Origin of the sequence: Pseudomonas sp. COW5, from assembly GCF_026240005.1 — a bacterium.
GTDB classification, from domain to species: domain Bacteria; phylum Pseudomonadota; class Gammaproteobacteria; order Pseudomonadales; family Pseudomonadaceae; genus Aquipseudomonas; species Aquipseudomonas kribbensis.
The window spans coordinates 5,974,401-6,029,777 of sequence record NZ_JAPHVP010000001.1; the positions used below are offsets into that span (position 1 = coordinate 5,974,401).

The 55,377-nt window shown below is 61.1% G+C and carries 57 protein-coding genes, 1 tRNA gene and 1 pseudogene (1 of these 59 cut by a window edge); 24 read left to right on the forward strand and 35 right to left on the reverse strand.

What is annotated here, in order from left to right; genetic code table 11:
- Both OQ248_RS27240 and OQ248_RS27245 read right to left on the reverse strand, forming a co-directional pair.
- Window positions 1-882, reverse strand: the 5' portion of a protein-coding gene (locus OQ248_RS27240; protein WP_265814751.1) for an MFS transporter. 423 nt of this gene lie to the left of the window's left edge; 882 of the gene's 1,305 nt are visible here — the first part of the coding sequence; it begins with the start codon at window positions 880-882; its stop codon lies beyond the left edge, outside the window.
- Window positions 883-912: 30 nt separating this feature from the next.
- Entirely contained in the window at window positions 913-2,091 is a 1,179-nt protein-coding gene (locus OQ248_RS27245) for a M20 aminoacylase family protein (protein WP_265814752.1), read from the reverse strand.
- Window positions 2,092-2,234: 143 nt separating this feature from the next.
- Between OQ248_RS27245 and OQ248_RS27250 the strand changes: the two genes are divergently transcribed.
- Genes OQ248_RS27250 through OQ248_RS27270 form a run of 5 tightly spaced genes read left to right on the forward strand, consistent with a single transcriptional unit; the run spans window position 2,235 to window position 5,267 of the window.
- Window positions 2,235-3,188, forward strand: a complete 954-nt coding sequence (locus tag OQ248_RS27250) for a LysR substrate-binding domain-containing protein (protein WP_114882477.1) — start codon at window positions 2,235-2,237, stop codon at window positions 3,186-3,188.
- A 58-nt stretch (window positions 3,189-3,246) separates the two neighbouring features.
- Window positions 3,247-3,753, forward strand: a complete 507-nt coding sequence (locus OQ248_RS27255; RefSeq protein ID WP_265814753.1) for a PaaI family thioesterase — start codon at window positions 3,247-3,249, stop codon at window positions 3,751-3,753.
- On the forward strand, window positions 3,750-4,133 hold the full coding sequence (locus tag OQ248_RS27260; protein WP_265814754.1) for a hypothetical protein: 384 nt from the start codon (window positions 3,750-3,752) through the stop codon (window positions 4,131-4,133). Before OQ248_RS27255 ends, OQ248_RS27260 begins: the two co-directional genes overlap by 4 nt.
- A gap of 31 nt (window positions 4,134-4,164) precedes the next feature.
- Window positions 4,165-4,572 (forward strand): RidA family protein, encoded by a 408-nt coding sequence (locus tag OQ248_RS27265; protein ID WP_265814755.1) that lies wholly within the window; start codon window positions 4,165-4,167, stop codon window positions 4,570-4,572.
- A 32-nt stretch (window positions 4,573-4,604) separates the two neighbouring features.
- A complete protein-coding gene (locus OQ248_RS27270) occupies window positions 4,605-5,267 on the forward strand; it encodes a glutathione S-transferase family protein (protein WP_265814756.1) in 663 nt (220 codons plus the stop codon).
- Between the two features lie 9 nt (window positions 5,268-5,276).
- Here the strand turns inward: OQ248_RS27270 and OQ248_RS27275 are convergent, their stop codons facing one another.
- From OQ248_RS27275 to OQ248_RS27290, 4 genes are read right to left on the reverse strand one after another with little or no spacing between them, the layout of a single operon-like run.
- Window positions 5,277-6,395 (reverse strand): agmatine deiminase family protein, encoded by a 1,119-nt coding sequence (locus OQ248_RS27275; protein WP_265814757.1) that lies wholly within the window; start codon window positions 6,393-6,395, stop codon window positions 5,277-5,279.
- A 48-nt stretch (window positions 6,396-6,443) separates the two neighbouring features.
- Entirely contained in the window at window positions 6,444-7,547 is a 1,104-nt protein-coding gene (locus tag OQ248_RS27280; protein ID WP_265814758.1) for an extracellular solute-binding protein, read from the reverse strand.
- Between the two features lies 1 nt (window position 7,548).
- Window positions 7,549-8,457, reverse strand: a complete 909-nt coding sequence (gene aguB, locus OQ248_RS27285; RefSeq protein WP_265814759.1) for an N-carbamoylputrescine amidase — start codon at window positions 8,455-8,457, stop codon at window positions 7,549-7,551.
- A 3-nt stretch (window positions 8,458-8,460) separates the two neighbouring features.
- Entirely contained in the window at window positions 8,461-9,513 is a 1,053-nt protein-coding gene (locus OQ248_RS27290) for an agmatine deiminase family protein (protein ID WP_265814760.1), read from the reverse strand.
- A 137-nt stretch (window positions 9,514-9,650) separates the two neighbouring features.
- Here OQ248_RS27290 and OQ248_RS27295 point away from each other — a divergent pair, with 137 nt between their 5' ends.
- Window positions 9,651-10,511 (forward strand): LysR substrate-binding domain-containing protein, encoded by an 861-nt coding sequence (locus tag OQ248_RS27295; RefSeq protein ID WP_265814761.1) that lies wholly within the window; start codon window positions 9,651-9,653, stop codon window positions 10,509-10,511.
- On the opposite strand, the gene OQ248_RS27300 is transcribed toward OQ248_RS27295, so the two are convergent.
- Window positions 10,474-11,415 (reverse strand): LysR family transcriptional regulator, encoded by a 942-nt coding sequence (locus OQ248_RS27300; protein ID WP_119429111.1) that lies wholly within the window; start codon window positions 11,413-11,415, stop codon window positions 10,474-10,476. The two genes, OQ248_RS27295 and OQ248_RS27300, sit on opposite strands and share 38 nt — an antisense overlap.
- Before the next feature lie 134 nt (window positions 11,416-11,549).
- Here OQ248_RS27300 and OQ248_RS27305 point away from each other — a divergent pair, with 134 nt between their 5' ends.
- From OQ248_RS27305 to OQ248_RS27320, 4 genes and pseudogenes are all read left to right on the forward strand, one after another.
- The gene (locus OQ248_RS27305; protein WP_265814762.1) at window positions 11,550-11,954 is read left to right on the forward strand and encodes a RidA family protein; all 405 of its coding nucleotides are present in this window, start codon (window positions 11,550-11,552) and stop codon (window positions 11,952-11,954) included.
- A gap of 78 nt (window positions 11,955-12,032) precedes the next feature.
- Complete coding sequence (locus OQ248_RS27310) at window positions 12,033-12,590, forward strand: helix-turn-helix transcriptional regulator (protein WP_265814763.1); 558 nt, start codon at window positions 12,033-12,035, stop codon at window positions 12,588-12,590.
- Window positions 12,591-12,675: 85 nt separating this feature from the next.
- A pseudogene (locus OQ248_RS27315) lies at window positions 12,676-13,233 on the forward strand (HD domain-containing protein); the annotation flags it as partial.
- On the forward strand, window positions 13,231-13,743 hold the full coding sequence (locus OQ248_RS27320) for an N-acetyltransferase (RefSeq protein WP_265815157.1): 513 nt from the start codon (window positions 13,231-13,233) through the stop codon (window positions 13,741-13,743). The pseudogene OQ248_RS27315 and the gene OQ248_RS27320, both read left to right, overlap by 3 nt.
- Window positions 13,744-13,755: 12 nt before the next feature.
- Here OQ248_RS27320 and OQ248_RS27325 read toward each other — a convergent pair whose 3' ends face one another.
- The 6 genes from OQ248_RS27325 to OQ248_RS27350 all read right to left on the reverse strand — a co-directional run bounded on the left by OQ248_RS27325 (window position 13,756) and on the right by OQ248_RS27350 (window position 20,788).
- Complete coding sequence (locus tag OQ248_RS27325) at window positions 13,756-13,986, reverse strand: hypothetical protein (protein ID WP_265814764.1); 231 nt, start codon at window positions 13,984-13,986, stop codon at window positions 13,756-13,758.
- Window positions 13,983-15,020, reverse strand: a complete 1,038-nt coding sequence (locus tag OQ248_RS27330) for a catalase family peroxidase (RefSeq protein ID WP_265814765.1) — start codon at window positions 15,018-15,020, stop codon at window positions 13,983-13,985. Before OQ248_RS27330 ends, OQ248_RS27325 begins: the two co-directional genes overlap by 4 nt.
- 5 nt (window positions 15,021-15,025) lie before the next feature.
- Window positions 15,026-16,483 (reverse strand): aldehyde dehydrogenase family protein, encoded by a 1,458-nt coding sequence (locus tag OQ248_RS27335; RefSeq protein ID WP_265814766.1) that lies wholly within the window; start codon window positions 16,481-16,483, stop codon window positions 15,026-15,028.
- A 19-nt stretch (window positions 16,484-16,502) separates the two neighbouring features.
- The gene (locus OQ248_RS27340; RefSeq protein WP_265814767.1) at window positions 16,503-18,140 is read right to left on the reverse strand and encodes a GMC oxidoreductase; all 1,638 of its coding nucleotides are present in this window, start codon (window positions 18,138-18,140) and stop codon (window positions 16,503-16,505) included.
- A gap of 115 nt (window positions 18,141-18,255) precedes the next feature.
- Window positions 18,256-19,179 carry a LysR family transcriptional regulator gene (locus OQ248_RS27345; protein WP_265814768.1) on the reverse strand — a complete coding sequence of 308 codons (924 nt, stop codon included), beginning with the start codon at window positions 19,177-19,179 and terminating at the stop codon, window positions 18,256-18,258.
- 61 nt (window positions 19,180-19,240) lie between these two features.
- Complete coding sequence (locus OQ248_RS27350; RefSeq protein WP_265814769.1) at window positions 19,241-20,788, reverse strand: GMC oxidoreductase; 1,548 nt, start codon at window positions 20,786-20,788, stop codon at window positions 19,241-19,243.
- Window positions 20,789-20,963: 175 nt separating this feature from the next.
- Between OQ248_RS27350 and OQ248_RS27355 the strand changes: the two genes are divergently transcribed.
- The 3 genes from OQ248_RS27355 to leuD all read left to right on the forward strand — a co-directional run bounded on the left by OQ248_RS27355 (window position 20,964) and on the right by leuD (window position 24,043).
- Window positions 20,964-21,893, forward strand: coding sequence for a LysR substrate-binding domain-containing protein (locus tag OQ248_RS27355; RefSeq protein ID WP_347710549.1), 930 nt, complete (start codon window positions 20,964-20,966; stop codon window positions 21,891-21,893).
- A 116-nt stretch (window positions 21,894-22,009) separates the two neighbouring features.
- Entirely contained in the window at window positions 22,010-23,431 is a 1,422-nt protein-coding gene (gene leuC / locus OQ248_RS27360) for a 3-isopropylmalate dehydratase large subunit (protein ID WP_265814771.1), read from the forward strand.
- A gap of 3 nt (window positions 23,432-23,434) precedes the next feature.
- Complete coding sequence (gene leuD, locus OQ248_RS27365) at window positions 23,435-24,043, forward strand: 3-isopropylmalate dehydratase small subunit (protein WP_265814772.1); 609 nt, start codon at window positions 23,435-23,437, stop codon at window positions 24,041-24,043.
- 39 nt (window positions 24,044-24,082) lie between these two features.
- Here the strand turns inward: leuD and OQ248_RS27370 are convergent, their stop codons facing one another.
- Window positions 24,083-25,000 (reverse strand): LysR substrate-binding domain-containing protein, encoded by a 918-nt coding sequence (locus tag OQ248_RS27370; RefSeq protein WP_265814773.1) that lies wholly within the window; start codon window positions 24,998-25,000, stop codon window positions 24,083-24,085.
- Between the two features lie 559 nt (window positions 25,001-25,559).
- On the opposite strand from OQ248_RS27370, the gene OQ248_RS27375 reads away from it, so the two are divergent.
- The 5 genes from OQ248_RS27375 (at window position 25,560) to OQ248_RS27395 (ending at window position 28,876) form a co-directional block, all read left to right on the forward strand.
- Window positions 25,560-25,745, forward strand: coding sequence for a DUF1843 domain-containing protein (locus OQ248_RS27375; protein WP_085708738.1), 186 nt, complete (start codon window positions 25,560-25,562; stop codon window positions 25,743-25,745).
- 34 nt (window positions 25,746-25,779) lie between these two features.
- Window positions 25,780-26,412, forward strand: a complete 633-nt coding sequence (locus OQ248_RS27380) for a DUF1842 domain-containing protein (protein ID WP_085708430.1) — start codon at window positions 25,780-25,782, stop codon at window positions 26,410-26,412.
- Between the two features lie 42 nt (window positions 26,413-26,454).
- Window positions 26,455-27,033: a DUF1842 domain-containing protein gene (locus OQ248_RS27385; protein ID WP_265814774.1), complete on the forward strand. Its 579-nt coding sequence runs from the start codon at window positions 26,455-26,457 to the stop codon at window positions 27,031-27,033.
- Window positions 27,034-27,136: 103 nt separating this feature from the next.
- Window positions 27,137-28,600, forward strand: coding sequence for a GDL motif peptide-associated radical SAM/SPASM maturase (locus OQ248_RS27390; protein ID WP_265814775.1), 1,464 nt, complete (start codon window positions 27,137-27,139; stop codon window positions 28,598-28,600).
- 201 nt (window positions 28,601-28,801) lie between these two features.
- Window positions 28,802-28,876, forward strand: a tRNA-Gln gene (locus OQ248_RS27395).
- 51 nt (window positions 28,877-28,927) lie between these two features.
- Here the strand turns inward: OQ248_RS27395 and OQ248_RS27400 are convergent.
- The 3 genes from OQ248_RS27400 to OQ248_RS27410 all read right to left on the reverse strand — a co-directional run bounded on the left by OQ248_RS27400 (window position 28,928) and on the right by OQ248_RS27410 (window position 30,546).
- Window positions 28,928-29,320 carry a DUF1801 domain-containing protein gene (locus OQ248_RS27400; protein WP_265814776.1) on the reverse strand — a complete coding sequence of 131 codons (393 nt, stop codon included), beginning with the start codon at window positions 29,318-29,320 and terminating at the stop codon, window positions 28,928-28,930.
- A gap of 153 nt (window positions 29,321-29,473) precedes the next feature.
- A complete protein-coding gene (locus OQ248_RS27405) occupies window positions 29,474-29,815 on the reverse strand; it encodes a hypothetical protein (protein WP_265814777.1) in 342 nt (113 codons plus the stop codon).
- A gap of 86 nt (window positions 29,816-29,901) precedes the next feature.
- Window positions 29,902-30,546 carry an ATPase gene (locus OQ248_RS27410; protein ID WP_265814778.1) on the reverse strand — a complete coding sequence of 215 codons (645 nt, stop codon included), beginning with the start codon at window positions 30,544-30,546 and terminating at the stop codon, window positions 29,902-29,904.
- A 163-nt stretch (window positions 30,547-30,709) separates the two neighbouring features.
- Between OQ248_RS27410 and OQ248_RS27415 the strand changes: the two genes are divergently transcribed.
- From OQ248_RS27415 to OQ248_RS27425, 3 genes are all read left to right on the forward strand, one after another.
- The gene (locus OQ248_RS27415; protein WP_114882441.1) at window positions 30,710-30,955 is read left to right on the forward strand and encodes a hypothetical protein; all 246 of its coding nucleotides are present in this window, start codon (window positions 30,710-30,712) and stop codon (window positions 30,953-30,955) included.
- 51 nt (window positions 30,956-31,006) lie between these two features.
- On the forward strand, window positions 31,007-32,038 hold the full coding sequence (locus OQ248_RS27420; protein WP_265814779.1) for an NAD(P)-dependent alcohol dehydrogenase: 1,032 nt from the start codon (window positions 31,007-31,009) through the stop codon (window positions 32,036-32,038).
- 189 nt (window positions 32,039-32,227) lie between these two features.
- A complete protein-coding gene (locus OQ248_RS27425) occupies window positions 32,228-32,689 on the forward strand; it encodes a DUF3574 domain-containing protein (protein WP_265814780.1) in 462 nt (153 codons plus the stop codon).
- 149 nt (window positions 32,690-32,838) lie between these two features.
- Here the strand turns inward: OQ248_RS27425 and OQ248_RS27430 are convergent, their stop codons facing one another.
- The 6 genes from OQ248_RS27430 to OQ248_RS27455 all read right to left on the reverse strand — a co-directional run bounded on the left by OQ248_RS27430 (window position 32,839) and on the right by OQ248_RS27455 (window position 42,219).
- Window positions 32,839-34,221, reverse strand: a complete 1,383-nt coding sequence (locus tag OQ248_RS27430) for an APC family permease (RefSeq protein WP_265814781.1) — start codon at window positions 34,219-34,221, stop codon at window positions 32,839-32,841.
- Window positions 34,222-34,262: 41 nt separating this feature from the next.
- A complete protein-coding gene (locus OQ248_RS27435) occupies window positions 34,263-36,650 on the reverse strand; it encodes a TonB-dependent receptor (RefSeq protein ID WP_265814782.1) in 2,388 nt (795 codons plus the stop codon).
- Window positions 36,651-36,757: 107 nt separating this feature from the next.
- A complete protein-coding gene (locus OQ248_RS27440) occupies window positions 36,758-37,813 on the reverse strand; it encodes a substrate-binding domain-containing protein (RefSeq protein WP_265814783.1) in 1,056 nt (351 codons plus the stop codon).
- A gap of 31 nt (window positions 37,814-37,844) precedes the next feature.
- Window positions 37,845-38,870 (reverse strand): ABC transporter permease, encoded by a 1,026-nt coding sequence (locus OQ248_RS27445; protein WP_265814784.1) that lies wholly within the window; start codon window positions 38,868-38,870, stop codon window positions 37,845-37,847.
- Entirely contained in the window at window positions 38,863-40,419 is a 1,557-nt protein-coding gene (locus OQ248_RS27450; RefSeq protein ID WP_265814785.1) for a sugar ABC transporter ATP-binding protein, read from the reverse strand. Before OQ248_RS27450 ends, OQ248_RS27445 begins: the two co-directional genes overlap by 8 nt.
- A 231-nt stretch (window positions 40,420-40,650) precedes the next feature.
- Complete coding sequence (locus OQ248_RS27455) at window positions 40,651-42,219, reverse strand: winged helix-turn-helix domain-containing protein (RefSeq protein WP_265814786.1); 1,569 nt, start codon at window positions 42,217-42,219, stop codon at window positions 40,651-40,653.
- A gap of 242 nt (window positions 42,220-42,461) precedes the next feature.
- Here OQ248_RS27455 and OQ248_RS27460 point away from each other — a divergent pair, with 242 nt between their 5' ends.
- Complete coding sequence (locus tag OQ248_RS27460) at window positions 42,462-43,214, forward strand: SDR family oxidoreductase (RefSeq protein WP_265814787.1); 753 nt, start codon at window positions 42,462-42,464, stop codon at window positions 43,212-43,214.
- Window positions 43,215-43,257: 43 nt separating this feature from the next.
- Window positions 43,258-43,671 carry a cupin domain-containing protein gene (locus OQ248_RS27465; RefSeq protein WP_265814788.1) on the forward strand — a complete coding sequence of 138 codons (414 nt, stop codon included), beginning with the start codon at window positions 43,258-43,260 and terminating at the stop codon, window positions 43,669-43,671.
- A gap of 15 nt (window positions 43,672-43,686) precedes the next feature.
- Here OQ248_RS27465 and OQ248_RS27470 read toward each other — a convergent pair whose 3' ends face one another.
- From OQ248_RS27470 to OQ248_RS27525, 12 genes are all read right to left on the reverse strand, one after another.
- Window positions 43,687-44,358 carry a methionine ABC transporter permease gene (locus OQ248_RS27470; RefSeq protein ID WP_347710550.1) on the reverse strand — a complete coding sequence of 224 codons (672 nt, stop codon included), beginning with the start codon at window positions 44,356-44,358 and terminating at the stop codon, window positions 43,687-43,689.
- Complete coding sequence (locus OQ248_RS27475; protein WP_265814789.1) at window positions 44,355-45,155, reverse strand: ATP-binding cassette domain-containing protein; 801 nt, start codon at window positions 45,153-45,155, stop codon at window positions 44,355-44,357. The genes OQ248_RS27470 and OQ248_RS27475 overlap by 4 nt, the downstream gene beginning before the upstream one ends.
- The gene (locus OQ248_RS27480) at window positions 45,152-45,961 is read right to left on the reverse strand and encodes a MetQ/NlpA family ABC transporter substrate-binding protein (RefSeq protein WP_265814790.1); all 810 of its coding nucleotides are present in this window, start codon (window positions 45,959-45,961) and stop codon (window positions 45,152-45,154) included. Before OQ248_RS27480 ends, OQ248_RS27475 begins: the two co-directional genes overlap by 4 nt.
- 26 nt (window positions 45,962-45,987) lie before the next feature.
- Window positions 45,988-47,040: an isopenicillin N synthase family oxygenase gene (locus tag OQ248_RS27485; RefSeq protein ID WP_265814791.1), complete on the reverse strand. Its 1,053-nt coding sequence runs from the start codon at window positions 47,038-47,040 to the stop codon at window positions 45,988-45,990.
- 248 nt (window positions 47,041-47,288) lie between these two features.
- Entirely contained in the window at window positions 47,289-47,684 is a 396-nt protein-coding gene (locus tag OQ248_RS27490) for a hypothetical protein (protein ID WP_114882430.1), read from the reverse strand.
- Window positions 47,685-47,804: 120 nt separating this feature from the next.
- Complete coding sequence (locus OQ248_RS29050) at window positions 47,805-48,092, reverse strand: hypothetical protein (RefSeq protein ID WP_347710551.1); 288 nt, start codon at window positions 48,090-48,092, stop codon at window positions 47,805-47,807.
- Window positions 48,093-48,181: 89 nt separating this feature from the next.
- Window positions 48,182-48,442, reverse strand: coding sequence for a PAAR domain-containing protein (locus tag OQ248_RS27500; RefSeq protein ID WP_248741312.1), 261 nt, complete (start codon window positions 48,440-48,442; stop codon window positions 48,182-48,184).
- 80 nt (window positions 48,443-48,522) lie between these two features.
- Entirely contained in the window at window positions 48,523-48,846 is a 324-nt protein-coding gene (locus tag OQ248_RS27505) for a hypothetical protein (RefSeq protein WP_265814792.1), read from the reverse strand.
- A 48-nt stretch (window positions 48,847-48,894) separates the two neighbouring features.
- On the reverse strand, window positions 48,895-50,055 hold the full coding sequence (locus OQ248_RS27510; RefSeq protein WP_265814793.1) for a T6SS immunity protein Tli4 family protein: 1,161 nt from the start codon (window positions 50,053-50,055) through the stop codon (window positions 48,895-48,897).
- 107 nt (window positions 50,056-50,162) lie between these two features.
- The gene (locus OQ248_RS27515) at window positions 50,163-51,869 is read right to left on the reverse strand and encodes an alpha/beta hydrolase (protein WP_265814794.1); all 1,707 of its coding nucleotides are present in this window, start codon (window positions 51,867-51,869) and stop codon (window positions 50,163-50,165) included.
- Window positions 51,870-51,932: 63 nt separating this feature from the next.
- Complete coding sequence (gene tssI, locus OQ248_RS27520) at window positions 51,933-54,428, reverse strand: type VI secretion system tip protein VgrG (protein WP_265814795.1); 2,496 nt, start codon at window positions 54,426-54,428, stop codon at window positions 51,933-51,935.
- Window positions 54,429-54,539: 111 nt separating this feature from the next.
- Window positions 54,540-55,055, reverse strand: a complete 516-nt coding sequence (locus OQ248_RS27525; RefSeq protein ID WP_008084998.1) for an Hcp family type VI secretion system effector — start codon at window positions 55,053-55,055, stop codon at window positions 54,540-54,542.
- 78 nt (window positions 55,056-55,133) lie between these two features.
- Here OQ248_RS27525 and OQ248_RS27530 point away from each other — a divergent pair, with 78 nt between their 5' ends.
- Window positions 55,134-55,307 carry a hypothetical protein gene (locus OQ248_RS27530; protein WP_265814796.1) on the forward strand — a complete coding sequence of 58 codons (174 nt, stop codon included), beginning with the start codon at window positions 55,134-55,136 and terminating at the stop codon, window positions 55,305-55,307.
- Window positions 55,308-55,377 lie beyond the last annotated feature (70 nt).

Consider the following 55,377-nt stretch of genomic DNA (forward strand, 5'->3'; position numbering starts at 1 on the left):
GATCTGCACCAGCGCGCCAAGGCACGCAGCCGTCGTACCCATGGTCATCGGCAGGTGCAGCACGCTGACGGTGTAGTTGGTCATGTAATCGAGCACGATGTAGCTGGACGCCGTGCTGCCGATCACCAGCAGCACGCCGGTCAGCAGGACTTTTCGATAGTCACGGAAAATCAGGCGCAGGCCGGAGGTGGCGCCATCGCCCGGTGGTTCCTGCTCGGCGGTTTCATCGAGGTGGCGACGGATATACAGCCCCACCGGAATCACCAGCATCCCCAGCACGAATGGCAATCGCCAGCCCCAGCTTTCGAGGGATTCGGCCGACAAGGTCGAACTCAACCCCAGCGCCACCAGCGCGCCGAACATGAAGCTCAAGCCCTGGCTGAACAACTGCCAGCTCCCGTAGAAACCTCGGTTTTTATCGTCGGCGTACTCCATCAGCATCGCCGTGGAGGCGCCCACTTCGCCGCCCATCGCAAACCCTTGAACCAGCCGCGCCAGCACAATCAGCACCGGTGCGGCGAGGCCGATCTGCGCGTAGGTGGGGGCGATGGCAAACAGCAGCGAACCGAGCGCCATCAGCCATAGCGTGAGCATCATCGCCGGTTTGCGCCCGACCCGGTCGGCGTAGGCACCCAACACGATCCCGCCGATCGGACGCATACCGAAGCCGACGCCGAATGTGGCCAGTGACAGCAGCAATTGCCCCAGCGTGCTCTCTACCGGGAAAAACTGTCGGCCAATGAGCGTGGCGAAAAAGCTGTAGACGGAAAAATCATAGAACTCTAGACCGGAGCCAATAGTGATCGCGGCAATCGCCCGCGCACCGATGGGTTTGCGCGTCGCGGGTGCAGTGGCAGCGGCACTGGTAATGACGGTGGACATGGGGCGAACTCCTGAAATTGTCGAAGCGGATCAGGCCAAAAAGGCTTCCACCAGTCGCACCCAGTAGCTGGCGCCGGTCGCCAGGCAGTCGTCGTTGAAGTCGTAACCGGGGTTATGCACCATGCAGCCGCCCTCCCCGTCGCCATTGCCGATCAGCAGATAACAGCCGGGGCAGCGTTGCAGCATGACCGCGAAATCTTCGCTGCCGGTCAGCGGTTTCATGTTCGGGATCAGCCCTTCCTCGCCCACCCAATCGAGCGCCACTTGCCGCGCAAAAGCAGTCTTGGCCTCATCGTTGAACAGCGCCGGGAAGCGTTGCGCCTCGTCCACATCCACCGTCGCCCGCGCCCCGAAACCGCCGGCCTGGGCCTGGGCGATGCGGGTGATGCGCTCGATCAGTTCGTCCCGCACCGAGGCCTTGAGTGCGCGCACGCTCAGTTGCAGTTCGGCGTGATCGGGAATCACGTTGGCGGCGATCCCGGCATGAAAAGCCCCCACCGTCACCACCGCCGTGTCCAGCGGATCGACAGTGCGCGAGACGATGCTCTGCAACGCCATGACGATTGCGGATCCCGCCAGCACCGGATCGACCGCCTTGTGCGGCATCGCGCCGTGACCGCCAACGCCATCGACACGGATCGTCACGGTGTCGGTGGAGGCCATGAACGGCCCTTCGAGGAAACCCAGCTTGCCCACCGGCAACCCCGGCATGTTGTGCATGGCGAACACCGCGTCGCACGGGAATAGTTCGAACAAGCCGTCATCGAGCATGCGTTGCGCGCCGCCGTCACCCTCTTCGGCGGGCTGGAAGATCACCACCAGCGAACCGTCGAAGTCGCGGCTTTCGGCCAGATAACGCGCCGCCGCCAGCAGCATCGCCGTGTGCCCGTCGTGCCCGCAGGCGTGCATCACGCCTTCGTGACGGCTGGAATACGGCAGCCCGGTCTGCTCGATGATCGGCAGCGCGTCCATGTCGGCGCGCAGGCCGATCATCTTGTCGCCGCTGCCCTGGCGCAGCAGGCCGACCACGCCGGTGCCACCCAGTCCGCGATGCACCTCATAGCCCCATTCGCTCAGCTTGCCCGCCACCAGATCGGCGGTGGCGAACTCTTCGAAGCTCAGTTCCGGGTAGGCGTGAATGTGTTGGCGCAGCGCGATCATTTCTTCTTCGAGCGCACGGATACCGGGCAGTGCAGGCAGATCGGTCATCAGCAGGTTCCTTGTTTTTATGGGGGCGTTTTCGGGTGTTCGACTGATACCCTGCGATCCTAATGACTTGCCGAATGCCGCGGCAGTCGCAAAAAACGGGGGCTGAAAACCGTGGGTTTACACCGCCACAACGGGAGAAAAGGATGAAGCTGCATCAACTGCGGGCGCTGGTGATGATTGCCGACTGCGGCAGCATTCGTGCGGCGGCGCGGCAACTGGGGGTTTCGCAGACCGCCGTGGCCAAGGCCCTGCGCGAACTGGAGGAACACCTGCAATTGCCGTTGCTGGTACGCAATGCCAGCGGCGTGGTGCTGACCGCTTACGGCCAGTCGCTGCTGCAGCATGCGCGGCAGATGCTGAGTCAGCTCGAGCGCGCGCAACTGGAGCTCACGCACCTGAGCGATCAGGCCCAGGGCCAGTTGCGCCTGGGCATCTCGCCGTGGATGGGCATGACCCTGCTGCCGGAAGTCGTCACCCTGTTCCGCCAGCGCATGCCGCAGGTGCGCCTGGAAATCTTCGAAGGCCTGATGGCCGTGGCCCTGCCAAAACTGCGCGACGGCACCATGGAGTTCGCGGTGGGCCTGGTCTCGTCGCTGCTGCCGCGCCCGGAGTTCGTCAGCGAACCGATCTTTTCCTACCGCATGGCAGTGGTCGCCCGGCACGATCATCCGCTGCGCAAGGCCAGTTCCATCCACCAACTGCTCGACCAGGACTGGGTGGTCAACTACCCCGACGCCAGCCACGAAGGCTTGATGACCGAGCTGTTCTGGCAACACGGGGCGCAGATCGACCTGCAACACATCCACCGCGCCCACTCGCCGCAACTGACCCTGTCGCTGATCGAGCAGACCGACATGCTCAGCTACTTTCCCGAACCGATGCTGACAGTGCCCGGCTACCGCGAACGCGTGGCCCGGCTCGATCTGGCCGAGACGTTCGCCAACGATGTCATCGGCATCGTCACCCCGCGCAACGCCCCGCTGGGCGCGGCGGCGCAGTGTTTTGTCGATTGCCTGCTGCAAGTGATTCGCCGCCGTGCACGCTCGGCGAGGCCGGAGGATGTCGAGTTGTTCGATACTTTGGGGTTGTTGATCTGAGGCTGTTCAAGGTTAAGATTCGGCCCGGTTCGGCTAACAGTTTAAGGATGACCCCGGCATGTCCCCTCTCGACACCTCCCTGCAAGATACCGCCGCCCCCGACGGCATCTGCTTCGGCTGCGGCAGCAGCAATCCGCACGGTTTGCACATCAAGAGTTTCTGGCACGAAGACGGCGTACACGTCATGGCCGAGCATGTGCCCGAAGCCAAATACTGCGGCTGGCCGGAGCTGGTCTACGGCGGGTTGATCGCGATGCTGGTGGACTGCCATTCCAACTGGACGGCGATGGCTTACCACTACCGCACCGAAGGGCGTGAAGCCGAAAGCCTGCCACGGATCAACTGCGTCACCGGCAACCTCGGCATCAAGTTCATCAAGCCGACGCCCATGGGCGTGCCGCTGACGTTGAAGGCGAAAGTCGAGGGTGAAGTCGGGCGCAAGAGCCGGGTGATCTGCGAGGTGTATGCGGGGGATGTGCTGACGGCGGTGGGTGATTCGGTGTTTGTGCGGGTGGATACCGAGCAGTTGGCGGCCGCCGCTCATGGGCGGAATGAAGACCAATGAGTACCAAAGCAATAAACATGGCACTGATTGTCCTCATCAGCCTGATGGGGGTTGGCACCCTGAATTGGCTGATGAACGAATCCTGGCTGATCGCCACGCAAGCAAGCGGCGAAGATGCGTTCTTGTATCTGATAATCGAGATTTTGCAGGCGGTGGCCATCCACTCGGTGGCAGTGGCATTCATCCCGCTGCTGTTGGCGTTCTTTAGAAAGACACTCGTCAGTTATGTTGTGTTGATACTGATGTTGTCGCTCTACATGCTGCTTATCACCGGCATCAACGCGGTCGGCCTGGCCATCGCCGGACTCATGATCGCAGCAGTGGCTTATGCGATATTCACAAAATCGGTCAACCTGATCCGGTACTTTCGAGCGAAGTGATCCGATCCAACGATTGCCAGGAGCCCCGGCCATGTCCGATCGCAAAATCATCATTCCCGAATCCATGAAACCCATCGTCGAACGCGCCGGTTATGCCCCGGCGGTTCTGGTCGGCGACACGCTTTACTGCGCCGGTCAGGTGGGCAGGACGGCAGATTTGAAAGTCATCGAAGACCCCGAGCAGCAATTCATCCGTGCCTGGGAAAACCTCGACGAAGTGTTGAAGGCCGGCGGTTGCACCTTCGAAGACGTGGTGGAGATGACCACTTATCACGTCGACATGAGCCAGCACATGCCGGTGTTTCGCGAAGTGAAGAACCGCGTGTTCCCCAAAGGCTTCTGCGTCTGGACCTGCATCGGCGTCAGCGAGCTGGCCCATCCGGGGCTGCTGGTGGAAATCAAATGTGTGGCCGTGCGCAGGCGGGCTATACCTGTGTAGTGTTTTTCACTATCACCGCGAGGCGTTGAACCATGGACTTGACCCTCTACTACCATCCGTTGTCGTCCTACTGCCACAAAGCCCTGATTGCCCTGTACGACCACGGTGTCGCCTTCGAAAAACGCCTGATCGATCTTTCCAGCGAAGCCGAACGGGCCGAGTTGCGGGCGCTGTGGCCATTGGTCAAATTTCCGGTGCTGCAGGATCGTGCCCGTCAGCGCAACGTGCCGGAGTCGAGCGTGATCATTGAATACGTGGACCGCTATCACGCCGGGGCTGGCCGCCTGATCCCCGACGATTGGGACACAGCGCTGCAGGTTCGCCTCTGGGACCGGTTTTTCGACAACTACGTGATGACGCCGATGTCGCAGATCGTCGCCGACCGCATCCACAGCAGAAACGCCGACCTGAGCAGCCAGCGCACCTTGCTGAACACCGCCTACGACATGCTGGAAAATCAGTTGGCGACCCACACGTGGATCGCCAGCCCGGACTACAGCATGGCCGATTGCTCGGCCAGCCCGGCGCTGTTTTACGCCAGCACGCTGGTGCCATTTGGCGCTGACCGCCCTCGCCTCAGTGCTTATTTCGAGCGACTGGTGCAGCGTCCGTCTTTCAGCCAGGTGATCGACGAAGCCAGACCCTGGTTTGACTTCTATCCCTTTGCCGAAGCGCTTCCCCAACGGTTTCGCTGAGGAACGGCCTTACGCCGGCTGGTGACTGGTCACGCAGTGAATCCCGCCACCACCAGCGGCGATGGCGTCGATGTTGATCTGCACCACGTCGCGGTTCGGGTAGAGCTGTTTCAGCAGGTCGAAGGCCTTCTTGTCGGCGTCCCTGTCGCCAAACTCCGGGGCGATGACCGCGCCGTTGATGACGAAGTAGTTGATGTAACCGGCCGCGAAGTCGTCGTTGTTCTTGTTGAACTTGGTCTTGCGCGGTTTCAGCGGTGGCGACACGGTGTGGATCTGCAACGGACGACCGTCGGCATCGGTGGCCTTCTTCAGGATTTCCAGATGCGCCAGCGTGACCTTGTGATCGTAGGATTGCGGGTCGGTGTCGAGGTTGGCGATCACTACGCCGGGCTTGACGAAGCGCGCGTAGAAATCGACGTGGGCATCGGTGATGTCTTTGCCCTTGATGCCCGGCAGCCAGATGATTTTGCGCAGGCCCAGACGCGCCTTCAGTTCCGCCTCGACGTCGGCCTTGCTCCAGCCGGGGTTGCGGTTGGCGTTGACCCAGCAGCTTTCGGTCATGATCCCGGTGCCGTGGCCATCGACTTCGATGCCGCCGCCCTCGCCCACCAGTTCGCTGCGGATGTAGGTCGCTTGCGCGTCTTGCGCCACACGCTGGGCGATTTTCGCGTCTTTGGAGTGCTGCTGCTTGTTGCCCCAGCCACTGAAGTTGAAGTCCACCGCGCCGAGACCACTTTTGTCATCGATGACGAAGTTGGCGCTGATGTCGCGCATCCAGATGTCGTCGAGATTGGCGATCTGGTAGGTGATGTTGGACGTGCCGCAAATCTCTTCGGCCAGGCTGCGTTCGCTGCTACGGCAGTAGATGGTCAGCGGTTCGTAACGGGAGATGGCGCGGGCGATGCGGCCCAGGGCTTCCTGGACGTCTTCGGTGAAATCTTCCCAGATCGCGTCCTGCGCGCCGAAGGCCATGTAGGCACGTTCGTGTTTGTCGCCCTCGTCGGGCATGAACCAGCGACCTTCGCTGGCCGCCAGCACCCGCGCCGGGGACAGGCCGAGGCCCATGACGGCAGCGCCTACGCCGGCGGCGACTGAAACCTGTTTGATGAACTCGCGACGAGTGGGCATGTGTACGTTCCTGATGTGTAAGGGGGCCGCCGAAGCGGCCCGGAAAAATCACTTTGCAGTGGCGGTTTTGAACTTGGTCCAGGTGCGCATGCGGGCGCGCATGTCGGCCTGGGGAATATCCTTGCCCGGTATCAGACGAGCATAGGTCGCTTCGTCGAGGTAGATGTCCGGGTTGTTACGCATGGCCTCATCCACGTTTGGCCGGGCCTTGCCGTTGGAGGTCGGGTAACCGGTGAAATTGCTGATCGCGGCCATGTTCTCCGGACGCATCACGAAGTTGATGAAGGCGTAGGCGTATTCCGGATGCTTGGCATCCACCGGAATGGCCATGGTGTCCATCCACACCGTGGTGCCTTCGCGGGGCACGCGGTACTGGAAGCGGGTCTTCTTGCCGGCGCTGTCCGAGGTGCGCTGGGCCTGGGTCATGTCGCCGCTGTAGCCGAGGGACAGGCACAGGTTGCCGTTGACCAGATCGGTCACCGGCTGCGACTGGAACTTGCGGATGTGCGGCCGTAGCTTCATCAGCAGATCACTGGCCGCTGCCAGATCCGCAGGCTTGGCGCTGCGCGGGTCGCGGCCCAGGTAATTGAGCACCACGGCCAGCACTTCGTCCGGTGAGTCGATCATCGAAATCCCGCAATCGGCGAACTTCGCCGCCAGTTCCGGTTTGAACAGCATGTCGAGGCTGTTGACCGGCGCATCGGCCATGCGCTGCTTGATCTGCTCGGCGTTGTAGGTCAGGCCGATGGTGCCCCAGGTATAAGGCACCGTGGCCTTGTTCGAATGCTCGTAATGGCTGCGTAGTTTCTGCAGGCCCGGTTCGATGTCGTTCATCGCCGTGACTTTCGAAGGATCCAGCGGCAACAGGCTGCCGGCGCGCATCAGACGTTCGGCCACGGTGTCGCCGGGGAAGATCAGGTCGTAGCCGCTGCCGCCGGAGAGCATCTTGGCTTCCAGGGTTTCGCTGCCGTCCATCACGTCATAGATCACCTTGATCCCGGTTTCGGCGGTGAATTTGCTCAGGGTGTCTTCGGCGAAATAATCCGCCCAGTTGTACAACCGCAGCGTCTTGTCTTCGGCGTGCACGGCCGGCATCAAACCGGCCAGCGCCAGACCCAGAGCGCCCAGCAACCACTTGTGTGAGGTATGCATATCAGACTCCTTGAGGATTCCAGCGGGCGTGAAGGTGACGGCCGTCCTGGCTCAACAACGCGCCGTACATTTCCGGGCGACGGTCGCGGTAGATGCCCCAGCTCAAGCGCTCTTCGCGCATGGCCGACAGATCCAGGCTCTGCACCAGCACCCCGGTGCTGGCGCGGTCGGCTTCGGCGAGCATTTTTCCCTTGTGGTTGCAGATGAACGACGAGCCGTAGAAATTCATTTGCAGCGCCGCATCGGTGCCCGCCACTTCGCGGCCGACCCGGTTGGAGGCGATCACCGGCAACAGGTTCGCAGCCGCGTGGCCACGCATGGTCATCTGCCAGTGGTCGCGCGAATCCAGATCCGCGCAGCCCGGCTCAGAGCCGATGGCGGTCGGATACAGCAGCACCTCAGCACCCATCAACGCCAGACAGCGGGCGGTTTCGGGGAACCACTGGTCCCAGCAGATGCCCACGCCGAGGCGGCCGAACGCGGTGTCCCAGACTTTGAATCCGGTGTCGCCGGGGCTGAAATATTCCTTCTCCTGATAGCCAATGGCGTTGGGGATGTGGGTCTTGCGGTACACGCCCAACAGGCGCCCGTCGGCATCCGCCACGCTCAGGGAATTGAAGTAGGCATTGCCGGCCTTCTCGTACCAGCTCAGCGGCAGCACCACGCCAAGTTCCCGGGCCAACGCGGCGAAGCGCGACAGCACCTGACTGTCGCGATACTCCTCGGCCAGCGCCATATGGTGGTGGCTCTGCTCGATGCAGAAATACGGCGTGGCGAACAGCTCCTGCAACAGAATCACTTGCGCACCCTGCGCCGCTGCGTCACGCACCAGTTGCTCGGCGCGGTCGAGGTTGCTTTTCAGATCCCAGTTGCACGGCATCTGGGTGGTGGCGACTTTGAGCATCGTCATCGATCAACCCTCCACTGGCCAGGCTGGCTGCTGTTGGGTGATGCAATGCACACCGCCGCCGCCATGGGCCAGGTGATTGATCTGCACCGGCACCACTTCACGGCCCGGGAACGCCTTGGCCAGGGTTTCTGCCGCGACATGGTCGGCCTCGATGCCGTACGCCGGCATGATGATCGCGCCGTTGGCGATGTAGAAATTGGTGTACGAGGCGCAGAACACTTCAGCTTCGGTGTCCACGGCATCGGTGGCTTCATACAGCTCGATCAGCTCGAATTTGCGGCCCTGAGCGTCGGTGGCCAGTTCCAGTGCACGGCGGTTTTCCCGCACCACTTCGGCGTACACCGAGCTGCGATCGTGAGTTGCATCCACCAGCAACACGCCGGGACGGGCGAAGGCGCAGACGCCATCGACGTGGCCGTCGGTCATGTCACCGGTGACGTAATCCGGATCGCCCGGCAGCCAGATGGTTTTCTTCACGCCGAGCAGGCGACTGAAGATTTCTTCCATCTCGGCCTTGCTCACACCGGGGTTGCGGTTCGGGTTGAGCAGCACCGATTCGGTGGTAATCAGGGTGCCCTCGCCGTCCACGTGGATTGCGCCGCCCTCGTTGCTCAGCGCCGTGCCAAAGCACTCGCCGCCCAAATGATTGAGCACGCGACGGGCCAGGCTTTCGTCCAGATCATGGGCCGACTTGCCGCCCCAAGCGTTGAAGCGCCAGCTCACCCCGGCCAGACCTTGCTCCGGGTGAACCACGAAGCTCGGGCCGGAGTCGCGGCACCAGCTGTCGTTGACCGCCAGCGGAATCAGTTCGATGTTCGGCCCGCACAGGGCTTTGGCACTGGCGATGGCCGACGGATCGACGACCATTTTCACCGGTTCGAACCGGGCGATGGCATTGGCGACGCGGGCGAAATCTTCCTGCACCAACGGCAAGGTCACGCGCCAGCCCGACTCCCACAGGGCTTTGTTGTGTGGCCAGACCATCCAGGTCGCGGCGTGCGTTACCCACTCTGCCGGCAGAGTCCAACCGCTGTTGTTGTTTTTGTTCTGCTGCATGGTAAAAAGCCCTTTGAGTTAAGCCATTGTGTTCAATGAAAACAGCCTTGGCGGCGTTGACGTGCATGCTAATGGCGGCCTGACGGGCAAACAAACGATGGATTTAGCGGAAAACTGATTAGAGGAACTTATCGATCATGCTGAAACACTGGCCACCCCTCAGCTCGTTGCGCGGCTTCGAAGCCGCTGCAAGACTGGGCAGTTTTCACAAGGCCGCCGAGGAACTGAGCCTCACGCAATCGGCCATCAGCCAGCAGATCCGCAGCCTTGAGGCGTACCTGGAGCAGCCGCTGTTTTTCCGCAGCGGCCGCAGCGTGGCGCTGACTGACGCGGGCCATGACCTGCTCAGCACCACTCAGGCGATGTTGCAGCAACTGTCGGTGGGCATCCGGCGGCTGGGGCAATACCAAAAGCCCAATCAACTGGTGCTCAACACCACGCCGGCGTTTGCCCGGCACTGGTTGCTGCCGCGTCTGGGGGATTTCCGCCGTCAGCATCCGAATGTCGATCTGTGGATTTTCAGCACCGATGAAGTGCCGGACATGGCCACCCAGACCATCGATCTGGCGGTGCGCGACGACATCAGCTCCCAGGTCGAATGCAGCTTCAAGGTGCTGCATGCCGACCGCCTGTATCCGGCGTGTCACCCGAGCCTGCTGAGCGTGCCGGGCGCGCAGCGGACAACGCTGCACGGCGAGCGGGAAATGGACTGGAGTCATTGGGCGGTGGAATCGGGAATCGATGTCGGCCAGCAGGATCAAGGCCTGAACTTCTCCGATCCCGGCCTGTTGCTGGACGCCGCGTGCAGCGGGCTCGGCATCGCGCTGGTCAGCCAGTTGCTCAGCCGCAAGGCCCGGGCCGACGGGCTGTTGCAGCCCTTGGTGGACGACACCATTCGCGGCCCGAACTGGGCGCTGCTGACCCACCGCGACAGCGAAAGCGATCCGATGGCCCGCAGTTTTACCGAGTGGTTGCTGGCGAACCTGGGCGATCCATGACCGGGGCGTGGCGGGCCATCACCTCGGCGATCCAGTCGATAAACACCCGCAGTTTGCGGCTGATGTGACGGTTGGGCGGGTACGCGACGTAGAGCGGCATCGGATCCAGGCGCCAGTCTTCGAACAGCGGCACCAGATCACCGCTGGCCTCGTGTGCTTTGGACATGTACTTGGGCAACCACAACACGCCCAGCCCCGCGAGACCCGCCGACAGGTAAGCATTGCCGTCATCCACCGCCAGCACGTGGCGGCCCTTGATCTGCAAGTCTTCGTGTTCGTTGTGCAAGGCGTAAGGCACCGGTTTGCCGGTGCGCGCCCAGAGGAAACCGACCACCCGGTGATGGCTGTCCTCCAAGTCCCGGGGATGCGCCGGGATGCCGGCCCGGGCCAGATAACCCGGCGCGGCATATACGCCCAGTTGCAGATCCGCCACCTTCCGGGCCATCAGCGACTGATCCCGCAGCTCGCCCCCACGCACCACGCAGTCGACGTTTTCATCAATGATGTCGACGATCCGGTCGCTGACGCCCATGTCGATCTGGATTTCCGGGTAACGCGCGCAGAACTCGGGCAGCGCCGGCACCAGAATCAGGTTGGCCAGGGGGCTCGGCACATCGACCCGCAAGCGCCCCTTGGGCTGGGCCGCCGCGCCGGGAAGGCTGGTCTCGGCATCGTCCATGTCCGCCAGCAACCTGATCACCCGCTCGTAGTAGGCCGCACCGTCCGCCGTGGCGTTGACCTTGCGCGTGGTGCGGTTGAGCAACTTGACCCGCAGGCGCGCCTCCAGTTGCTGCACCAGATGGGTCACGGTGGTCTTGCTCATGTGCAGGGTCTCGGCGGCCTTGGTGAAACTGCCCGCCTCCACCACCCGGGCGAAGGCCTGCATCGCGTCAAAACGGTCCATATCCAACCTCTAATGGCGACTCGATTGTTTGGCGTCCCCAAACAGTGAACGCCAAGGTTGCGCGTTTATCGGGCCGACGCAAGTCCCTAGAGTTTCTCCATCGCAGGTTTTCAACCCATTGAAGGAGACACCTCATGACCCATACCCAGCCAAAACGCGACGTGGTTTTTCCGCCCGGACGTCATGCCTTGTACGAGCGCAATCGCTATTCACCGGCCGTTCGTTCCAACGGTTTTCTGTTTGTCTCCGGGCAAGTCGGCAGCCTTGAGGACGGCTCGCCCGAGCCGGATCTGAAGCAACAGGTGCGTCGGGCCTTCACTAACCTCAACGCGATTCTCGGCGCGGCCGGCTGCAGTTTCGATGACGTGGTGGACGTCACCGTGTTCATGGTCGATCCGCAATCGACCTTCGAAACCATCTGGGAAGTGGTGCCGGAGTTCTGGGGCGAGGCGCCGCATCCGACCATCACGGCGGTCGGCGTGACGTGGCTTTACGGATTTCAGTTCGAGATCAAGGTGATCGCCAGGCTCCCGGAATGACCTGACATCGCGTCGATTTGCAGCACGGGCCGCCAGTCTTCAGACTGGCGGCCCGCGTTCCTTTTGCGATCCATCGCCATGCCCGACACCTTGCTCAAGCCCAGTCTCCCCGGCATCGCCCTGCGCCGCTGGCGTGTGCTGCACCGCGTCAAGCAAAGCCATGCCGCCGAGTTGTTCAAGGTCACCCAGTCGACGATTTCCCGTTGGGAAAGCGGTGTGCTGGCAATGGACCCGGAGGCGCATCAACAACTCGAAACGTTGCTCGCGGCGCGACTCGACAGTGCCGCCGATCAGGCCCTCGCACGGCTGGTAACAGACAGCGCACGCCCGGTCCATTTGGTCTGCGACCTGACCCATCGCCTGCTGGCCTGCTCCCCGGCCCGGGCCGCGCAGTTCGCCAGCCCGCTGAGCGATCTGCTGGGGCAATCGCTGTGGCGGTTTGCGACGGCGGAAATCCAGCACAAGGAATCCTTGCTGGATGACGCCGGTTGGCGGGAAGTCCAGGCGCCGCCGGCTCTGGAATTCGTCACCGGCCACAATGACTCAACCCTGGTCCCCATCCGCGAAAGCCTGTGCCGCTGGACGCGGATCGCACTTTCGGACGGCACCGCCGCACGGCTGGTGGAAACGCTGTAGGCCACCCGCCGCATATTTTATGCGTGGACGATGATCGAGGCCGGGCCTAGGCTTTGGGCCCTGCTCTCTTTATCCCGGCCACTGTATGAACCTCGAAAAAATCAAGGGACGCCTCGAATTCCTGCGCGAAGCGGAACGGCTCAAGGACGTCCTCAGAAGTGCACACACCTCCTCCGGTCGCAACGAAAGCACCGCCGAACACAGCTGGCGCCTGTGCCTGATGGCGATCGTGTTTGCCGACGACCTGGCCGGGCTCGACGTGCTGAAAGTCCTGAAGATGTGCGTCATCCACGACCTCGGCGAGGCCATCAACGGTGACATTCCGGCGGTCGATCAAGCCGGTTGTCCCGACAAGGGCGAACAGGAACGCAACGACTTGCTGCTGCTCACCCGGTCTCTGGACGACGCGCTGAGAAACGAAATCCTCGCACTCTGGGACGACTACGAAAACGCCCGCTCTCCAGAAGCCAAAGCCGTGAAGGCTCTGGACAAGCTGGAAACACTTTTACAACACACTCAAGGACAGAATCCGCCAGACTTCGACTATGGCTTCAACCTGGCCTACGGCAAGCAATACACCAACGCCGATCCGCTGTTCGAAACCCTTCGGACCCTGATCGACCGGGATACCCGAGAACGCATGAATAAAAACATCACAATCCGCCACGAACGCCCCGAAGACATCGACGCCATCGCAAAATTGACCGAAGCGGCGTTCCAGCACGAAGAACACTCCAGCCACACCGAACAATTCATCGTCAACGCGCTGCGCAGCGCCGACCAGCTCAGCGTTTCGCTGGTGGCGGTGGAGAACGACACGGTGGTTGGCCATGTGGCCATTTCGCCGGTGACGATTTCCTCCGGCGCTCAAGGCTGGTATGGCCTGGGCCCGATTTCCGTATGCCCGACCCGCCAGCAACAAGGTATCGGCTCGGCGCTGATGAAGGCCTCGCTGGCGGAATTGCAGCGCATCGGCGGCGTTGGCTGCGTGGTGCTGGGTGATCCGGGCTATTACGGTCGTTTCGGCTTCAAGGCCCATGCAGGCTTGGAACTGCCGGGGATTCCGGCGGAGTACTTTCAGGCGTTGGCGTTTAGCGGGGAGTTGCCGCTCGGTGTCGTCAGCTACCACGAGGCCTTTGACGCCACCGAGTGAGGCTTGGAGCGCTTAGCGCACCAACCACCGCGCCATCAACCGCGAACTCTGCGGCATCAGCCAATACACCATGTTGAACGAGATCAACCCGGCGACCAGCATCTTGAACAACCAACCCGGCAGACGCAGATCCGCCAGTTCCAGCAGCGCCGCCAGTGCCCACGGCATGGACACCGACAGCGGCCACACCACCAGCCACGACACCAGCCATTGTTTCCAGCGGGCGCCGGCCGCGGTGGTCATGGTTGCTGGCGCCGGAGCACGGCGCGCCGGTAGATGCGGTCGCGGGCCAGGGTCATCGGATCGCGGCTCAAGGCGATGCCGTCGAGCAACCGGCCGGGGCTGAAGTCGAGGCGTTGCTGGGCCGATTGCTGGTCCTCGGCAGGCACCAGTGAATTGAGAGTAAAGATGCCCAGTTCGACTTCCCGGCGGTTTCTTGGCCACGGGACCGAACCGTCTTCGACCACGTCGCCCGGTGCCGCCAGTTGCACGATCAAACGCATCTGCGCGGGGCCCTTTGCCAGTCGCGCCGTCAGTTCCTCCTGCAAGTAGTCGACCGGCCTGCGGGCGGCTTGCTGTTCGGTGAGCAGCGATTGTCCGGTCAACGGTTCGATGCGGTAGCGAATGACCTGCTCCTGACTTTCACGGTTGCTGAAGACCAGCGCGTTCACGCCGAAGTACTCGATACTGGTGTAGCTGGCCGGTGCCGGTTTGGGCGCTTCCAAAAAGTGTCTGGCCCTCGGATGATCTGCCAGAAATGTCTGCAACGGTAGCGGGTCCGGCGGCGTCGCAACGGTCGACGCGATGCCTTGCAGGAAGCTCAGAAAGTCTTCGGGCGTGGCCACCGGGAAGCCGTCGAACGAGTGACTGACGATGTCCGTTGACTCTCCGTTTGGCAGTTTGAAACGCACCGCGAGGCCACGCGGACTGGCCATCGGATCACCGTCCACCGTGGCCGGCACGCCACTGAAGTTGGAGAAGCGCAGCACCACTGGCACCGGTTGGCCCTGCAAATGCGCGGCGCGGCTTAGGCTTGCGGCCTCGGGTGAAGCGGTGAAGGTCCCGTTCACCAACACGCCTTTGGCATGGGTCGCACGAAAGCCCGGATGCCTGCCGAACGTGGCATACAGCGCATCCAGCAGTGCGTCGTAGAGTTTGTCCTGAGACACGGAAACAGTCCTTGTGGAAGTCAGAGGTTGTTCGCCAGCGGCGTAGACAGAGGACGCAGTCAGTGTCCCTGCCAGCAGCGCGACGATCCACGGTCGGGATAATCGCATCCGGGTCACTCCTGACGCAGGCCGGGATTGAGGGCGATGTGTTTGTACTCGACAAAATCATCCATCGCCGCCACGCCGTTCAGACGCCCCTGCCCCGACTGCTTGAAGCCGCCTTCTTCGAACTCGTCGTAGACCACCGCCCAGTCGTTGACCCAGACCGTACCGGCCTCCAGCTCACGGGCAACCCTTAGCGAGCAGCCGATGTCGCGAGTCCAGACGCTGGCCGCCAGGCCGAACTCGCTGTTGTTGGCCAGCTCGATGGCCTCGGCTTCGCTGTCGAAGACTTGCAGGGTCAGCACCGGGCCGAAGGTCTCGCGCTGGACGATGGCCATTTCAGGATCGCTGACCCGCAGCAACGTCGGCCGATAGAACGCGCCTCTGGCCAGCGGCCCGTCAGTGACCGGCCCTCCGCGCACGATGACTTGCGCGCCGGCGGCTATCGCCTCTTCCACCACTTGATTGACCCGCTGCACGTTCGGCTTGTCGATCAGCGGCCCCATGTCACTGGCCGGATCGGCAGCCGGCCCGACCCGCACCGCTTCAAGGCGTGCGGCCAGGCGCTCGGTCAGCACCGTGGCGATGTCTCGTTGCACCAGCAGTCGCGAACCGGTCATACAGAACTGCCCGGCAAACACTGTCAGCGCCTTGACCAGCGCCGGCACTACCGCATCGAGATCGGCGTCGTTGAACACCAGCATCGGCGTCTTGCCGCCCAGTTCCAGCCCGAAGCGCTTGAGGTGTCGGGCACCCGCCGCCGAAATCGCCCGACCGGTACCGGTGCTGCCGGTGAAGCTGATGACCGGCACTTTCGGCGACTCCACCAGATGGATCGAACCGGTGGCGCCCTGCTCGCTGAACAGGTTGATCACACCCCGTGGCAGCGACGGCGCCTCGCTCATGATCCGTGCGATCAGCGCATTGGTCTGGGCCGTTTGTCCGGGCATCTTGATCACTGTGGTGCAACCGGCGGCCAGTGCCGGCGCCAGCGAACGGATCATCAGTACCACCGGCGAATTCCACGGCACGATGATGCCGGCCACGCCCACGGCCTGACGGATGACCAGGGAAATCTTGCCGGGCCGGGGCTCCGCTGCCCGGCCATATTCAGTGCGGGCCAGCGCGGCGTAGTAGCGCAACTTGGACGGCACCATGCCGACTTCGAACGCCGCTTCGGAGCGGATCTTGCCGTTCTCCAGCGCCAGCGTGTCAATCAGCTCGGCGGCATTCAGTTCGAAGGCGTCTGCCAGTTCCAACAAGACCTGGGCGCGCAACTGGCGGTCGTCTTTCCACGGCGTCTGGGTGAATGCCCGCTGTGCTGCTTCGATGCCTTGGCGAGCCTCGGCCTCGCCGCCTTCGGCGTAACGACCGATCAGCTCATACGTCGCCGGGTCGATGGAGTCGTGGTGAACACCGGAGTCCAGCCACAGGCCGTCGATCCAGTTCAAAACCTTGGTGTTGTTCATGGTGAGTTCTTCCTTGGATTCAGGCGTAGAGGCCGGCGATTTTTTCGGCGGTGGCGATCACGGTGAGGTTGGTGGCAACGGAGGGCACGTCGGGGAAGATCGAGGCATCGACCACCCGCAGGCCTTGCACGCCGATCACTCGGGCTTGGAGGTCGACCACCGCTTTTGCATCGCCCGGCCGGCCCATCGGGGCCGTCGACGTCGGATGGTGATAGGTGTCGAGGGTGGCTTTGACGCTGGCCAGCAAGGCCTCGTCGGAGTCGTTGCCCTGCCCCGGGTTCAGCTCGGAATGGATCAAGCCGTTGAGCGGCGCCGTCGAACCGATCCTGCGCGCCAGGCGAATACCGTCCAGCAGGCGCTGGCGATCCTTGGGCTCGGCGAGGAAATTAAGATCGATGTCGGGGGCCACGAACGGATCGCGGCTGGCGAGCGTGACCTTGCCTCGGGACAGCGGTCGGGTCAGCGCCACCGCGAGCACGAAACCGACCTGGGTCGGGCTCTGATCGTGGGGAAACAGGTGAGTCGCGGTGATGTGAATATCCAGATCACCCTGCTCGGCACTGCGGCTGTGGGTCCAGAGTTTGGCGCCGATGGCCGGTGACTGGCGACCGATCAAGTCCGGCTTGGCGGCGTAGGCGTTGTAGTAGAACGGGTGATCCACCAGGTTCTGCCCGACCGGCAACTCGGCGACCTGCGCGATTTCCAGCGCGCGCAAGTCTTCACCGGGGCCGATGCCGGAACGCAGCAGAATCGCCGCGCTGCCATAGCTGCCGGCCGACAGGATCACTTCGGCTGCCAGCAGTTGCTCGCCATTGGCCAGTTGCACGCCCACCGCACGCTGGCCGTCGAACAACACTTTGTCGACCAGACTGTCAGCGCGGATCTGCAAATTGTCGCGAGCCCGCACCTCGTCCGTGAGGTAGGCCATGCCGGTGTTGACCCGCACGCCATCGACGATGTTCATGGGATACGGACCCACACCATTGGCGTCCGCTCCGTCGAAATCGTCGATCATCCGGTAGCCGTTGGCGACTGTCGCGTAAATGAAGGCCTTCTGCATCGGCGTGACGTCAGCATTGCCGAGTTGACGCACTGGCAGCGGCCCTTCGTGACCATGGAGCTCGCTGGCGCCACCGCTGTGGCTTTCGAGTTTCCTGAACCAGGGCAGCAGCTCCTCGTAGCTCCAGCCCGGCAGATCCCAGCGCTTGAAATCAGTGACACGGGCGCGGATCGCCACCGCGCCGTTGATCGCCGAACTGCCGCCCAACACTTTGCCGCGCAACGCGCCAATCGAGTGTTCGACGTAGCCCGGCCGTGAGGTGTAACCCCATTCGAACTCGCGATTGCCATTGGCGCCGACCACGTCACTGTCAGCAACAATCCGAGGATATTTGTCCGGTGCATAACTGTGACCGGCCTCAAGCAACAGCACTTGACGCTGGCTGTTTTCACTCAAGCGACGGGCCAACACCGCGCCGGCCGAACCACCGCCGACAATGATCACGTCGACCGGTCCATGGCGATGCAGGTTCTTTTCGGGGTGGTCACCTGACTCCAGGGCCTGGGTCAGGCCACTGCCCGCCGCCAACGTCGCGGCCGCTACAACGCCGCCGGCCAGTACGGTGCGGCGAGCAGGATTATCAAGGGTATCGTTCATGCGTTTCTTCCCTGTCAGGCGTCAAAGCGCGCCTGTTGAGGGAGAGCTTATTGAAGGGTTGGAGGACTCATAAGCCGGGGAAAAATGAATCGCGGTTTCGTTTTTCCCGAACGGTTCAACGCGCCGAGTGGGTTGCGAGCAATTGCTCCCACACCGGCGGGTTGCCGATCTGTGCGCAGAGAAAATCGGTCAACGCCTGCAACTTGGGCGAGGCTCGTTGGGAGCGCCGGTACACGGCGGAAATGTTGCCGCCACGGGGCGCATAAGGCGCCAGCACTTCCTGAAGCGTGCCATCCACAATCGCTTGCGCGGCCAGAAACGTCGGCAGGATCGCCAGCCCCATGCCGGCCTTCGCCGCCTCCATCAGTTGATGACCGTTGTTGGTGCGCATCCGGCAGCGCACGCGAAACGACTCCAGCGCATTGTTCACCGGCAGCGTCCACATCCCGTGAGGCTCTCGGTTGACGTAGAGCATTGCGAAATGTCCGGACAGCTCCTGCGGGGTTTGCGGTGTACCGTGAGCGGCCAGATAGTCCGGGCTCGCGCAGATGACGTGGCGGTTGGCGGTGATGGTTTTTGCCACCAGGGAAGAGTCCGGCAGCTCGCCGATGCGGATCGCCGCGTCGTAGCGTTCTTCATGCAGATTGACGTGCCGGTCGTCGAACTCGACGTCCAGGCGCAACTCGGGATAGCGCACCGCGAACGCCGACAGGATCGGGGTCAGGTAACGAATACTGAACGCCATCGGCGCCGCCAGCCGCAGACTGCCGCGCAGGCTCGACTGAAAGGCCAGAACCGCGTCTTCGGCCTCTTCGACCTCCGCCAGAATGCGTATGCAATAACGATAAAAGACTTCGCCGGCCTCGGTCAGCCGGGCCTGTCGCCCGCGTTCGAGAACGATGCTGCCCAGGCGTTTTTCCAGTTGCGCAATCCGCTGGCTGACCATGGATTTGGCGGTACCCAGTTGCCGGGCCGCCTCGGTGATACTGCCGGTGTCGACCACCATGACGAACGATTGCATCTCGCAAAGCTTGTTCAAGTTCTACTTCCAGTGCAGGCCAGGCACACGACCGCTGTCGGCCGTGCGCCCGTGATTGTTTTTATTCTGAGAGAGGGGATTGCTTGAGGGTGTCCGACAACTTTTCCGCCATCATGATGACGGTCGGGTTCAGGTTGATCAGCGGGATCTCGGGGAAAATCGACGCATCAATCACGCGCAGCCCTTGTACGCCATACACCCTGCCCTGTTCATCCACCACGGCGCCAGGATCGCTCGGCAGTCCCATCGGCGCGGTCGAGCACGGGTGCTGCAAGGTGCCCACGCCTTTGGCCAGTGCCGCGCGGATCTGTTCGTCGCTGCCATCCACGGACGGGCCGGGATACAACTCTTCCACGATCAGGCTTTTCAACGGTTCGGTGTTGGCCAGTTTGCGAGCCAGACGGAAGCACTCGACCATCCGGTTCATGTCGTCCTCGCTGGTCAAATGATTGAGTTCGATGACAGGCGCATCGGCCGGGTCGCGACTGCTCAGGCGAATGCGCCCGGTGGAGGTGCAGTGCATCAACTCCAGGCCCAGCGAGAATGCGACGCCGGTGGGGCTGATGGCCGGGTCGAGCAGGTGCGAGGGTGAAATGCCGATGTCCAGTTCCTTGTCCGAACCGGCATGGGACGAATGGGTCCAGAGTTGTGCGCCCACCACCGGATGCTCCTGCCCTTTCAGGGTTTCCTGGCCGCTGAAGTTCATCCAGAAGAACGCATGATCAAGCAGCCGGGTGCCGACCGGTGCGTCCTTGACCAGCGGGATGTCCAGCGCTTGCAGATCGGCTTTCGGGCCGATGCCCGAGCGCAACAGGATCGCGGCCGAGCCATAGGAGCCGGCGCTGAGGATCACTTCTTTGCCGTGCAATGTTCGGCCGTCCGCCAGACGCACCGACTGAACCCTGCCCTGCTCGATCAGCACTTTATCGACCAGGCTCTGCTCCAGAATCGTCAGGTTGGGCCGCGATCGCACTTCACGGGTGAGATAGGCCATCGCAGTGTTCACGCGCACGCCATTGATCACGTTCATCGGGTTGGGGCCGGCGCCGTTGTTGGCCTCGGGGTTGTTGAAGTCGTCGACCTTGTGGGCGCCACAAGCCCAGGCGGCTTCGAGCATCGCGCGTTGTACCGGGGTGATGTAGTCGAGCGACATCTGGTGAATCGGCAGCGGCCCGTTTCGGCCATGCCATTGCTCGTCACCGTGGGGAGCGCTCTCCATTTTTTTGTAGTACGGCAGGACGTCTTCGAAGCTCCAGCCCTTCAAGCCCTTGGCGCTGAACCTGGCAAAGTCGAACGGCAAGGCCCGGCACGCCACCGCGCCATTGATCGCGGAGCTGCCGCCCAACACCTTGCCCCGTGGCGCGTAGACCGCCTGTGGTTGCTCGACGGGGTTGGCGAAGTAGCCCCATTCATAACGGGCATCGCCATTGGCGGCGATGATGTTGGCGTTGTAGCTTTCTTCAGGGTATTCGTCCGGGTCGAACGCCCGTCCCGCCTCGACCAGCAGCACATCGAGCTGCCGTTCTTCGGACAGTCGCGCCGCCAGCACGGCCCCCGCAGAACCGCCACCCAGAATCACAAAGTCGAACACCTTGTCATGGACCGTCATCTCACTTCCCTATTCTTGTCACGTGATGTGAAGGCATGCCGCACCGTGCGGCCGCGCCCACAGACTCATCGAGCGAGCTGCCGCCCACCAGTCCCCGAAAACGGGCCGCTCCTTCCCACACAATGGACAATCGGGCTTGTATAGTTGGCGTCCTTTTCCCGAGCGAATGCCGCCCGTGCTAGATCTCAATGACCTGCAGTATTTCGTGATGGTGGTGGACCACGGTGGCTTTGCGCCGACGGCGCGGGCGCTGGGGATTCCCAAGTCCAACCTGAGCCGGCGCATCGCCTTGCTCGAAGAGCGCCTGGGCGTGCGGTTGATCATTCGCAACACGCGCAACTTCTCGGTGACCGAACTGGGCCAGACCTACTACGCCCACTGCCGCTCGATGCTCAAACAGGCCGAAGCGGCCGAGGCAGCGATTGCCATGACCCGCGCCGAACCGGCCGGCGTGCTACGCGTGACCTGTCCGACCACGCTGCTGGAAGAATGCGTCGGCGGGATCATCACGCGCTTCATGGCCATGCACCCGCGCGTCGAAGTGCATCTGGAATCCAGCGACCGGCAGGTCGACGTGGTGGCCGAAGGCGTCGATCTGGCGCTGCGGGTGCGGCCGCCGCTGCTTCAGGATTCGGAACTGATCAGCCGGGTACTGTCGCAGCGACCGCAATGCCTGGTCGCCAGCCCCGCACTGTTGAATCGGCTGGGCGAACCCCGTGAGCCGGAAGACCTGTCGCGCTTCCCCAGCGTTCATCACGGCAGTCCGCAGCAGGCCTACCAATGGACGCTATTCCATGCGGATGGCGCCGAGTTCACCCTGCAACACCGCCCGCAACTGATCACCAAAGGGCTGCCGATGCTCCGTTGCGCGGCCATCGACAGCATCGGTGTGGCGCAGATGCCGATGTCGCTGGTCCATGACTTCATCGAACGCGGGCAACTGGCCGTGGTGCTGCCGGACTGGGCACCGCGTACGGAAATGATCTACGCCGTGTTTGCGACCCGCCACGGCATGCTGCCGTCGCTGCGCATGCTGATCGACTTCATGGCCGAGCAGTTCGAACTCCTTGATGATCCGTTGCGTGGAATGCGGGCGAAAGCCTGAGTCGATTGTTTATGCTTCGTGTCTGATGCCTTCACCAAAGCGCTCTTGATGCCGTTTCGGCGATCAATGACTCTGTCCGTACGTTGTTTTTGCACTGACAGAAAAGAGCCAACGCCATGCAAAGCCCGAGAACCCTGTACCAGAAACACATCGACAGTCACACCGTCTGCACCCTCGACGATCAGGGCCATGTGCTGCTTTACATCGACCGCCAGGTCGCCAACGAATACACCAGCCCGCAAGCCTTCAGCGGCCTGCGCGATGCCGGGCGCACGGTGTGGCGGCCTGCGGCGACACTGGCGGTGGTCGATCATGTGAACCCCACCGCACCGAAACGCATCGCAACCATGCCCGACGCCGGGGGCGCGCGGCAGGTGTCGTACTTCGAAGAAAACTGCCGCGACTTCGGCATCGAGCTGTTCGATGTGCTGGACAAACGCCAGGGCATCGAACACGTGGTGGCGCCGGAACAGGGTTTCATTTTGCCGGGCATGGTGGTGGCGGCCGGTGACAGCCACACCACCACTTACGGCGCACTGGGCGCCTTCGGTTTCGGCATCGGCACCTCGGAAATCGAGCACCTGCTGGCGACACAGACCCTGGTCTACAAACGCCTGAAAACCATGCGGGTGACGGTCAACGGTGAGCTTGGTGCGGGCATCACGTCGAAAGACATCATCATGGCGCTGATCGAGCAGATCGGTGCTTCGGGGGCCACCGGTTTTGCCATCGAATTCACCGGCCCGGCGATCAGCGATCTCAGCGTCGAAGCACGCATGACCATCTGCAACATGGCGGTGGAGGCCGGCGCCCGTGGGGCGTTCATGGCGCCGGACGACAAGGTCTTCGCCTATCTGCAACTCAAGCCGCGTGCGCCGAAAGGCGAACTCTGGGAGCAAGCGGTCGAACGCTGGAAAGGCCTGCACAGCGACCATGGCGCGGTGTTCGACAGTGAAGTCAGCCTGGATGTCTCGGCGCTGGAACCGATGGTCACCTGGGGCACCAGCCCGGATCAGGCCTCCCCTGTCGGCGGAAGAGTGCCGGACCCGGCCAGCCAGCCCGACCCGATTCTGCGTCAGGGTCTGCAACGCGCCCTTGACTACATGGGATTGAAACCCGGCACACCGCTGAGCGAAGTTGTGATCAGTCACGCCTTCATCGGCTCCTGCACCAATGCGCGGATCGAAGACTTGCGTGACGTTGCCCGCGTGGTGCGCGGCAAGCACGTGGCGCCCCACGTGCGGGCGATGATCGTGCCCGGCTCGACACTGGTGCGCGATCAGGCGGAAGACGAAGGGCTGGCGCAGATCTTTCGCGACGCCGGTTTCGAATGGCGGCAGTCTGGCTGCTCGATGTGCCTGGCGATGAACGACGACGTGCTCGCGCCCGGTGATCGCTGTGCGTCCAGCACCAATCGCAATTTCGAAGGCCGTCAGGGCGCCGGTGCGCGCACCCACCTGATGAGCCCGGCAATGGTCGCCGCAGCCGCCATCACCGGACATTTGACTGACGTTCGCGCTTTCGCGCCGGGAGTTTGAGCCATGCAACCGTTCACCATTATCAGCGGCAGCGCCGCGCCGTTTCTGGCGGCCAACATCGACACCGACGTGATCATGCCCAAGCAGTTCCTCAAGGGCATTGATCGTCAGGGGCTGGATCGGGGGCTGTTTTTCGATTTGCGTTTTCTGGCCTCGGGTGAGCCCAATCCCGAGTTCGTGCTCAATCAGCCCGCCTGGCAGGAAGCGGCATTTCTGGTGACCGGGCCAAATTTCGGCTGCGGCTCCAGCCGTGAGCACGCGGTGTGGGGCTTGAAGCAGGTCGGCATCCGGGCGCTGATCGGCACCACGTTCGCCGGGATTTTCTACGACAACTGTCAGCGCAACGGCGTGTTGGCAATTGAGCTCGATGCCGCGCAGCTCAAGCAGGTCGCCGACATCATCAGCGTTCCGGCGACCGCGCATATCCGCGTTAACTTGCCCGAGCAGACCATCGAACTGGCGGACGGAACACGGATCGCTTTCGAGATTGATGAACTGCGCAAACAGTCACTGTTGCTGGGACTGGACGCTATCGGCACAACACTGCAACGGGCGGGGCAGATTCGCGCGTTTGAAGCGCGACATCTGGCAGAAAATCCCTGGCTGGGCTGAACACAAAAAACCGGGGGGCTCACTGAACCACCCGGTTTTTCATTCGACGGACAAGTCGCGGAAATACTCTTCGAGAAACTCCACGCAGACCCGCAACTTGGCCGACTCGCTGAGCCGTGTCGGGTACACCGCCCAGACGTTGGCACTCTGGGTGTAATCCTCCAGCACCTGCACCAGCCGCCCCTGCTCAAGCATCGGTTTGACGTCCCACATCGAGCGCAACAGAATCCCGCCGCCGCTCAAGGCCCACTCCATGACGATCTCGCCGCTGTTGGAGGACAGCGGGCCGCGGACCCGCACCGATTCCTGCTGTCCGTCCTTGGTGAGTTCCCAGATGCCGAACGCATTGTTGCGTTCCTTCAGCACCAGGCAATCGTGGTCTTGCAGATCTTCGAGGGTTTGCGGCGTGCCCCGGCGTTCAAGGTAGTCCGGCGTGGCACACAGCACCCGCCGGTTGCTGACCAGTTTGCGCGCCAGGTGCTGGCCCGGCAGGTCATCGCCCACCAGAATCTCCAGGTCGAAGCCCTCGCCCACCAGATCGACCACGCGGTCGAATACGTCCAGGCGAATGTCGAGCTTCGGGCAGGTTCGGGCCAGTTGGCTGATCGCCGGTGCGACGTGATTGCGGCCAAACCCGAAGCTGCTGCAAATGTGCAGCGAACCCGCCGGCTGTTGCCGGGCCTGGGCAATCTCGCCGAGAAAGTCATCGAAATCTCCCAGCAGCTTTTCTGCCCAGACGCGTACCCGCTCCCCATCGTCGGTCAGGGCGATGCGACGGGTCGTGCGGTGCAACAGCTTTGTCGAGAGCGTGCTTTCGAGCACCGCGATGCGTTTGCTGACGTAGGCCGGCGAATAGCCCAACTCGTCGGCGGCGCTGGCAAAGCTGTTCTTGCGGATGACCGTCAGGAATACCTTGAGGTCTTCGGGCAAGGGAAACTGGTCACGATTCGTGTTCATACAGCGCGCTCATCCACTGCCTGCTTCATGATTCGCGCAGGATAGCAGCGGCCATGACCGTTCGGCGCTTTTTCTGGCAGCCCCGAACAAACAGGGCTAGGGTTGCGTGGCTGGCGATATGCTGGCCACTTGGCAAACGTCTCTCGACGAACGCCATCAGCAGCACTGGAAGAAAAATCAGGGATGGTTTTTGTGCTTGCGGGTTAATGCACTCTTGATGAGTGAACAACCTATCCCTGTGTTTCGTTGCTTTCTATCAAGGACAGAAAGATGACCAACGTACAGGCGAACTTCTCTTGCCCTCTGCCACGGCAGACGCGCCTCCCGACTCCGGACAGCAGGCCGGACAGCAGACCCGACGGTTTCGGCTGACGCCCGCGGCGTCGCATCGGCGCCCATTCAATCACCACGATTTGACGGATCCGGACGGATCAGGCGTTCACCTCGCCAGGCACCACTGTCGCCAGTGTTTCCTGCCGCTGGCTGTCGCCTGCCTGTCAGGAAAGACGCCCCTCGCCTGAAGGGGATGTTCGGCAACCACCACGAGGAAACCCTCGATATGACTGGCTCAAAACACAACATGCCGCCTTACGGCGTCGCCATCCAGAGCGCCATCACGGGAGGCGATCTGCAACAGATGAAGACTTTGTTGAAGCAGCGCGATTCAACGAAGCCGGAAGCGAAGGAGCTGCAAACAGCGTACGAAAAACTGGCCAAAGAAGTTTCCCGTCTGGAAAAACACTAAGGCCATTAACCCCATTGCAATGGAGGCAATTCACATGTCTGGTTCAGTTCAGCAACAAAATGTCGGCTTGTTCCCCGTGAGCTATCGGATCGGTACGGGTCAGCCGGGGGCGCAGAGCCTTGCGCTCAACCTGCTGGTTTCCACACCGCAGCATGAAGTCAGCGGCACCTCCGCCATCACTCAGGCAACCAATCCTCCGCTGGACATCGATTCGGATGTCTGGGGCGAATACACCTACCTGACGGTCATGAAGCCGGGTGTCAGTAAAATCCTGATTACCGCCGAGGGCAATGAAGGCGGCCCCGGCTCCAACTCCATCGTGAACTTCAAGATTCAACTGGTGGTCGGCACCGACTGGCGTGAAGGCGTGGCCAATTACGAGTATTTCGACGGGCAACGCTGGCACGAACTGAACAACGTGCCGGCGCATCTGGTCGAGGTGCCCTCGAATGTCTTCCAGCCGTTCCATCCCGGCCCGGTGATTCTTCCGCATCCGCCGATCCTGCCGCTGTATGCCGCGCCGATTCAGAGCGCCATCGCCAGTGGCGACCTGGCCCAGATGAAAAACCTGGCGAAACTTGCCCAGCAGCAACTGGATCAGCAACCCCAACTGCAAAAGGCATTGGACGCCGCCAAGAGCGAAATCAGCAAGCTGCAGGCCCGCTGATTCGACCACTGAGTCCGCCATTCACTTAAGGGAGTAAGCACCATGTCGATTGGACTTTTTCATACCCGCCTCATCGCCAGCAACTCACTGCTCGGCGCTCCGGTTCTGACACTCGACCTCGTGGTCGATACCGTGCGTAAAAAAGTCAGCGGCGCTGCCAGCGTCTTTCAAAGCACCTGGCCACCGGTCAATTTCCATGCCCGGGTCTGGGGCGATTATTCCGAGGCACGGCTGACCCCATCGACCGAGAATTACATCATTCTCACCCTCGAAGGCAGCCCGAGCGGTCCGCTGAGTCAGATTGCGCAGACCTTCAGCCTCAAGGGCATCCTCGACGACTGGACCAGCGGCTTTGTCGATTACCGTTACAACGAGGGAGGCCAGTGGCACTACGTGAGGCACGTTGCTGTGCATCAGGCGCCGACCATCGAGCCGCAACCGCACGAGCGTCACTTCCAGCCGCTGTATGCCGTGGCCGTGCAACAAGCGCAAACCAGTGGCGATCTGGCGCAGCTGAAAACCGTGGTGCAACAGGGCGAACAGCAACTGGCCCACCAGGGCGCATTGCGCAGTGCCCTTGAGCAACTGAACGCAGAAATCGCGCGTCTGGAAGCACGCTAAACCGCACGCCCCGGGCGAGGCCACTGCTGGCCTCGCCCGGTCTTGCGGCGAATCGAGATCAGTCCAATCGTGCCGCGCACAGGACCGTGCGCAAGGATCTCCCATGACAGACATCCGCCCTGCCCGCTACCTCAGTGACACCGACCTCAAGCGCTACGTGCCGGTGCACGTGGTCTGGGAAATCACCCTGGCCTGCGACCTCAAATGCCTGCATTGCGGCTCGCGTGCGGGGCATCGACGCCCCGATGAACTCAACACCCGTGAATGCCTCGATGTCATCGACTCCCTCGCCGCACTCGGTACCCGCGAGATCACCCTGATCGGCGGCGAAGCCTATTTGCGCAAGGACTGGACGCAATTGATCCAGGCCATCCACGACCACGGCATGTACTGCGCGATCCAGACCGGCGGGCGCAATCTGACGCCGGCGAAGATGCAGGCCGCTGTCGATGCGGGCCTCAACGGAGTCGGGATTTCTCTGGATGGGCTCGCGCCGTTGCACGACAAGGTGCGCAACGTTCCCGGCTCATTCGACAAAGCGGTCGATACCCTGCGCCGGGCCAAGGCGTCCGGGCTGGCGGTGAGCGTCAACACCCAGATCGGTGCGGCGACTCTGCCTGACTTGCCGGAGTTGATGGACACCATCATCGAACTCGGCGCCACCCACTGGCAGATCCAGATCACCGTGGCCATGGGCAATGCCGTGGATCACCCGGAACTCTTGCTGCAACCCTATCAATTGCTGGAAGTGATGCCGCTGCTCGCGCGGCTGTACCGCGAAGGCGTGGACCGCGGCTTGTTGATGAACGTCGGCAATAACATCGGCTATTACGGTCCTTACGAACATTTGTGGCGCGGTTTCGGTGACGAGCGCGTGCACTGGAGCGGCTGCGCGGCGGGTCAGACCGTGCTGGCGCTCGAAGCCGACGGCACGGTGAAAGGCTGCCCGTCACTGGCGACCGTCGGGTTCTCCGGCGGCAACGTGCGCAACATGAGCCTGCACGATATCTGGCACTACAGCGAAGGCATCCACTTCGGCCGCCTGCGCTCGGTCGACGACCTGTGGGGCTACTGCCGCAGTTGCTACTACAACGATGTCTGCCGGGGCGGCTGCACCTGGACATCCCACTCGCTGCTGGGCAAACCCGGCAACAACCCGTACTGCCATTACCGTACCCTGGAACTGCAAAAACGCGGACTGCGCGAGCGCATCGTCAAGCTCGAAGACGCCGCGCAGCGCTCCTTCGCCGTCGGCCGTTTCGATCTGATCACCGAACGCATCGACACCGGCGAGCAAGTCAGCAGCGTCAGCGACAGCGGCCAGGTGATCAAACTGGCGTGGATCAATCAGGGCCAGAAGTCGCCGGAGGAAGGACGCATCCCCGTGCAACTGGCGCTGTGCCGCAGTTGCCTGCAGTACATTCATCCCCACGAATCGATCTGCCCGCACTGCCACGCCGACGTCGCGGCGGCCGAAGCCAGGCACCAGACGGATCGGGCTCGTCAGCAGGCGATCATGAACACGTTGACGGGATTGCTGGGGGTGGCGCCGAGTACGTTGGTGTGAAATCGGGTCCGGGCGCCCGCAGGATTCGGGCGCCTGGACCGCCAGGACGTCCTGAAAATCCGGCACTTTCAGCCGCTCCGGGAAATAAGTAGCTGTTTTCCATGAAATTTATTTGCCTGAGGGGTTCCCAGAACGCAAGAGCGCTGGTAAAGTGCCGCCCACTGTTGCAGAGGTCCTCCCGGGGCTGAACACAATAGCTACAGGGGCGTCGCCAAGCGGTAAGGCAGCAGGTTTTGATCCTGCCATGCGTTGGTTCGAATCCAGCCGCCCCTGCCATTTTTTTCCTCGTTTCACCCTCCTCCGCTTTATCTCTGCCTCAACGGCAAATCACTTTTTCGAATTCAACGTAATCGCCGAACGCACCAGCGTTTTCAGTGCCGTTGCATCTATTTCGTCGTCTTCGTGAACATCAATCGCCCGCCGGGTATTACCTTCAAGACTGGCATTGAACAGTCCCGACGGATCCTCCAGCGCCGCGCCCTTGGCGAAGGTCATTTTCACCACGGCCTTGTAGGTTTCCCCGGTGCAGATGATGCCGTTGTGTGACCAGACCGGAACGCCCCGCCACTTCCACTCCTCGATAACCTCCGGATCGGCCTCGTGAATGATCGCGCGGATCTCGGCCAGTTTCTGGCCGCGCCAGTCGTTCAGTTCGTTGATTCTGGCGTCGATCAGCGCCGAGGGGTTCCCGGTTGCCGCGCCGCTGCTGTCCTTCTTCATTTCCTTGTTCTCCGAAAACCTTGTCCGCTATCCAGCGTAGCGCCGACTGCGTCAAACGCCGGGCAAAAAAAAGCCCCGCAAGGTGCGGGGCAAAGGAATTGGTTGGTTGCGGCCAACCAAAGGAGCATCGTCAAAAGCGCTGACCGTCAGGCGTTACAGGCACTCCTGGGCAGCCCGTTCAAAACTCGACGGCATGAAACTCGACGCCAGCAAGTGGCGCTCGTACAAGAACACCTTGCCGCCGTCCTGCGCCTTGTAGGCTTCCAGCACGTTGTCCGCCGACACTTTGCTCGGCACCACGATCCGGTAGCTGCGCTGGGTCTGGGAGACAGTCGGGTTCATCGCACTGTTCTGCAGTTTCGGCACGACGCATTCGGCGTACTGGGCTGGGGTCTTGTGGGTCTGCAAGGTCAGCGTCGGGGCGTTCGGCGCGGAAGCGCAGGCGGTCAGCAGCAAAGTGGCAGAAGCCATAGCAGGGATAAAAAAGGCTCGCATGGATAAAATCCTGAAAATAAAAGGTTCGGTTCTCAAGCAACGTTCAGCGTCACGGGCGCTGCCGTTGCGATTTCTGATTTGGGTGTTCAGCCTGCACTCACCAGGGCCTTGAGCGAATCATCGAACTGCTTCAAGGCGCTGAATTGCAGGTCCCGCTGTTTTTCGATCTGGGCTGCAACCTCGGGCGCAGCCTTGTTGTGAACCCACACCGACGGCAGCTGTTTTTCCACCGCACCTTCGGCCCTGCCGATGTATTGCAGGTTGGCGTCGTAGAAGCGTGCGGCGAAGCGCGCTTCGACCTGGCTGTTACGCTGGGTCAGCAGACGGTTGTGGGTGTCGAGCATCACCACCACGTCGGGATGGGCCTGCACCAGTTGATCCAGGCTGTCGTAGACCGTCACCGAGAGAAACTGCTGTTGCAGCGAGCTCATCAGCCAGTCGATGGCCAGTTCCGGGTCGGAGCTGTCGACGAAGGCCTCGCGAATCCGCGCATCGAGCGCATCCTTGGCACCGTGCACCGCCACATCGTGGTAACGCTCGAGGTATTGCAGGTTGTCCAGGGTGTTTTCGCTGTACAGCACACCCACGGTTTGCGAATGCTGCAGTCCGCTGCTGGCGCCGCCGATGGGAAGAAAATGGCACGTACCGGCGTCGGCTGCGTAAGTCGGTGCAGAGGTGGCTACCCCGCCCATCAGCAGGGCGACCAAAGCCAGTCGGGTCAGAGTCTTCATCGCGCAAATTCCTTGAGCTGCGTTTCGATGGAGGCGATTTTCCGCCTGTCGGCCGCAAAGCAGAACTTGCGTTTCTTGATGGTCACTATTACTTGAACCAATAGTTGCGCAGCGTGCAGACTGCTGCACACTCGATCACAACGAAAACAAATGAGGATTTTCCGTGCGAACCTTTGATCTGATCCGCGATGCCGTCCTGCCCGAATTCCGCGACCGGGTGGCCGAATACCTCGTCGAATACGAAACCGTGCTGGGCCAGTCGGCGGACGATTCGGAGTCGGTGCGGGCCGTGGCCAATCAGTTGCGTGGTTATCTGCGCGGGCTCAATACCACGCGGGTGCTGGGCATGGCGGACTGGGAAGAACTCGACCGGCGCGTGCTGGACACCTGGCTCGCGCATACGCGATGAACCGCTAGACTCTTCAGGCTGCGCCCGCAGCGCCAGACCTGGAGGTGTCCTGTGAGCAATAACACCGAACCGACGACGTTTACCGGATGGGCCGCCACCTCGGCCGGCGCTCCGCTGGAGCGCTACAGCTACGATCCCGGCCCGCTCGGGGATGAAGAAGTCGAAGTCGCCGTGGAATATTGCGGCGTCTGTCACTCCGACCAGTCGCTGATCGACAACGACTGGGGTATCAGCCAATACCCGTTCATTCCCGGCCACGAAGTGGTCGGCCGCATCGTGCGTACAGGCCCGCAGGTTCGCGGACTGGAAGTCGGCCAGCGCGTGGGCATCGGCTGGTACAAGGGCAGCTGCATGCATTGCTCTTCCTGTATCGGCGGTTCCCATCACCTATGCGCTACCGCCAAACCGACGATCATCGGCAGCCACGGCGGTTTCGCCGATCGGCTGCGCACTCACTGGGCCTGGGCGCTGAAACTCCCGGACAACCTCGACCCCGCCCTCGCCGGCCCGTTGTTCTGCGCCGGTTCCACGGTATTCAACCCGCTGGTGGAGTTCGACATCAAGCCGACCGACCGGGTCGGCGTGGTGGGCATCGGCGGCCTCGGCCACCTGGCGCTGCGCTTTCTCAATGCGTGGGGCTGCGACGTCACGGCGTTCACCTCGTCGCTGAGCAAACAGGACGAAGCCAAACGCCTTGGCGCCCACAAGGTCGTTGCCTCCACCGACAGCAATGCCTTGAAAGCGATTGCTGGCACACTGGACTTCCTGCTGATCACCGCCAATGCCAACCTCGACTGGACGGCAATGCTCGCCACCCTGCGCGGCAAAGGCCGGCTGCACTTCGTCGGCATCGTGCCCGACGCGATTCCGGTGCACGTGTTCAATCTCATCCCCCAGCAAAAGTCCCTGTCAGCCTCACCGGTGGGCTCGCCCGCCACGGCGGCGACCATGCTGGAATTCTGTGCACGGCATCAGATCCTGCCGCAGGTGGAGGAATTTCCGATGAGCAAGGTCAACGAAGCGGTCGACCATCTGCGCAGTGGCAAGGCGCGGTATCGGATTGTGTTGAACGCCAGCAAATGAATGAAAGGCGTATGAGTTAACTGCTCATGCGCCTTTTTTGTGCCCGGAGAAACGCTGTTTCATGGTTTTCTCGCTGTTCTCCTTATTCCGTAAATCAAGCAGACGGCCATTTTTTAATCTTTTATCGCTATTAGTGATGCCCCTTATGATGGCTCGCGCCTGCACTCAACTCATAAAAAGGGACGTTCCATGCAAAAAAGCCTATTGGTGGCTGCACTGTTTCTGGCAATCAGCGGTTGTGCCACGCCTCCTCCCTCCTCCGTACACACCAAAGATCCCGCCAGTTCAACCCTGCAAGGCGATGCCACGCGCCCGGCCCAGGCGCAGTGGGTGCGCACCGAGTTGTATTTCTCGGTGGGGTCGATCGATGGCAAGGAAGGTATGGTGAGCCCGGCGCGCTGGCGCGAGTTTCTCGATCAGGAAGTGACGTCGCGGTTCCCGGACGGTTTCACCGTGCTGGACGCCTACGGGCAGTGGAAGGACCATGACGCGAAAGTGCCTGAACGGCTGGCGACCAAGGTGATTGTGATCCTGCACGAAAGCAGCCCGAAGCGTGAAAGCGACATCGAGGCGATTCGTTTGGCGTACAAGCGCATAACGGGGGATTTGTCGGTGTTGCGCTTGTCTCAGCCGGCGGTGGTGTCCTTCTGATTGTTTGCCCTCATTAGATCGCTTTCCCTCACCCCAGCCCTCTCCCGGGGGGAGAGGGAGCCGATTGGGGGATGCTTCAGTACTACGCCGACGTGAACGTGTTCTGCTGAATCCATAATCGACTCAGTGTTTCAGGTCGATGGATAGCGTCAGACACCTCGGTTAGCTCCCTCTCCCTCCGGGAGAGGGCTGGGGTGAGGGCCTGGCATAATTCGCCCCACCGCAGCCAACAGCACAGCCCCAACCACCAACACCCCAATCCCCAAAAAAGCCCCCAACCCCACCACCGTCACGCTGGAATACAGCATGTAAATGCACAACCCAAAGAACAGCAGCGGCAACAACGGATAAAGCGGCACCCTGACCGGCCGCGGCACTTCGGGAAATCGCCGCCGCAGAATGATCAACGCCAGGCTGCTCAAACTCAAAAATAACCAGTACACCGGCGTCAGATACTCAACCATCGTGTTGAAACCGCTCTGGGTAAAACTGCCGAACAACACCAACAACAACGCCACCGCACCCTCCGCCAGCAACGCCTTGCGCGGCACGCCATCGCGTTCGTCCCACTCGCCGAAACGACGCAGTTGCGGCACGTCGCGGGCGGCGGCGTAGGTGGTGCGGGCGCCAACCAGCAGGGTCGAATTGATGGTGGCGATGGCTGCGATGCCGACCATCAGCAGGATCAGCATCACCCCCGGCGCACCGAACGCGCGGTTCAACAACTCCACCGCCGGCGCATTACTCGCCGCCAGGCCTTCGAATCCCAGACCTTGGACGAAGGCCCAATTCAGCGCCAGATAGATCGCCATCAACACCGTCAGTGCGCCGAGCATGGCGATGAAGATTCCGCGTCGGCCATCGCGCACTTCCGCCGACAACGTCGCCGCATCGCTCCAGCCGCCGAAGGCCAGAAACACAAAGATCATCGCGGCGGAAAACCCTGCCGCGCCGGTGTGTTCCGGCACAACCGGATCGCTGGGCGGCGTCGGTTCGATCCCTTTCCACGCCAGCCAGACCCCGGCGCTGGCAATGCTCAGGAACCCGAGAGCAAGCAGCCCGACCAGAACGGTCTGGGTGATGAAACCAATGTGCTTGCCCATCAGATTCAGCAGCACCAATGCCGCAATGACCGCGCCGGCAAACAGTCCCGCTCCGTACTGTCCCAGCGGAAAAACCGCGTTGAAGTAATCGGCAAACATGAACGCCGACAACGCGATCCACCCGGTGTGCATCACCGAGAAGCGCGACCAGGCGAACAGGAAACCCATGCGCTCGCCGTAGGCGGTGCGCAGAAAATGATAGTCACCGCCCGGGTGCGGAAACGCGGTGGCCATTTCGGCAAAGCACAAGGCCCCGGCCATCGACGCCAATCCGCCGAGGACCCAGACCCAATAGAAATGTTCCGGCCCGACGTTCAAGGCAACGGTCGGCGCGGTTTTGAGAATATCGGTGGTGATGACCATGCCCAGGGTGATCAGCAACGCCTGGAATACCGGCAAATGGCGTTGGGGGCCGTTGGTTTTACTCATGCGTGATCCTGCAGAGGGTCCGCCATCCATGGCGGTAAATCTCAGAAGCCGTAAGTGGCGCGGGCGTAGTAGTAAGCGCCGTTGGTGCCAATCGGTGAGAGCACGTCGTACGGCAGGTTGCCGCCGTAGTTGATGGCCGAACCGGAGCGTTCCGGATAGTTGTCGGTCAGGTTGTTGCCGCCCAGGGCGATGTTGAATTTCGGGGTGAATTTGTAGGTCACCTCGGCGTCCAGTTGCCAGACCGCGCCATAGGTTTGCTCGGGCTGCGAGTCGCCGAAATCGAACACCCGGGTGGTCTCGCCCTGACGGGTCAGACGTCCGAGCAAGCCCCAGTGTTCGCTGGCCCAGTTGGCAGAAAACACGAAGCGATCCTTCGGTGCGGCATCCGTCAGTGTGTTGGTTTCCTCGACACCCACCAGCGCATCGTTGCCGATCCCCAGCGCGGTCAGCTGCGATGGCGTGCCCTTGGTGCTGGTGACCTTGGTGTGGTTGTAGGTGTACGCGGTGGTCAGGCCCAGTTGCCCTTCGTAGAACGGCTGATGGTAGTTGAGCACCAGTTCCGCACCGTGGGTGCTGGTGTCGGCGGCGTTGGTGAAGAAGTTCACGTCGTGCACGCCCGGCACGCCGAAGTTGTCATTGATGTAGCTTTCCAGGGCGTCGCTGCCGATGCGCTGGGACAGTGTAATGCGATCCTTGACGTCGATGCGGAACACATCGAGGGACGCATCGAAGCGTTCGTTCAACTGGAACGTCAGGCCGAGGCTGTAGTTGTTCGAGGTTTCCGGATCGAGCTTCTGCGCACCGAGGGCCCGGGCAATCGGATCATTGACCGACAGCACACGAATGTCGGTGAGCGTGCCGCCCTCGCCGAAGTTGCTGGTGGTGTTCTGGAAGCCGCTCTGCGCCAGCGAAGGTGCGCGGAAGTTGTTCGACACCGCGCCCCGCACGGCCCACTGCTCGGTCAGCTTGTAGCGGCCACTGAGCTTGCCGGTGAGTTTGCTGCCGGCATCGTCGTAATGCTCCCAGCGGGTGGCGGCGTCGACGAAGAACCGGTCAGTGAGATCCCCGGACAATTCGGCGTAGGTGCCGAAGACGTTGCGATCCAGATCCGACTCTTCGCTCGGGCGCAAACCGTTGGCGCCGTCGGCCCCGGAGCCGATGTAAGAAGCCTCGTCACCGGCGAACGTCAGGTAGTTCTCGTAACGATATTCACCGCCCAGCGCCAGCACGAACGAGCGGCCGCCGAGGCGCAGCTCACGACTGAAATCGAGGTTGGCGGTGGTCTGGCGCAGCTCGTAATCGCCGGTGTCAAAACGGGTCGGCGAGTCCGCACCGAGGCTGACGTTGAGGGTGCGGCGAGTGGCCGATTCGAAGCGGTTGCGGCCATGGGTCAGGCTGCTGTCGAAGTCCCAATCGTCGCCGATCAGGCCCTTGAAACCGGCGGTGGCGGAAATGTCGGTGTTGTCGCCAAGGGATTGCGGCAGGTAGCCGTTGGGATAGAACTGCGGCTGCTCCGACGGATAACGGTAGAACTCGGCGCCGGTGGTATGGCGCTGGTTGTAAGTGCCGAAGCTGTAGGCCTTGCCGCCGGCCAACGGCAGTTCACCGTTGAACCACAGGTTCACATCCCGCGCCAGGCCATCGCCCATCACGTAGTTACGCTGGCCCGGCGAGTCGGCAAAACCATCGAAACCGGCACGGTTGGTCGGGTTGCGATTCTTGTACTCGGTGCCGCCACGAATGAACCCGCCCTCCTCGCCAAGTCGGGTGCCGATCTTGGCGGTGGTCACACTGTTCTGGCCGTCGGTGGTGGTGCGGTCGATGGCGTCCTGATGAGTGTGATACGCACCGTAACTGGTGGAGATTTCACCGCCTTCGGGAGCGTCGTCGAGGATGATGTTGATCACCCCGGCAATCGCATCGGAACCGTACTGCGCACCGGCGCCGTCACGCAGCACTTCGATGCGTTTGATGGCGCTGATCGGGATCGAGTTGAAGTCCACCGGCGCCGTGCCGCGACCGATTTTCGACGAATCGTTGACCACCGCCGAGGTGTGCCGGCGCTTGCCGTTGACCAGCACCAGCACCTGGTCCGGGCTCATGCCCCGCAGCTGTGCGGCGCGCACATGGTCGGCGCCGCCGGAGTTGGACTGGCGCGGCAGGCTGAACGACGGCAACAGCGTCTGCAACGCCGCGCCCAGTTCGCCGTCGGCGGCACCGGCGGACTTGAGGTCTTCGGCGGTCAGCACATCCACCGGCACTGGCGAATCCAGTACCGTACGCGCCGTGCCCCGGGTGCCGGTGACCAGCACGGTGCCCAGCCGTGTGTCATCGTCAACGTGGGTGGAAGTCTCCTCGGCCTGCGCAGGAAGTTGCCAGATCGCACTGACAACAGCGACGGCCAGTAATGAACGGGAACGGTGAATCATGTGACAGCTCCTTTTATCGCAGCTAATACCCGTCCGCTGCCGACAAAAAAGGAGTCGTCAGTCAGTGCACGGCAAATGTCTGCTGTAATTTTTGGGTGTTGGGATTTTCAGTTCGCCACAGGAATCCACGGCGCCCGCGCGACGTTGGCGGTATCACCGAAGGACGGCAGTTTCTGTCCCAGATCGCGGACGTTTTTCACATCCAGATCCAGCAACTGCTGGCGGGTAATCAGGGTCGGCGGCACCAGCACCTTGTGCCCCGGATTCTCGCCGGCGATCAGCAGCGCCAGACTGCGCACGCTGATCGCGCCGGCCACTTGTGGATTGACCGCCGCCGTCGCCGCCCAGGCGCTGTCGGGTTCCTTCATGATTTGAATGTCGGCGGTAGAAATGTCGGCGCTGTAGATCTTCACCTTGCTGCTCAGACCTGCCTCGTCGACGGCGATCTTCGCGCCTTTGGCGAACTCGTCGAACGGGGCGAAGATCACGCTGATCCCCGGATTGGCCCGCAGCACGGCGCTGGCCTGATCGGCTACGGAATTGGCAATCGGCGGATTCAGGGTGCCGAACCGCGCCTTCTCGATGATCCCCGGATTGCTCTTCTTGACCTGACTCCAGATCTCGTCGCGGCGCTCCATCGGCGTGAAACCGCTGATGTAAACGTAGCCAGCGTCGAAGTGGGTGCCGTTGTCCTTGACTGCCTGATCCAGCGCCAGACGCGCCAGCGCGTGGTGATCCTGCTCGACTTGAGTCACCTGCGGTGTGTTCAGATCGACGTCGAAGGCAACGACCTTGATGCCCTTGGCAAGAGCCCGGTCAATCGGCCCCTTGAGGGTTTCGGCCAGGCCCAGTTGCACGATGATCCCGTCCACCCCGAGGTCGGCCGCCTGATCGATCATTTCGCCCTGACTGGCCGCCTGTTGCCGGGCATCGAATACCCGCAGGTTGGCGCCCAGTGCTTCGGTCTGTTTCTCGACGCCGCGCAGGTAGGCTTCAGGGAAATCCCCGGAGAACAGATAGCCCACCAGCGCAATTTGTACCTGACCTTTATCGAACGGTGCCGGTGCACCCGGCAAGGCTTTGGCCTGGGCATTCAGCGCCAGAGCCGAAAGCAAGGCGCCGGTGAGGCATTGACGTGCGAACTGCTTGATTGAACCGTGCATGGATCGTTCCTTGAAGCATCAATGAACCGGCTCAACGCGCCCGATGCGCGAGGCCGAAGGTGAACATCAGGGCCAGCACCAGCACCAGTCCCTTGACGAAATCCTGTGCGTAATACGGTGCGTTGAGCATGGTCAGGCCGTTGAGCAACGACGCCACCAGCAGCGCACCGACCAGCGTGCCGAACGCGTTGGGCTTCTTCGCCCCGAGCACGGCGAAACCGATCAGTGCAGCGCCCAGTGCATCGAGCACCAGACCGTTGCCGGAACTGACATCGCCGCGCCCCAACCGCGCCGCCAACAACACTCCGCCGAGCGAGGCCAGCAACGCCGACAGCACATAAGCGAGCAGTTTGAAGCGTTGCACAGGCGCCCCGGCCAGACGCGCCGCCTGCTCGTTGCCACCAATCGCATAGAACAACCGGCCGATGCGCGTACGTTCGAGAAACAGCCACACCGCCAGCGCGACAACCGCCGTGATCAACACCGGAATCGGCACCACGTCCCAAAGCCGTCCACGTCCAAGGGCGAGAAACAGCGCACTGAACGAACCTTCGGTTTCATCGCCATTGGGCAGAGTCATGCCCACCGCAATCGAGCGCCCGCCCGTGGGAATCAGTTGCACGCCGATCACCAGGAACATGCTGCCCAGCGTCGCAAGGATGTCCGGCACGCGCATCTTCACGATCAGCCAGCCGTTGAGCAGCCCGACCAGCGCGCCGCCCGCCAGACTGATCAACACCGCCGGAAGCGCGCCCCAGCCGAGCACCACCATCACGTAACTGGCGATCATCAGGCTCATGGCGGCCACCGCGCCGATGGACAAATCCAGCCCGCCAACGGCCATGGTCAGCGTCACGCCCAATGCAAGCAGCGCGACAATCGACACCGACTGCAGGATGCTGAACAGGTTGCCAACCCGCAGAAACGCCGGCTCCGCCACACTGAAAAACACCACGATCAACGCCAGTACCCACAGCAGGCCGTAGCGAATCAGCGCCTGCACGAAGCGCTCGGACGTCGCCGGGGCTGATGACAACAGGGAACTCGAATCAGGCACTCGCTCTACTCCTTGGCGCGGCTTGAACAAAAGAACTTTGCGGATCAGTGCCGGCCAGCGCAGCGACCAGAACGGCGCGATCCAGACCGGCACGCGGGTACTCGGCGACCACCGCGTGATCACGTACCAGCAGAATCCGGTCGGCGATCTCCAGGGCTTCATCGACATCCGCACAGATCACCAGTGTGGCGCGGCCATCGGCGCTGTCGCGCAGCAGTTGACCGATCTCGCGTCGGGCACGTACGTCGACGCCCTGAAACGGCTCGTCGAGGATCAGCACTCTGCCCTCGCCGAGCAGCCAGCGACCGAGCACGACTTTCTGTTGATTGCCGCCGGACAGCGCGCTCATCGGCACATCGATGCCTGCGGTCTTGATCCCCAGCGCCGCGACCTGCGCCTCCACAGCTGCCGCTTCGGCCCGATTGCGGATGAAACCGCCACGGGTGAAGCGTTCGAGAAATGGCAGGGTCAGGGTCCGGCGCAATGAAAAATCCGGCACCAGCGATTGACTGGCCCGGTCTTCGGCGGCGAAGAACACGCCGTGCTGGATCGCCTGACGCGGCGAGCCCGGCTGCCAGTCGGCGCCGTCCAATTGCAATGACCCGGACAAGGGTTGGCGCAGACCGAACAGCACCTCGGCGATCTCGCTTTTGCCGGCACCGAGCAGTCCGGTCAGCACCACCACTTCGCCTTCATGCAAGGTCAGGTCAAACGCTTGCATGCGTGGCAGCAGTTTCACTTCGCGCAGCTTCAGCACTTCGCGCCCTGCGGCTCGCGGCGTGTAGACATGCGCCTCCAGTGCCTGGCCGAGCATGGATTCCAGCGCCTGAGGCAATTGCCGGGCACTGAATTCGCCGGCCAGTTGCCCGTCACGCAGAACGATGGCGCGATCCGCCACCCGTTGCAGATCCGACAGACGATGGGAGATATAAATGATCGCCACGCCCCGGCTGCGCAAAGTGTCGATCAGACCGAACAGGCGCTGCGCTTCGGCATCCGACAGCGCTGCTGTCGGTTCGTCGAGAATCAGCAACCGTGGCTGCAGAGCGAAGGCACGGGCCAGCACCACCAGTTGCCGCTCAGCCTGGCCGAGGTGTTCGATTGGTTGCTCCAGCGGCAACTCCAACCCGAGGCCGGCGGCAATGCTCGCGGCACGTTCCAGCAGGCGTTTGCGGTTGAGCCAGAAGTCGCCGTCCGGACGGCACAGCTCATCGAGCAGCAGGTTTTCCGCCACGCTCAATCCGGGCGCGATGCCCTCGTTGATTTGCTGATGAACCGCAACGATGCCGACCCGCCGCGCTGACAGCGGCGAGTTGAATTGCCGAGGCTGACCGTCCACCTGAATCTCGCCACTGTCGGCCGACTGGCTACCGGCGAGGATCTTCACCAGCGTCGATTTACCCGCGCCGTTGGCACCGAGCAGCGCCACCACTTCAGCGGGAAAAATCTCCAGGCTGACCCGATCCAGCGCACGGTTCGAGCCGAAGGTCTTGCTCAGTTTACGCACACGAATCAGCGGCTCGCAGGCCACAGCGACAGGCGCACTCATACACATCCTTATCGGCGACAGGCCAGTTCATGGAGCCCGTCATCAAGAAATGTTTGCAGAGCCTTTGATCGATTCAGCGCGCGCCGTCATGGCAATCGAGGGTTCTATCGTTTGCAGATCTGATGGGTTAGTCAGTAAAAGCTAAACGATCTTAAAAACAACAAACAAATACCGTTTTTGCATTAGCTTAGGTTCACTGCAGCCGTGCCCGGCGCGTCTCTGTTCAAGCGTTCACCCAGGCAGCCCCGCCAGCCGAAGCCCCTCAATCAAGCGGGCGAAGTCTTCAGGACGCTGAATCGGCAGCCAGTCCTTGAGGTGGCCAAGGCGCAATGAAGGGTTCAGCGTCTGCAAGCGCTCCATCGCCCGACGGGCTTTGTCCTGCCGACCACCCAATGCATGACTGGCCGCCACCAGCGCCGCTGCCACCAACAGCGTGGGCAGGTTGCCCAAGGCTTTTTCGGCGAAATCTGCGGCGCTGTCGAAGTCCCCGGCGAAGTAATGCGCGAGGGCCATCCCGACATGCATCCTGAACATCTCCGGATCCAGCGGACTCAAGCGAACGGCATGATTCAAGTCCTTGATGGCAGACGCGGTTTCCCCGCGAAGCACACGCAGAATCCCGCCCAGAAACCACGCAGGCGCGAGATTGGGATTGAGCAGGCGTGCGCGGTCAAGCAAGGCAATGCCACCGTCGACATCACCCGCCAGGTGCGCAAGGGCATGTCCACCACGCGTCAACGCCACGGCATCGTCGCGCCCCAGCGTGACCGCCAGACGCGCCAGTCGAATCCCCTCGGCGATCTCGGCCGGCCGATCCACCATCCAGCCATTGAGCTTGCGCCAGAAGTGGCACCAGGCGGCCATGCCATAGGCCGAAGCGAATTCCGGGTCAAGTTCGAGGGGCTTGTGGAACATCGGCAGCGCCTGTTCGATGGCCTCCTGAGTGCCGCTGTGCAGTTTTGCCATGGCCCGCAGGTAGTAATCGTAGGCGTCCAGACTCTCCGTCGGTTTACGTTTGGCCCGTTCGATCTCCGCGCGCTCCAGTTGAGGTGCGATGGCGCCGACGACGCTTTCGGTGATCCGGTCCTGCAGCTTGAAGATATCGTCGAGCGTGCCTTCGAAACGCTCGGCCCAGATGTGTGCCCCGCTCGTGGCATCAATCAGTTGCCCGGTGATGCGCACCCGATTTGCGCATTTGCGCACACTGCCTTCCAGCACATAGCGCACGCCCAGTTCGTGCCCGACCCCTTGAGCATCCACCTCTCGCCCCTTGAACGTGAAACTCGAATTGCGCGCAATGACGAACAGCCAGCGCAAACGCGAGAGCGCAGCGATGATGTCCTCCACGACGCCGTCGGCAAAGTAATCCTGTTCGGGATCGCCGCTCAGATTCTGGAATGGCAGAACGGTGATCGAGGGTTTGTCCGGCAACGCCAGCGCGCGGGGAGTTGCAGTTGAGCCCTCGTCGGTGTCAGGCACAGATCCGGTCAGGTCGGCACCGACCTGGCCAATGAAACGATAGCCCTTGCGGGCGACCGTACGCAGCAGACGCTGCTCTTCACCGGTATCACCGATGGCCTTGCGCACGGCATTGATGTGACTGGTGATCGTCGACTCGGAAACGACACGACCGCTCCATACCGTGTCGAGCAATTCGTCCTTGCTCAGCACTCGGTCGGGGTTGCTGACGAACAGCAGTAACAGATCGAAGACCTGCGGGCCGACAGCCACGACCTCTCCGCGCAAGGTCAGCTCGCGGCGCTCCGGGTCGAGTACGTAGTCTTCAAACATGAATGGCACAGCGAACGTCCTTTGGCGAGGCGCCTTCGACTCCGTGTTCCGGGCGGCAGAGGGTGAGAGGTCGAGAACGATAATACGCCTGCCTTGAACACGCCACTGTGTCCATCGCGGCGCACTGGCTGGACAGAAATGCAAGAGTTCGACAAGGCAAACCCAAGACCGCCACAAGGACTTCCCTCCCTCGCAGCGGCACTCTTCATTCCAGGGGCGCCAATGGTTGGCGTCATCGAGGAGAGAGACCCATGAAGATCGTCGTTATCGGAGGCTCCGGCCTCATCGGCTCGAAACTGGTGACCCTTCTGCGCGAGCGCGGCCATGACGTGCTCGCCGCCAGCCCGAGCACGGGCGTCAACAGCATCACCCGCGTAGGACTGGCGGCCGCGATGGACGGCACCGATGTGGTGGTCGACGTCGCGAACGCGCCGTCCTGGGAAGATCAAGCCGTCCTCGACTTCTTCGAGACCTCGAGCCGAAACCTGCTGGCGGCCGAAACGGCTGCCGGGGTGCGCCATCACGTCGCGCTGTCGATTGTCGGTTGTGAACGATTGCCCGAGGCCGGCTACATGCGCGCCAAGGTAGCCCAGGAAAACCTGATCAAGGCGTCCGGCCGCCCTTACTCAATCCTGCGGGCTACGCAGTTTTTCGAGTTTGTCGCTGGTATCGCTGAATCCTTTGCCGTCGCAGATGAACTTCGTGTGCCGCCAGCGCTGATTCAGCCGATTGCCTCTGACGACGTGGTAGCCGCGTTGCTCGACGTCGTTCTGGCTGCTCCGCTCAACGGTTCGGTCGATGTCGGCGGGCCCGAGGCGCTGCCGCTGGACGAACTGGTCCGACGCTTTCTGCAGGCGATCCAGGACAACCGCAAGGTCGTACCGGACGTGCACGCACGCTACTACGGGACGTTGCTCGACGATCAATCGCTGGTCACCGGCAAGCACTCGCGCCTGGGTGCCATCCGATTTGAAGACTGGATCGCTCGGTCGACAGCGCGATAGCCGTTCGCGTCATTCCCTTCCCTGTCTGCCAAGGAGACACATCATGGTTATTCGATTTTTTCTGACTGCCGTATTCGCAGCGCTGTCGATCAGCGCAGCTTCGGCCGCCGAGCCCCCCGCCGGCAAGGTCTCGGTGGTGTTTGATCGACCGATCCCCAACCTCCCCGGCAAAAGCATGCGAGGGGTGGTCGTCGAATACGGGCCCGGGGCCGCGTCGCCGTCCCATACCCATCCGAAGACCGCCTTCATCTACGCCACGGTGCTGGAAGGTTCGTTTCGCATCAAGGTCAAAGGCGAGCCGGAAAAGATCTACCACGTCGGCGAAAACTTCGTCGAGGAGCCGGGTTCCGTGCATCTGGTGAGCGCCAACGCCAGCGACACCGAACCTGCGCGCCTGTTGGCGGTGTTCGTTCTCGACACCGACGAGACGGCGCTCGTCACGCCCCTCAAAAAGTAACGCCGCAGCCAACGGTCAACGTCGATGAGCCAGCGACCGCACCAGCCGGTCGCCCAGGCTCTGCACGCCCTGGACGAGCAGGACCAGCACCACCACAGTGGCGACCATCACTTCATTATTGAACCGCTGATAGCCGTAACGGATGGCCAGATCGCCCAATCCCCCGCCACCAATCACTCCAGCCATGGAGGAAAATCCGATCAGCATCACCAGCGTCAGAGTGACGCCCGCCAACAAGGCCGGCAGCGCTTCGGGCAGCAGCACTTTGAAAATCACATGGCGGATATCACCGCCCATGGCGAGGATCGCTTCGATGCGGCCCTTTTCGACTTCGTCCAGTGCGTTCTCGACGATCCGCGCAAAAAACGGAAAGGCACCGATGGTGATCGGCACTACGGCGGCCGTGCTGCCCAACGTGGTGCCAACCACCAGACGGGTCAGCGGGATCAGGGCAATCAGCATCACCACAAACGGCAGCGAACGCCCGAGGTTGATCACCGCGCCCAGTGCCTGATTGATCCGGGGCAGCGGGTACAAACCCTGACGGCGGCTGATGAACAGCAACACCCCCAGAGGTAGTCCGATCAACAATGTGAACAGCCCGGCGAGCAGCACCATGTAAAGGGTTTCGCCGGTGGCGTTGAGCACCAGTTGCAGGATTTCATTCCAGTCGATCACGCGGTTCATGAGTGGGCCGCCCGTACGCCGTATTGCCGTAGAAAACTCAGGCCCGGCGCGTCGTGCCCCAGCGGCAAACCGCAACTGGGCCGCAGTGACGCGCCGAGTGAGGACTGTGGGTCGGCGAGCAGTCTGGCGACCGGGCCCGCCTCCACCAGTTTTCCGTTGGCCATGGACGCGGCGTGATTGCAGATCGAGCGCACCACGTCCAGTTCATGAGTGATCAGCACGATGGTCAGTCCGAGCTGACGATTGATGTCGCGCAGCAGCTCCAGAATCGACGCGGTGGTTTCCGGATCGAGCGCGCTGGTCGCTTCGTCCGACAGCAGATACGCGGGCCGAGCCGCCAGGGCCCGGGCAATCCCGACCCGCTGCTTTTGTCCACCCGAAAGTTGAGAAGGAAAGGCTTCAGCCTTGTCGTTCAGGCCCACCAGATCCAGCAGTTCCCGCACCCGTTCATGGCGCTGTGGTTTCGCGACCTTAGCAATTTCCAGCGGCACCGCGACGTTGTCGAACACGTTGCGCGAATGCAGCAGGTTGAAGCCCTGAAAGATCATGCCGATGCGCTGACGCTGGCGGCGCAGTTCACTGTCGGACAGTGCAGTGAGGTCTTCGCCGTCCAGCAGAATCCGCCCGGAGTCCGGGCGTTCGAGCAGATTGAGACAGCGCAGCAACGTCGATTTTCCCGCGCCACTGCGCCCGAGAATCCCGTAGATCGCACCATCGGGAATACTCAGCGATACCTGATCCAGCGCCGGTGTCGACGCCGACGGGTAAGTCTTGCTCAACCGCTCGACGACGATCATGGCTTGGCATCCGCCACCGGGATCACCGAGCCCTTGAAGCTCTCGGCGATGTACTTGGCCACTTGCGGCGAAGTCAGGTCCCTGGCCAGTTGCTGGATGCGCGGATCGTTTTCCAGTTTTGGCGTGGTCACCAGAATATTGGCGTAAGGGTTGTGCTCGGCCTTCTCCAGACCGAGCGCATCCCTGGCCGGCACCAGCCCGGCTTCCAGCGCATAGTTGCCGTTGATCACCGCCAGATCCACATCGTCCAGTGCGCGGGGCAGCTGCGGCGATTCGATTTCGAGGATCTTCAGGTGTTTCGGGTTTTCAGCAATGTCCTTGGGCGTTGCCTGATCGGCTGCCGGGTCATTGAAACCGGGCTTGAGTTTGATCAGGCCGTTATCCTGCAACAGGTACAGCGCACGGCTCAAGTTGGTGACGTTGTTGGGCACCGCGACAGTGCCCTTGTCCGGTACCTGGGCGAAGGTTTTGTGGCGATGGGAATAGATGCCCAGCGGTTCGATGTGCACCGTGGCGGCCACTGCGAGTTTTTCGCCGAGGGCCTTTTCCTGGGATTGCAGGTACGGCAGATGCTGGAAGTAGTTGGCGTCCACATCGCCGTGCACCAGCAGCTCGTTGGAGTTCACGCCCTGGGGGATTTCGATTACCTTGAGGTTCAGTTGCGGATCGATTTTCTGGATGTACGCGAGGATCTGCGCGTGGGGTACGGGGTCTGCCGCGACCCGTAACGGCTCCAGTGCCTGAGCACCAGAGGCACTTACCAGAGCGCCAAGAACGGCCAGGGTCAAACCTGCTTTTTTCAGCATGAGATAGTCCTTTCGCGAGTGTTGGATCAGGCGTTGGCGGTCTTGCGAGCCGCTGTTTCGGGCAGCAAGGCGTCGGCATAGAAGCGACGCGCCACATCAGGGTGCGAACGCAGCCGGCCCTTGAGGTAATTCCAGCCGACATCGCGGAACAGCGGATTGAGCGGATCACTCGCCGGGCCCCGCGCTTCGCGCAGCAACACCGCCGGCAGCGGGTACAGCGGCACCACCGCGTCGAGTTGCGCACCGAGGAAAAACGCGATGGACAAACGCTCGCTGCCCGCCGGCGGCGAGACCACGCGATGCACCGTGGCGCGCAGGTAACCGTTGGTGGCCAGTTCCAGCAACTCGCCGATGTTGACCACCAGGCTGTTGTCCCGTGGCAGCGCATCGATCCAGCGCCCCTCTTCGATCTCCACTTGCAGACCGGCGAGCTGGTCTTGCAGCAGGAAGCTGAGGAAACCGGAATCCTTGTGCGCGCCGACGCCTTGATTGCTCGCCGTCGAGGACTGGCCCGGATAGCGCATCAGCTTGATGTGTTCGTTGGGTTTGTCGCCGTACAACCGGTCGAAGGCGTTCTCCGGCAACGCGAGTGCCTGGGCGAAAGCGCGCAGCAGGCGCAGCGACATTTGGGTCATCGCCTGCTGCCAATCGAGCAGCAACGGTTTGAGTTGCGGCAACGCCTGCGGCCATTGATTCGGACCTTGCAGACGCGCCCACAGCGGACTGTCAGCCGTCAGCGGCAAAACCTCACGCTCGGCACCCAGATCGAACTGTTCACGTTGATCCGGCTGGCCGCGAGTGATCTCCGAAGCGGCGCGGTTGTAACCGCGAAAATGCGGCGAATTGATCATCCCAACAGCGGCTTTTTCACTGTCGGGCAAGGCGAAGAATTGCCGGGCGTGGTCCTGCACTTGCTTGAGCAGGCTGGCGTCGATGCCATGGCCGGTCAGGTAGAAAAAGCCGACATCGCGAGCAGCGTGGCGCAACTCATCGAGAAAGGTTTGGCGCTGCTGCGGTGTACCGTCGAGCTGGGACAGGTCGAGGATGGGTAATGCGGTGATGTCTGAGGTATGCGGCATGATTCACTCCCGTGTGAATCAAACCTGAAGAGCCTGTGATCGATTCAGCGTGTGCCGTCATGGCAATCGGGAGGTCTATCGGTTTGATGCTTTGATTCGTCTGTGAATCAAAACTAAACGATATATAAAACTCCGAACAAATATCTTTTTTGCATTAGCTTAGGCCTGTCTATCGGGGGCTCAACTGACCTGAAGACCGACTGCGGCAATCGACTTGCCGTTGCAGTCGGTCCTGAATCGGCTGACGGCTACAGACCGACGCGCTTCAGCCCTTCGCGCATGCCCTGATCCGCTTGCTCGCACCATTGTTTGAGTGTGAGGTTCGGCGGCAGGTTGCTTTCCAGGCTCTTGTATTCCCCATCCGTGAACACTTCGCCTTTACGGCCAGACTGTTCGTTCTTGTCGCCGTCACGCTTGTCGAAATCGCCAGGCATGTTGCCCACGAATGCGGCCATCTTGTTGGCGTTCTCGGTGCTGTCCGCTTTCAGGAATCCCTTGTCGACACAGCTTTTGATCAGGCCTGACATGTTGCGACCGTTGTCGTAAATCCCTTTCAGGGTGGCGGCGTCCTGGCCTTCGGCGTGGGCGAGCGAGTGGGTGCCAAACGCGGCTGCCATAGCGAGAATCAAAGAAGCGGTCTTCATATTTATTCCTTTAAATGGTGGAGAGTTTTGAGCTCTAGTTTGGGTGAGGCGGGTTTTGTTGAAATGACGCGCCGAAAAGTCCGCGTCATGGGAGACGGCAATCAATGCACATGCATGGATTCAGCTCACCACGGCCCCTTTGGGTCCACTGGCGATCAACGCTGCACCGCAGGCGGTTTTCATGCCATCGAGCGCGATGGGCACACCATCGACGGTGTAACCATCGGCCACAAAGTCTTCCTTGAGCCTCTGAGATTTTGCAGTCAGTTCAGATTCGTCGTTGTAGATCTGGGTAAGCTCGGTTTCCAGCCCGTTACCAAAGGAGTACAGCTCATCCTTGAGCCGGAGATTACAAAACCCGCCTGACGCTTGATATCTGGAAGCGAAGACGATGTAAGCGTCGGGCAATACCAGATCGTTAACTTTCATAGATGTAAAAAATGAATATTCCCCCATGTGAGGGTGCTATTAGCGGAACGCAAGTCAAGTTGCATCGTTTACTTATCGGCATCCCCTTTGGGGTTGCTCGCAATCAGGCTAGCGCCACATTCAGTCTTCATGCCGTGCAGCGCGACGGGAACTCCGCCGACATCAAGCGTAGCGCTGCCCTCCGAAATCGGAAATTTCCCTTTGCATTGAGGACAGTCGACATTGTGGCCCACGCCAGCAATAGGCTTGCCGTTCAGATCGGTGTTGTTGAACGCCTCAATTACGGTACCGCCATGGCTGGTGGAGTCGCCTAGACGAATGATATCCATGTCAGATCCTTGATGTCGTCGACAGGGTGGATAGTGCCTGCCAAAAGTTTGTTCGCAGATTGATTGTTCTGGTTTCGCCGCTACCAGTAATGGACTTCCCCCCCCAGCATCAAAAATACAAGTGCGATACCCAGATTGCCGAAAAACAATGGCGCGACAGTCAATAAGAGCTGGAACACAATCGCGGCTTTGAAACCGCCCGACACACCATGACGCCCCCAGTACACGGCATGGAGTATGGCGGTCAGTGCGTTTGCTACCCAAAGCGCACCCAAGGCCATGATGTAGTTTTGCTGTGCTATGCGCAGCACCATGAGCATCACGGCAAAAAAAGCAATGAGAAAGGAAAAGACCAACAATCTGGATCGACCCGCATCAATCGGGTCGGTGATGGGAGATTGCATAAAATGACCGTCCTTGGATGTGTCGAGAGTTTCGGCTCAGAAATCACTTCAAAGTTTATCCATCCAGTTCTGCGACGAAGGCAAGCTGGTCAGGAACTCTTCCAGGACATAATCATCTGCTGCGGCTTTGCTGACAACCTTTGGTTTGTCCGGATCAGGTGGTCGCGGCGCTCCACCCGTAGGTGGCAGCAATGCCGATGGGCGTAAGCGGACGCTGTCGATGATGGCGTCCCAGACTTCGAAGAACTGTTCTTGTGTCGGTCTTCCGTTAGTCTCTTCGTACTCAGGAAATGCTCCCAGTGAGGCCGGTTGTCGAGTTGTCTGATAGGTCGTGTCCATCCCCAGATTGATGCCGGGAAGCGGCGTGGGCGTTGCGCGCCCGGCATAGGCCCACTCACCGCCGATATTGGTTTTGAATACCTGGGGTTCTTTCTGTTCGGTCCCCCCCATGACGTACTCTTCACCTGCCAGCTCTCCGACTATCCGTTCAACTGCCCGGTATTCCTTGCGACCTGCAACAACACCAGGTTCGGCCAACAGGCGCGCGACCAGTCCTGCGCTTTCCTTGTCGGCCTCACGGCGACGCTCAAGCATGGATTGACCCGGCTCCCACACGGCCGCCTCTCTGACAACCAACGAGAGATCAAGAGGCAGTGTGAACCCCCAACTCACTTCTTCCTGATCTCCATTGGCAATGTCGTAGTAACCATCAATGAACGTATGGCTCAGGCAAAGACCAGGCCTGGTGGGAATCTCGTCGGCTTCCCGTGAGTGCAATCGCGGGAACAGCTGGCTGATAGCAGCCTTTGCATTGAGTGACGGAGATATCCTGAACAGGTTTCCATCTCGCCAAAGGTAGCCTTCAGCCTGATGAAACAGTTTCTGGACCACCGTTTCGTCATCTTCGGCCAGACCTTCGACGTACTCGAACTCGTAGGCGAAAAGAGTGCCCCCTTCGGTCGAGGTGATGCGCTCGGACGGTTGTAGATAGGCCTTGCCGTTTTGATCTTTCTTGATGGCCTGCACCTCTTGCCACCGGCGCTCGATCAATTCGTCATACTGATCCTGGCTGATGCCTGTAGTCACGGCGACAGTCAGGTTGCCGATCTGTGCACTGCTGGCGTTGGCGGACCAGGTTGTGCCTTGTGGCAGGTCGATCAACAACCGGCCGACACAATGGTTTTGCATGTTTCGGGTCAACTCACTCATCGGATGGCTCCGGTCTGTCTGGCGGGCATGCAACTGGCTACAGCCAAAGGTCTGGGCCCCCAGTAACGAAACAAGAAGGACAGTTCGTGCCAGAGAGTACCGAGCGTTCACGCGGGTAACTTCCTGGCGTTGGCACCAATTCGCAGAACGGAATAGAGCGTCAGGTTTTGCACGTTTCGGTTTTTGTAGGAGCCTTGATGGTCAAAACCCGTCATGCGCGCGGCAAACACGGCCTTCTCCGCCGCGTCTTCAGCTGCATGCGCGGGCACGGTGCCATCTCCGGCCTGATCCTGGCCCTGGATGTCCGCGGTATAACCATCTCCCCGACTGTTATGTATGACCGCGGTGCCTTGCTTGTTGATCCAGCTTTCCTCACCGACATCGTTGGTCATCATGGCCCGTCCCTCATGGTTATCCCCTGTAAGGCGCAAAGTTATCGCTTGTTCACGGGACGGGGGAGGCAGTGGGGTAGGAGGCATACCTGGCCTGCTTGAAGGAAGGTATCCGGTGATCATTTTCCAGGTGACCTTGTGAAATGCCTGGTGGCTGGCGTCAGAGCCAAAGTGGACAAAGCTGTTCGGGTGATAGTAGTCGCCCAATCCCATGTGGAACGCTTTGGCCTGTCCGAGCATTTTTTCGTAGTTGCTCCAGGCACTGATCAGCGTTGCCTGAGTGGTATTTCCGACCGGATTGATCCAGGCAGCATTCATCAATCGCCACCAAGCATTCTGTTTCAGATAAATCTGCGTATAGGGGTCTGGTCCGTTCGGTAACTTGAACAGCTCTTTGCCATCGTATGTCGCGCGCAGCCATCCTTCCCCATAGCGCTGATTAGGCAGCAGCTCCAATGGGCCGGCAGCATTGGCAAAGATGGGCATGATTTTCTTGCCCGTCCCGCCCAGTCCTATCGCTCCAGCAACGTCCTCCCAGCCGGCGCGGACGCGCCGATAAGCGGTACCCGCGCCGATGGCAGGCTGAACACCGTGTACCACTCCCTGGATCAGGTCTGGATTACGTTTGGCACACATGCGGGCAACCAGTCCGCCCATCGAGTGTGTAACCAGAATTACACCGTGCTCGCATTTGACTTTGAGCTCTTTTCGGCATCGTTCCAGCACGGCCCGGATTCGCCCTGCCAGATAGTCTGCTGCCTGCGAATTGGAATTGAGCCAGTTGTAGCCTACGGCGTAAACCGGGTAACGGAACTCGGCCGCTGCCTTCAAATCATCTGTTTTAAGAGGACTGTAGCCTTTCAGACCACCCCAGATAGAGGTGTCGCGCGGCAATGCTCCCATTATCCCGGGATAAGGGCGGCCATCCTGGGCCAGGATGAATCGTAGCTGTGCCTCCAGGAAATTCAGGATCGGTCCATAGGAATCCAGCGACACTGAGCCCCATCCACGGTTTCTCGCCTCCTGTACGGGAAGTGTGGTGACAAACTTCGTCACGGTGGCCAGATCGGAGTCTTCGGGAGTCGAGAATGCACGGGTTTGTTGCGGGTCGAGGAGTTGCTTGCGTTCAAGGGGCGTCAGGGTGTTGTAGCTTTTCCATTTTGTTAAGCCGGCCACCCACCCCGTGGCGTCGTCGGGAAACCAGGCCCAGTTATTATCGTTGCCCATCAAGCGAGCATTTGGTCCTGTCGCTATCAAGGGGCTGCCCATGATGCCGGGGATGAAAATGACCGGAATGGCGTTATCCGGTGGTGCGACGAGTTCCGCGCGGGTCAGGTTGGAAGCGCGACTCATGGTCACGCGCGCCATGACATTTCCATCCGGCCCAATTTGGGTAGGAACCGGCCTTGTTGGTTCACTCATTCAGGCTCTCCCTGCCTCTGTGCTTTATGTTGACTGAAAAAGCATTCGTCAGCTTGGGCCGCATCATTCGGCAGGCCCGAGAAGATGGAACTCGTAGCCTTCTGTCGTCAGCCCCTGCTGCAAGGCAGCCCAGCCATCTCCGTCCGTCACACCCTCCACTCGCGCGCCGTCCGCCCGTGTCATCGCGTAGCGATAGTTGGGCAACGGGTTTCCGTTACGCACCACGCGCACGCGTTCATTGAACGGAGTCTGCGCCCAGGTATTGAACGTCGTTGAAGCATGGGCGGGACCGACAAGGCTGTGTTTACCGGCTTTGACGATGAAGTTGCCTGGCATGCCCAGTTCAATGTTGCCGCCTTTGAGCGTGAGGTAAGCGCCTGCGCAGGTGAGAGTGATGTGCTCCTTGGCGCTGAGCACCACATGCTGATTGCTAGCGCTGATTTCTACACTCTGATCGGCCTCCAGGCGGATGGTGTCCTTTTGGGCCTGCAGCAGCATCGGCCCTTGATGAGTGATCTGGCGCATTTCGCCGCTTTGGGCAAAAAGCCCCAGATCCGCCCCGGCGTTGATCACGAATTTTTGTCCACTGGTGAGTTGTTGATTTTGTTGCGCAACCGTATCGATATGTCCACCCGCCGCCAGGGTCAGCGAGTTGGGGGAAACCGCCGCGATACCCGCCTGACCGCTCAGGGCGATTGCCGGGTTTCCACCGTTGGCCTTTCCTGACTCGTCGTTGGCGCCATGCCCCAGGTCGCGCACTGCTTCACTGAGTGCCTTTTGCTGCTCGGTATCGTGATCGATGCCCTGATGTTCTTGAGCGTAATCGCCCAGTTCCTTTGCCAGTTGAAGTGCAGCTTCCAGTACTTGAACCGCCGTGGCCCGGTTCAGGTGCCCGCCGTTTGCATTGATCTGCTCTTCAGTACTGAGCAACAAGCCCTTCGCCGCGCGGACTGCACCATGTTCGTCAGTGCGCAGTTCGAATCCTTCGCCCCTGGGATCGCCGCCATTCGGTCGTGGATGGGTCAGATAGCCCAAATGTAGCGCGGTGCTGCCGTGATCACTCATCAAGGCCGCACTTATCTGCTTGGTGGTATCGTCGATTCGCAGTTCGTTGGCGCGGTTACCCTTGTACTCCTTGCTTTTGATGGTGCTGAGTATCTTGTGATCAGGCAGTCTGTAAGGAGGCGAGTTGGTCGCGCGGTAAGTTCGGCCCGTGATAATGGGTTGATCGCAATCGCCATCGAGATAGTCAACGATCACTTCCTGCCCGATGCGCGGTATCGCCATGTGGCCCCAGTCTGCACCCGCCCAGTTCTGTGACACTCTGATCCAGCACGTACTGAATTCGTTGTTCTTGCCTTCCCGATCCCATGGGAACTGGACCTTCACCCTGCCCCACTCGTCGCAATAGATCTCCTCCCCCTCAGGACCCACCACGGTTGCAATCTGGGGGCCGTCGATTCGGGGTCTAGGCATGGGTTCCGGTCGCCACTCGGTGTCCTCGCTGACGATTTCCGCCACGAAGTCGTAACTGACCCCCACTTGTGTATCAGCCGACTCCTCCTGCTGACTGGTATGTTGCACCCCCTTATGGGTGATGCGTATCGAGCGCCACCAGCGATTGAAATCGTCTCTGGGATGATTGGACAGTTGGAATGAAAAACCGGGTAGCAAACGCGGGTCATCACCTTCCACCCTTGCTACGTGAGCATCCCGGCGGCGACCGCGAAGACGGGTTTCAGTGAAGAACCTGCCGGCCGAGCTGACCTTGTAGCGCCCGGGATAGTCGTAACGCTCATAGCTTTGCGCCTTGCCCTGCAGGTCCTCACCGATGAGGTGATGTTGCTGGTCATAGACTGGGCGTTTGAAGGTGTAATCGCGTTGCGTCTGTTCGGTGGTGCGAACGCTTTCGGTATAGCTGAATGTGTAGAGTCCAGGGTGCTCGGCGTCCGCCACTGGCTGTGGCGAATAACGCACCGGCCCGCCTGGAACGCGTTCTTGCACATAGAGTTTGTCGCCATGAATCAGCGTGTGGGTATCGGCATCGAACTTGAAATAATAAAAAAGACCTTCTTCGGTTGAAAGTCTGTCAAAGAGATAAAGGTCAGTGTCCCCGGTCTGGGTGCAATACTCCCGGGGCAGGTGCTCTACATTGATGTTTTGCTCATAGTTCATTATCCCGTGTTCAGTCAGCACGGACTTCAGGATCTCCGGGACATTTTTTTGCTGGAATATCCGCCAGTCTGAACTCAGCGCCAATCTTGCCAGTTGTGGCTCTACGACAACTTGGTACCGGGTACGACGGAACCCGGTTTTGCCTTGGGTGAAGCTGGAGACCAGTCCATGGACATAACGAACCGGCGTATTTCCTTGCCAGATTGTCAGTAGCGCGGGTTGGTCGAGTATTTGTCCGAAGTCGATGTTCGAGCTGAAGCTGGCAAGCTCGACCGTCAGACGAAAAGGTTCACAAAGTGCTTCTTCGAGCGTGAACTCAACCACTTCAAACTCCATGCGTCCGGACAGCACGGAAAATGTAAACCTCAAGTCCCTTTGACGCATTGAACTGCTCCCTGGTTGAAGACGTGCCGGATCGAAAAACGCTGTCTGCGAACCTTGTCCGTCGAAAAACACCCTGACCGTTATCGCCGGTCAGGGTGATCGTCTCCACGATCAGACGACTGGAGCACGCCAGTCATCGGAACCCGAAGTACCGGATACTTCGTGGGTCCAGGTGATTTTGCGGTAGGTGAACTGCACTTCTTCCAGGTGAGTGAAGTGCGCGTTGCCTGGATCCTGGCAGTTGTGCATTTTGTTGTTGATGGCGACGATGATCGCGTCTTCCAGTTTGGTGGTGTAGTAGTGCTCTTGGGTACCTTGAGCCGAAGTGCGGTACCACTGGATAACGATTTCGCTCATGCGCTCGCCGGAGGTCAGAGCGGCTTGCAGCAGAGGCGAAGCCTTGTCGTAGACCTTGGTGATCACAACTGGCTTGTGCACGCGCTGACCGGTTGGCTGACCGGATTGCGGGTCACGCGGGATGATCACGTCGTGGGTGAAAGCCTGAACCATGACCTGGTCTTCGTGGCCTTCCTGAAAGGTGTTGCCAACGGAGTCGGCGGTGAAGGCGCCGGCAGTGATCAGGCCTTGTTTTTCGCCGGTAACTGACATGTACGCGGGTGTTGCCATGGGATGCTCTCCTTGCTCAAAAGACAGGACCGGACGGCGTGATTGCCTGTCCAGGCGGCAAAGGAGGAATCAAAAGTCATGCCAGCCATCACATGGCCATTACCCATCAAGGGCTTACGAATCTTGCGTGAGAATTTTCCATTCTTTGCTGTAGGAAACAGCGAAAAAGTGCGCAAGAAGTTGCGCAGTACTGTGCAACTTCTTGCGCACATGGCTGGAGACCTTGATCGGCAAGGCCTGCCGGGGTTTTGACCGGAGTTTTATTACGGACAACTGCGCAACTTTTTGCGCAGCTCAGCAATTCCAATCGGCTCCACTGAAA

Bases quoted from the DNA above. Each gene is read 5' to 3' on its own strand.
- OQ248_RS27245 (WP_265814752.1), bottom strand. From the start codon at position 2,091: ATGACCGATCTGCCTGCACTGCCCGGTATCCGTGCGCTCGAAGAAGAA.
- OQ248_RS27250 (WP_114882477.1), top strand. From the start codon at position 2,235: ATGAAGCTGCATCAACTGCGGGCGCTGGTGATGATTGCCGACTGCGGC.
- OQ248_RS27255 (WP_265814753.1), top strand. From the start codon at position 3,247: ATGTCCCCTCTCGACACCTCCCTGCAAGATACCGCCGCCCCCGACGGC.
- OQ248_RS27260 (WP_265814754.1), top strand. From the start codon at position 3,750: ATGAGTACCAAAGCAATAAACATGGCACTGATTGTCCTCATCAGCCTG.
- OQ248_RS27265 (WP_265814755.1), top strand. From the start codon at position 4,165: ATGTCCGATCGCAAAATCATCATTCCCGAATCCATGAAACCCATCGTC.
- OQ248_RS27270 (WP_265814756.1), top strand. From the start codon at position 4,605: ATGGACTTGACCCTCTACTACCATCCGTTGTCGTCCTACTGCCACAAA.
- OQ248_RS27275 (WP_265814757.1), bottom strand. From the start codon at position 6,395: ATGCCCACTCGTCGCGAGTTCATCAAACAGGTTTCAGTCGCCGCCGGC.
- OQ248_RS27280 (WP_265814758.1), bottom strand. From the start codon at position 7,547: ATGCATACCTCACACAAGTGGTTGCTGGGCGCTCTGGGTCTGGCGCTG.
- aguB (WP_265814759.1), bottom strand. From the start codon at position 8,457: ATGACGATGCTCAAAGTCGCCACCACCCAGATGCCGTGCAACTGGGAT.
- OQ248_RS27290 (WP_265814760.1), bottom strand. From the start codon at position 9,513: ATGCAGCAGAACAAAAACAACAACAGCGGTTGGACTCTGCCGGCAGAG.
- OQ248_RS27295 (WP_265814761.1), top strand. From the start codon at position 9,651: ATGCTGAAACACTGGCCACCCCTCAGCTCGTTGCGCGGCTTCGAAGCC.
- OQ248_RS27300 (WP_119429111.1), bottom strand. From the start codon at position 11,415: ATGGACCGTTTTGACGCGATGCAGGCCTTCGCCCGGGTGGTGGAGGCG.
- OQ248_RS27305 (WP_265814762.1), top strand. From the start codon at position 11,550: ATGACCCATACCCAGCCAAAACGCGACGTGGTTTTTCCGCCCGGACGT.
- OQ248_RS27310 (WP_265814763.1), top strand. From the start codon at position 12,033: ATGCCCGACACCTTGCTCAAGCCCAGTCTCCCCGGCATCGCCCTGCGC.
- OQ248_RS27320 (WP_265815157.1), top strand. From the start codon at position 13,231: ATGAATAAAAACATCACAATCCGCCACGAACGCCCCGAAGACATCGAC.
- OQ248_RS27325 (WP_265814764.1), bottom strand. From the start codon at position 13,986: ATGACCACCGCGGCCGGCGCCCGCTGGAAACAATGGCTGGTGTCGTGG.
- OQ248_RS27330 (WP_265814765.1), bottom strand. From the start codon at position 15,020: ATGCGATTATCCCGACCGTGGATCGTCGCGCTGCTGGCAGGGACACTG.
- OQ248_RS27335 (WP_265814766.1), bottom strand. From the start codon at position 16,483: ATGAACAACACCAAGGTTTTGAACTGGATCGACGGCCTGTGGCTGGAC.
- OQ248_RS27340 (WP_265814767.1), bottom strand. From the start codon at position 18,140: ATGAACGATACCCTTGATAATCCTGCTCGCCGCACCGTACTGGCCGGC.
- OQ248_RS27350 (WP_265814769.1), bottom strand. From the start codon at position 20,788: ATGACGGTCCATGACAAGGTGTTCGACTTTGTGATTCTGGGTGGCGGT.
- leuC (WP_265814771.1), top strand. From the start codon at position 22,010: ATGCAAAGCCCGAGAACCCTGTACCAGAAACACATCGACAGTCACACC.
- leuD (WP_265814772.1), top strand. From the start codon at position 23,435: ATGCAACCGTTCACCATTATCAGCGGCAGCGCCGCGCCGTTTCTGGCG.
- OQ248_RS27370 (WP_265814773.1), bottom strand. From the start codon at position 25,000: ATGAACACGAATCGTGACCAGTTTCCCTTGCCCGAAGACCTCAAGGTA.
- OQ248_RS27375 (WP_085708738.1), top strand. From the start codon at position 25,560: ATGACTGGCTCAAAACACAACATGCCGCCTTACGGCGTCGCCATCCAG.
- OQ248_RS27380 (WP_085708430.1), top strand. From the start codon at position 25,780: ATGTCTGGTTCAGTTCAGCAACAAAATGTCGGCTTGTTCCCCGTGAGC.
- OQ248_RS27385 (WP_265814774.1), top strand. From the start codon at position 26,455: ATGTCGATTGGACTTTTTCATACCCGCCTCATCGCCAGCAACTCACTG.
- OQ248_RS27390 (WP_265814775.1), top strand. From the start codon at position 27,137: ATGACAGACATCCGCCCTGCCCGCTACCTCAGTGACACCGACCTCAAG.
- OQ248_RS27400 (WP_265814776.1), bottom strand. From the start codon at position 29,320: ATGAAGAAGGACAGCAGCGGCGCGGCAACCGGGAACCCCTCGGCGCTG.
- OQ248_RS27405 (WP_265814777.1), bottom strand. From the start codon at position 29,815: ATGCGAGCCTTTTTTATCCCTGCTATGGCTTCTGCCACTTTGCTGCTG.
- OQ248_RS27410 (WP_265814778.1), bottom strand. From the start codon at position 30,546: ATGAAGACTCTGACCCGACTGGCTTTGGTCGCCCTGCTGATGGGCGGG.
- OQ248_RS27425 (WP_265814780.1), top strand. From the start codon at position 32,228: ATGCAAAAAAGCCTATTGGTGGCTGCACTGTTTCTGGCAATCAGCGGT.
- OQ248_RS27430 (WP_265814781.1), bottom strand. From the start codon at position 34,221: ATGAGTAAAACCAACGGCCCCCAACGCCATTTGCCGGTATTCCAGGCG.
- OQ248_RS27435 (WP_265814782.1), bottom strand. From the start codon at position 36,650: ATGATTCACCGTTCCCGTTCATTACTGGCCGTCGCTGTTGTCAGTGCG.
- OQ248_RS27440 (WP_265814783.1), bottom strand. From the start codon at position 37,813: ATGCACGGTTCAATCAAGCAGTTCGCACGTCAATGCCTCACCGGCGCC.
- OQ248_RS27450 (WP_265814785.1), bottom strand. From the start codon at position 40,419: ATGAGTGCGCCTGTCGCTGTGGCCTGCGAGCCGCTGATTCGTGTGCGT.
- OQ248_RS27460 (WP_265814787.1), top strand. From the start codon at position 42,462: ATGAAGATCGTCGTTATCGGAGGCTCCGGCCTCATCGGCTCGAAACTG.
- OQ248_RS27465 (WP_265814788.1), top strand. From the start codon at position 43,258: ATGGTTATTCGATTTTTTCTGACTGCCGTATTCGCAGCGCTGTCGATC.
- OQ248_RS27470 (WP_347710550.1), bottom strand. From the start codon at position 44,358: ATGAACCGCGTGATCGACTGGAATGAAATCCTGCAACTGGTGCTCAAC.
- OQ248_RS27475 (WP_265814789.1), bottom strand. From the start codon at position 45,155: ATGATCGTCGTCGAGCGGTTGAGCAAGACTTACCCGTCGGCGTCGACA.
- OQ248_RS27480 (WP_265814790.1), bottom strand. From the start codon at position 45,961: ATGCTGAAAAAAGCAGGTTTGACCCTGGCCGTTCTTGGCGCTCTGGTA.
- OQ248_RS27485 (WP_265814791.1), bottom strand. From the start codon at position 47,040: ATGCCGCATACCTCAGACATCACCGCATTACCCATCCTCGACCTGTCC.
- OQ248_RS27490 (WP_114882430.1), bottom strand. From the start codon at position 47,684: ATGAAGACCGCTTCTTTGATTCTCGCTATGGCAGCCGCGTTTGGCACC.
- OQ248_RS27500 (WP_248741312.1), bottom strand. From the start codon at position 48,442: ATGGATATCATTCGTCTAGGCGACTCCACCAGCCATGGCGGTACCGTA.
- OQ248_RS27505 (WP_265814792.1), bottom strand. From the start codon at position 48,846: ATGCAATCTCCCATCACCGACCCGATTGATGCGGGTCGATCCAGATTG.
- OQ248_RS27510 (WP_265814793.1), bottom strand. From the start codon at position 50,055: ATGAGTGAGTTGACCCGAAACATGCAAAACCATTGTGTCGGCCGGTTG.
- OQ248_RS27515 (WP_265814794.1), bottom strand. From the start codon at position 51,869: ATGAGTGAACCAACAAGGCCGGTTCCTACCCAAATTGGGCCGGATGGA.
- tssI (WP_265814795.1), bottom strand. From the start codon at position 54,428: ATGCGTCAAAGGGACTTGAGGTTTACATTTTCCGTGCTGTCCGGACGC.
- OQ248_RS27525 (WP_008084998.1), bottom strand. From the start codon at position 55,055: ATGGCAACACCCGCGTACATGTCAGTTACCGGCGAAAAACAAGGCCTG.
- OQ248_RS27530 (WP_265814796.1), top strand. From the start codon at position 55,134: ATGCCAGCCATCACATGGCCATTACCCATCAAGGGCTTACGAATCTTG.